The sequence below is a fragment of the Vibrio sp. Vb1980 genome, assembly GCF_033338615.1.
In the GTDB taxonomy this organism is placed as follows: Bacteria; Pseudomonadota; Gammaproteobacteria; order Enterobacterales; family Vibrionaceae; genus Vibrio; species Vibrio alginolyticus.
In genome coordinates this window covers 519,043-576,713 of sequence record NZ_JAWOSZ010000002.1, presented here as the reverse complement: position 1 = coordinate 576,713, position 57,671 = coordinate 519,043, and the positions used below count along the sequence as shown (strand labels likewise).

Annotated in this window: 48 protein-coding genes and 1 pseudogene (2 of these 49 only partly in view); 17 read left to right on the top strand and 32 right to left on the bottom strand. The window is 43.6% G+C overall.

All coding sequences use genetic code 11. The annotated features are described in order from the left end of the window. Positions 1 to 932: the 5' portion of a MipA/OmpV family protein gene (locus R7F64_RS05745; protein ID WP_318071524.1), read on the bottom strand. 373 nt of this gene lie to the left of the window's left edge; only the first 932 of its 1,305 coding nucleotides appear in the window; its start codon is at positions 930 to 932; its stop codon lies off the left edge, out of view. A gap of 235 nt (positions 933 to 1,167) precedes the next feature. Between R7F64_RS05745 and R7F64_RS05740 the strand changes: the two genes are divergently transcribed. The 3 genes from R7F64_RS05740 (at position 1,168) to R7F64_RS05730 (ending at position 4,098) form a co-directional block, all read left to right on the top strand. Continuing rightward, complete coding sequence (locus tag R7F64_RS05740) at positions 1,168 to 1,518, top strand: hypothetical protein (RefSeq protein ID WP_005377676.1); 351 nt, start codon at positions 1,168 to 1,170, stop codon at positions 1,516 to 1,518. Positions 1,519 to 1,527: 9 nt separating this feature from the next. Further along, complete coding sequence (locus R7F64_RS05735; protein ID WP_318071523.1) at positions 1,528 to 3,468, top strand: alkaline phosphatase D family protein; 1,941 nt, start codon at positions 1,528 to 1,530, stop codon at positions 3,466 to 3,468. A gap of 189 nt (positions 3,469 to 3,657) precedes the next feature. Continuing rightward, positions 3,658 to 4,098, top strand: coding sequence for a TerB family tellurite resistance protein (locus R7F64_RS05730; protein WP_017820644.1), 441 nt, complete (start codon positions 3,658 to 3,660; stop codon positions 4,096 to 4,098). Between the two features lie 241 nt (positions 4,099 to 4,339). Here R7F64_RS05730 and R7F64_RS05725 read toward each other — a convergent pair whose 3' ends face one another. After that, positions 4,340 to 4,870 carry a 3'-5' exonuclease gene (locus tag R7F64_RS05725; RefSeq protein WP_033905248.1) on the bottom strand — a complete coding sequence of 177 codons (531 nt, stop codon included), beginning with the start codon at positions 4,868 to 4,870 and terminating at the stop codon, positions 4,340 to 4,342. Between the two features lie 83 nt (positions 4,871 to 4,953). Beyond that, positions 4,954 to 6,495, bottom strand: coding sequence for a sensor domain-containing diguanylate cyclase (locus R7F64_RS05720; protein WP_158156356.1), 1,542 nt, complete (start codon positions 6,493 to 6,495; stop codon positions 4,954 to 4,956). Positions 6,496 to 6,786: 291 nt separating this feature from the next. Here R7F64_RS05720 and R7F64_RS05715 point away from each other — a divergent pair, with 291 nt between their 5' ends. Genes R7F64_RS05715 through R7F64_RS05705 form a run of 3 tightly spaced genes read left to right on the top strand, consistent with a single transcriptional unit; the run spans position 6,787 to position 12,264 of the window. Next, positions 6,787 to 7,419, top strand: a complete 633-nt coding sequence (locus R7F64_RS05715; protein ID WP_318071522.1) for a DUF2760 domain-containing protein — start codon at positions 6,787 to 6,789, stop codon at positions 7,417 to 7,419. Further along, positions 7,419 to 9,383, top strand: a complete 1,965-nt coding sequence (locus R7F64_RS05710) for an Hsp70 family protein (protein ID WP_199267695.1) — start codon at positions 7,419 to 7,421, stop codon at positions 9,381 to 9,383. Before R7F64_RS05715 ends, R7F64_RS05710 begins: the two co-directional genes overlap by 1 nt. A gap of 55 nt (positions 9,384 to 9,438) precedes the next feature. After that, positions 9,439 to 12,264 (top strand): Hsp70 family protein, encoded by a 2,826-nt coding sequence (locus tag R7F64_RS05705; RefSeq protein WP_318071521.1) that lies wholly within the window; start codon positions 9,439 to 9,441, stop codon positions 12,262 to 12,264. Positions 12,265 to 12,349: 85 nt separating this feature from the next. Here R7F64_RS05705 and R7F64_RS05700 read toward each other — a convergent pair whose 3' ends face one another. After that, positions 12,350 to 12,544: a hypothetical protein gene (locus R7F64_RS05700; protein ID WP_005377692.1), complete on the bottom strand. Its 195-nt coding sequence runs from the start codon at positions 12,542 to 12,544 to the stop codon at positions 12,350 to 12,352. An 86-nt stretch (positions 12,545 to 12,630) separates the two neighbouring features. Between R7F64_RS05700 and R7F64_RS05695 the strand changes: the two genes are divergently transcribed. Beyond that, positions 12,631 to 13,317: a DNA-3-methyladenine glycosylase I gene (locus R7F64_RS05695; protein WP_005377694.1), complete on the top strand. Its 687-nt coding sequence runs from the start codon at positions 12,631 to 12,633 to the stop codon at positions 13,315 to 13,317. A gap of 84 nt (positions 13,318 to 13,401) precedes the next feature. Here R7F64_RS05695 and R7F64_RS05690 read toward each other — a convergent pair whose 3' ends face one another. Both R7F64_RS05690 and R7F64_RS05685 read right to left on the bottom strand, forming a co-directional pair. Then, a complete protein-coding gene (locus R7F64_RS05690; RefSeq protein ID WP_318071520.1) occupies positions 13,402 to 14,379 on the bottom strand; it encodes a Gfo/Idh/MocA family oxidoreductase in 978 nt (325 codons plus the stop codon). 11 nt (positions 14,380 to 14,390) lie between these two features. Then, positions 14,391 to 14,678, bottom strand: a complete 288-nt coding sequence (locus R7F64_RS05685; RefSeq protein ID WP_318071519.1) for a putative quinol monooxygenase — start codon at positions 14,676 to 14,678, stop codon at positions 14,391 to 14,393. Between the two features lie 103 nt (positions 14,679 to 14,781). Here R7F64_RS05685 and R7F64_RS05680 point away from each other — a divergent pair, with 103 nt between their 5' ends. The 6 genes from R7F64_RS05680 to R7F64_RS05655 all read left to right on the top strand — a co-directional run bounded on the left by R7F64_RS05680 (position 14,782) and on the right by R7F64_RS05655 (position 22,716). Then, positions 14,782 to 15,660: a LysR family transcriptional regulator gene (locus R7F64_RS05680; protein ID WP_318071518.1), complete on the top strand. Its 879-nt coding sequence runs from the start codon at positions 14,782 to 14,784 to the stop codon at positions 15,658 to 15,660. A 427-nt stretch (positions 15,661 to 16,087) separates the two neighbouring features. Then, positions 16,088 to 17,431 (top strand): sodium/glutamate symporter, encoded by a 1,344-nt coding sequence (locus R7F64_RS05675; protein WP_318071517.1) that lies wholly within the window; start codon positions 16,088 to 16,090, stop codon positions 17,429 to 17,431. A 204-nt stretch (positions 17,432 to 17,635) separates the two neighbouring features. Next, a complete protein-coding gene (locus tag R7F64_RS05670; protein ID WP_005377704.1) occupies positions 17,636 to 18,127 on the top strand; it encodes a type II secretion system protein in 492 nt (163 codons plus the stop codon). 271 nt (positions 18,128 to 18,398) lie between these two features. Further along, positions 18,399 to 20,138 (top strand): ABC transporter transmembrane domain-containing protein, encoded by a 1,740-nt coding sequence (locus R7F64_RS05665; RefSeq protein ID WP_318071516.1) that lies wholly within the window; start codon positions 18,399 to 18,401, stop codon positions 20,136 to 20,138. Between the two features lie 3 nt (positions 20,139 to 20,141). Beyond that, a complete protein-coding gene (locus R7F64_RS05660) occupies positions 20,142 to 21,917 on the top strand; it encodes an ABC transporter transmembrane domain-containing protein (RefSeq protein ID WP_213866545.1) in 1,776 nt (591 codons plus the stop codon). 250 nt (positions 21,918 to 22,167) lie between these two features. Next, positions 22,168 to 22,716: a hypothetical protein gene (locus R7F64_RS05655; protein WP_017820633.1), complete on the top strand. Its 549-nt coding sequence runs from the start codon at positions 22,168 to 22,170 to the stop codon at positions 22,714 to 22,716. 42 nt (positions 22,717 to 22,758) lie between these two features. Here the strand turns inward: R7F64_RS05655 and R7F64_RS05650 are convergent, their stop codons facing one another. The 8 genes from R7F64_RS05650 to R7F64_RS05615 all read right to left on the bottom strand — a co-directional run bounded on the left by R7F64_RS05650 (position 22,759) and on the right by R7F64_RS05615 (position 33,404). Further along, on the bottom strand, positions 22,759 to 24,981 hold the full coding sequence (locus R7F64_RS05650; protein WP_213893824.1) for a TonB-dependent siderophore receptor: 2,223 nt from the start codon (positions 24,979 to 24,981) through the stop codon (positions 22,759 to 22,761). Positions 24,982 to 25,180: 199 nt separating this feature from the next. After that, a complete protein-coding gene (fhuB, locus tag R7F64_RS05645) occupies positions 25,181 to 27,157 on the bottom strand; it encodes a Fe(3+)-hydroxamate ABC transporter permease FhuB (protein WP_225472889.1) in 1,977 nt (658 codons plus the stop codon). Further along, positions 27,154 to 28,038 (bottom strand): iron-siderophore ABC transporter substrate-binding protein, encoded by an 885-nt coding sequence (locus R7F64_RS05640; protein ID WP_054574124.1) that lies wholly within the window; start codon positions 28,036 to 28,038, stop codon positions 27,154 to 27,156. Before R7F64_RS05640 ends, fhuB begins: the two co-directional genes overlap by 4 nt. Positions 28,039 to 28,049: 11 nt before the next feature. Then, the gene (locus R7F64_RS05635) at positions 28,050 to 28,814 is read right to left on the bottom strand and encodes an ABC transporter ATP-binding protein (RefSeq protein WP_005377721.1); all 765 of its coding nucleotides are present in this window, start codon (positions 28,812 to 28,814) and stop codon (positions 28,050 to 28,052) included. Positions 28,815 to 29,138: 324 nt separating this feature from the next. Beyond that, positions 29,139 to 29,357: a hypothetical protein gene (locus tag R7F64_RS05630; protein ID WP_005377723.1), complete on the bottom strand. Its 219-nt coding sequence runs from the start codon at positions 29,355 to 29,357 to the stop codon at positions 29,139 to 29,141. 87 nt (positions 29,358 to 29,444) lie between these two features. After that, positions 29,445 to 30,569, bottom strand: a complete 1,125-nt coding sequence (locus tag R7F64_RS05625) for an HD-GYP domain-containing protein (RefSeq protein ID WP_054701448.1) — start codon at positions 30,567 to 30,569, stop codon at positions 29,445 to 29,447. Positions 30,570 to 30,843: 274 nt separating this feature from the next. After that, positions 30,844 to 32,049 (bottom strand): aromatic amino acid transport family protein, encoded by a 1,206-nt coding sequence (locus tag R7F64_RS05620; RefSeq protein ID WP_033905238.1) that lies wholly within the window; start codon positions 32,047 to 32,049, stop codon positions 30,844 to 30,846. Between the two features lie 161 nt (positions 32,050 to 32,210). Next, on the bottom strand, positions 32,211 to 33,404 hold the full coding sequence (locus R7F64_RS05615) for an iron-containing alcohol dehydrogenase (RefSeq protein WP_054579464.1): 1,194 nt from the start codon (positions 33,402 to 33,404) through the stop codon (positions 32,211 to 32,213). Positions 33,405 to 34,033: 629 nt separating this feature from the next. On the opposite strand from R7F64_RS05615, the gene R7F64_RS05610 reads away from it, so the two are divergent. After that, positions 34,034 to 35,299: an HD domain-containing phosphohydrolase gene (locus R7F64_RS05610; protein WP_154204618.1), complete on the top strand. Its 1,266-nt coding sequence runs from the start codon at positions 34,034 to 34,036 to the stop codon at positions 35,297 to 35,299. A gap of 54 nt (positions 35,300 to 35,353) precedes the next feature. Here the strand turns inward: R7F64_RS05610 and R7F64_RS05605 are convergent, their stop codons facing one another. Together R7F64_RS05605 and R7F64_RS05600 are read right to left on the bottom strand one after the other, a co-directional pair. Continuing rightward, entirely contained in the window at positions 35,354 to 35,956 is a 603-nt protein-coding gene (locus R7F64_RS05605; RefSeq protein ID WP_005377733.1) for a 2OG-Fe(II) oxygenase, read from the bottom strand. Positions 35,957 to 36,116: 160 nt separating this feature from the next. Next, positions 36,117 to 36,887 (bottom strand): TerC family protein, encoded by a 771-nt coding sequence (locus tag R7F64_RS05600; protein WP_005377734.1) that lies wholly within the window; start codon positions 36,885 to 36,887, stop codon positions 36,117 to 36,119. Between the two features lie 411 nt (positions 36,888 to 37,298). On the opposite strand from R7F64_RS05600, the gene R7F64_RS05595 reads away from it, so the two are divergent. Next, complete coding sequence (locus R7F64_RS05595; RefSeq protein ID WP_318071515.1) at positions 37,299 to 38,237, top strand: LysR family transcriptional regulator; 939 nt, start codon at positions 37,299 to 37,301, stop codon at positions 38,235 to 38,237. A 19-nt stretch (positions 38,238 to 38,256) separates the two neighbouring features. On the opposite strand, the gene R7F64_RS05590 is transcribed toward R7F64_RS05595, so the two are convergent. The 4 genes and pseudogenes from R7F64_RS05590 to R7F64_RS05575 form a co-directional block, all read right to left on the bottom strand. Next, the gene (locus R7F64_RS05590) at positions 38,257 to 39,138 is read right to left on the bottom strand and encodes a YjjW family glycine radical enzyme activase (RefSeq protein ID WP_021033867.1); all 882 of its coding nucleotides are present in this window, start codon (positions 39,136 to 39,138) and stop codon (positions 38,257 to 38,259) included. 22 nt (positions 39,139 to 39,160) lie between these two features. Beyond that, complete coding sequence (locus tag R7F64_RS05585) at positions 39,161 to 40,705, bottom strand: YjjI family glycine radical enzyme (protein ID WP_318071514.1); 1,545 nt, start codon at positions 40,703 to 40,705, stop codon at positions 39,161 to 39,163. Positions 40,706 to 40,917: 212 nt separating this feature from the next. Continuing rightward, positions 40,918 to 41,541 carry a LysE family translocator gene (locus tag R7F64_RS05580; protein WP_025766704.1) on the bottom strand — a complete coding sequence of 208 codons (624 nt, stop codon included), beginning with the start codon at positions 41,539 to 41,541 and terminating at the stop codon, positions 40,918 to 40,920. 200 nt (positions 41,542 to 41,741) lie between these two features. Continuing rightward, positions 41,742 to 42,961 (bottom strand): annotated as a pseudogene (locus tag R7F64_RS05575) (HD-GYP domain-containing protein). A gap of 487 nt (positions 42,962 to 43,448) precedes the next feature. Between R7F64_RS05575 and R7F64_RS05570 the strand changes: the two are divergent. Beyond that, positions 43,449 to 45,152, top strand: coding sequence for a putative bifunctional diguanylate cyclase/phosphodiesterase (locus R7F64_RS05570; RefSeq protein WP_258470154.1), 1,704 nt, complete (start codon positions 43,449 to 43,451; stop codon positions 45,150 to 45,152). Between the two features lie 107 nt (positions 45,153 to 45,259). On the opposite strand, the gene R7F64_RS05565 is transcribed toward R7F64_RS05570, so the two are convergent. The 5 genes from R7F64_RS05565 to R7F64_RS05545 form a co-directional block, all read right to left on the bottom strand. Continuing rightward, a complete protein-coding gene (locus R7F64_RS05565) occupies positions 45,260 to 45,733 on the bottom strand; it encodes a response regulator (RefSeq protein WP_318071513.1) in 474 nt (157 codons plus the stop codon). Beyond that, on the bottom strand, positions 45,720 to 47,057 hold the full coding sequence (locus R7F64_RS05560; protein ID WP_318071512.1) for a sensor histidine kinase: 1,338 nt from the start codon (positions 47,055 to 47,057) through the stop codon (positions 45,720 to 45,722). The genes R7F64_RS05565 and R7F64_RS05560 overlap by 14 nt, the downstream gene beginning before the upstream one ends. Positions 47,058 to 47,060: 3 nt before the next feature. Beyond that, a complete protein-coding gene (locus R7F64_RS05555; protein WP_017634015.1) occupies positions 47,061 to 48,479 on the bottom strand; it encodes an SLC13 family permease in 1,419 nt (472 codons plus the stop codon). Positions 48,480 to 48,728: 249 nt separating this feature from the next. Beyond that, positions 48,729 to 49,193, bottom strand: a complete 465-nt coding sequence (locus R7F64_RS05550; protein WP_017820619.1) for a GNAT family N-acetyltransferase — start codon at positions 49,191 to 49,193, stop codon at positions 48,729 to 48,731. Between the two features lie 35 nt (positions 49,194 to 49,228). Further along, positions 49,229 to 49,591, bottom strand: a complete 363-nt coding sequence (locus R7F64_RS05545; protein ID WP_050550049.1) for a hypothetical protein — start codon at positions 49,589 to 49,591, stop codon at positions 49,229 to 49,231. A gap of 469 nt (positions 49,592 to 50,060) precedes the next feature. Here R7F64_RS05545 and R7F64_RS05540 point away from each other — a divergent pair, with 469 nt between their 5' ends. Beyond that, entirely contained in the window at positions 50,061 to 50,618 is a 558-nt protein-coding gene (locus tag R7F64_RS05540; RefSeq protein ID WP_033905229.1) for a DUF3750 domain-containing protein, read from the top strand. 51 nt (positions 50,619 to 50,669) lie between these two features. On the opposite strand, the gene R7F64_RS05535 is transcribed toward R7F64_RS05540, so the two are convergent. The 7 genes from R7F64_RS05535 to R7F64_RS05505 form a co-directional block, all read right to left on the bottom strand. Beyond that, a complete protein-coding gene (locus R7F64_RS05535; protein WP_005389121.1) occupies positions 50,670 to 52,247 on the bottom strand; it encodes a sensor domain-containing diguanylate cyclase in 1,578 nt (525 codons plus the stop codon). Between the two features lie 184 nt (positions 52,248 to 52,431). After that, on the bottom strand, positions 52,432 to 52,902 hold the full coding sequence (locus R7F64_RS05530; protein WP_033905228.1) for a heme-degrading domain-containing protein: 471 nt from the start codon (positions 52,900 to 52,902) through the stop codon (positions 52,432 to 52,434). Next, on the bottom strand, positions 52,899 to 53,939 hold the full coding sequence (locus R7F64_RS05525; RefSeq protein WP_042522861.1) for an oxidoreductase: 1,041 nt from the start codon (positions 53,937 to 53,939) through the stop codon (positions 52,899 to 52,901). Before R7F64_RS05525 ends, R7F64_RS05530 begins: the two co-directional genes overlap by 4 nt. Positions 53,940 to 53,950: 11 nt before the next feature. Beyond that, entirely contained in the window at positions 53,951 to 54,724 is a 774-nt protein-coding gene (locus R7F64_RS05520) for a DeoR/GlpR family DNA-binding transcription regulator (RefSeq protein ID WP_033905226.1), read from the bottom strand. A gap of 237 nt (positions 54,725 to 54,961) precedes the next feature. Next, positions 54,962 to 55,804, bottom strand: a complete 843-nt coding sequence (locus R7F64_RS05515; protein ID WP_318071511.1) for a phosphate ABC transporter substrate-binding protein — start codon at positions 55,802 to 55,804, stop codon at positions 54,962 to 54,964. Continuing rightward, positions 55,794 to 56,414, bottom strand: coding sequence for an OmpA family protein (locus R7F64_RS05510; protein WP_318071510.1), 621 nt, complete (start codon positions 56,412 to 56,414; stop codon positions 55,794 to 55,796). Before R7F64_RS05510 ends, R7F64_RS05515 begins: the two co-directional genes overlap by 11 nt. After that, positions 56,407 to 57,671 carry the 3' portion of a TolC family outer membrane protein gene (locus tag R7F64_RS05505; protein WP_318071509.1) on the bottom strand. 49 nt of this gene lie beyond the right edge of the window, so only the last 1,265 of its 1,314 coding nucleotides appear in the window; its start codon lies off the right edge, out of view; it ends in the stop codon at positions 56,407 to 56,409. Before R7F64_RS05505 ends, R7F64_RS05510 begins: the two co-directional genes overlap by 8 nt.

Genomic DNA, 57,671 nt, shown 5'->3' with positions numbered 1-57,671 from the left:
ACCAACCCTGGCGTTAAATAAATATCAAGAGGAAAACCAAACAGCTCGTCCGTTAATGGATGCCCATAAAACAATGAAGTAAGTTGATTGTCGTATGGGTCTTTTTCTCTCTCAAAGCTAAATATTTCACCGATGTTCGAAGGCGTCGCCCAACCATGCGCAATACGTAGATATGCTTTATTGCTCAGTGTTGGTTTCGGAGCTTTGCTTTTATCGTTGAAAAAGCCAAAACCAACAAACACTTCTCCCTGATACCGATCTTCTACAAGCTGACTGTTGTAGGCGTTATCATCTAAGCGAGTAACACTCGTCTCACCCAATAAATACAAATTTGAAGTTACATGGTAACGCGCTTTAATACCAAGATTGGTGTCAAGTCCAGATCCAATTCTCTCGCCAGTAATATCCTTAAAGGAATAATATTCACTGTTGAAATCAGCGTCTTTGTATCGAATCGTAATCGATGGCTCTAATTCCCAATCCCCAAATACATAATTGGCAGCAAGGCGGTAATTAGAGTGAAACTGGAGTTCGTCGTCCGTCATCAACTCTACTTCTGCGCGCCAAGTGTCGTTAATGCTATAACGCACTTGCCCACCGAAATCGACTCTGTCCCCTTCATTAGCATTTTGTAGCGACATGGGAATATCGACAAATCTCAATCGCATGAGTGCGCTCGCGCGCCAGTCGGAATCACTCTCGTTATACAAAAAAGCGCCACCTTCAATGCCATTGATATACACATGTTCGTTTTCAAAGAACATCATTGGTACAAATGTACTCACCGTAGAGTCATTATCGGCGGTGTAAAACGGAATCGATGCTGTGCGATACATCGCAGCAATCCCCCACGTTTGTTCGTCTGCACCATGCGCAGAAGAAACTGCCGCAGCTAAAGGTAAAGCGAGTGTTGTTAGAATTAATCTCTTCATGAGTTCGAAAAATGTTGGTTGAGAAGCAGGCAAACATCAATGATTTGCCATTAAAAGCTTATGTTCTGCTGATGATAGCCGTTACAATGGCAAATGTTGTCATCCTCGTGACAGTTTGAGTCCCATGATCATATTAATATTGCATGACTAGGTGAGCTTGTTTGCGAATATTTTACCATTACAACAAGCGCTTAAACTCTAGCTTAGTTCTAAATCAAACATAATGAAGTAAAAAGTGAAAGCATCAGAACTCATCTCTACCTTGAATCATTTACCCGCAGACACAGACCCAGACATTGTGATGGGAGAAGCATGGCTGCCAGAGAGGTTGATAGGGACTCAACTCGATGGTGACATGTTGTTTTTGCACTTTGATAATGCACCAGAAGATGGTCAAGGTGACGAAGAAGGGCGTGGCTTCGTCGAACACGAAATCGACTTAATTAGAACTCGGCTTCAGCAAATTTTGGATGAAGACAGTGATAACGCGTCAAAAGCCGATGCGATGCTTGGTTTGTTCCTTATGGGACATGAACTTAGTAGCTCGCAAGTTATCGAAATATTAGAAGAAGAAGCTGACACATAAGGAGCCGTTTTGCCAGCATTGATGAACACGACTGAAATTTCTTCACTTCCTCTTGTCGTTGCAGGTCCGATCCTACGTAAAGTGACCGCAACTGAAATCAATATTTGGCTAGTCACCACCCAACGCTTGGAGGGTATGGTGCAAATTACGGATGAAAATGCCTCCATCCTTTATCAAGCCCCTTTAAGTGAACAAAAAGAACAGCTTCAAATCGGCCTCAATGCGTGGTGTTGCTTACTTAAATTAGAAGGCGAGTTTCCAACCCATCAAGCGTTACGCTATCAAATAAAAACGCAATATGGATTAGTGACGGAACTGCTCCCTCACCTGACTTATGAGCAAGATAATACGCCAAACTTGGGTATTGAGTTCCTCGTTAGTGAAAAAGCGGATTATCTCCTACATGGCTCTTGCCGTAATCCCCATCACTTCAGTGATGATACATTGGTCGCTGCGGATCATAAAATCGAGTCTCAATCCATTGAAGAAAGACCGGATATGCTCATCATGAGTGGTGATCAAATCTATGCAGACCATGTTGCAGGCCCCACTCTCGATGCCATTGAGCAAGTCATAGCTTTATTGGGTTTGCCAGGCGAAGAATTCGATCAAGCTCCGATAAAAAATACCAATGAGCTCTACCAACACCCTGCTTGCTATTATGGTCGAGATAAATTGTTGCCTCATTATGTGAGTGATGACAGTTTACTAAGTAAGTTTTTTCCACACCGAGGGACACCAATATTCAGCGCCAAAGAGTGTGAGAATCACCTAATAAGCTTTGCTGAGTGCTTTGCAATGTACTTATTGGTTTGGTCTCCGACCTTGTGGAAGCTTGTTCGAACGGATCGTTTATTAGAAAACGAATTTACTGTCGGCGGAGAAGTTCTTGAACCCAAATGGCAGCAGCAATGGCGCGAAGAAAAAAAACAAATTGATAAATTCGTCGCAGGTCTGGAAAAGGTTCAACGCTTACTCGCTCACATTCCAACCTATATGATTTTTGATGATCACGATGTCACCGACGATTGGAATCTCACCATAGGCTGGGAACAAGCCGCATACAGCAACACGTTTGCAAAACGCATTATCGGTAATAGCTTGATAGCTTACTGGCTTTGCCAAGGTTGGGGAAATGCGCCAGAAAAATTCAATGATGAATTTATGAGCCTCGCTCAACGCTTTATCGATGAGCGAACCTCGCAAACCCAAGATGCATTTATTCAATATTTGTATCGCTTTGAGAATTGGCACTACACCATTCCTACGACACCAAAAGTTGTCGTGCTAGATACACGAACCAGACGCTGGCGTTCTGAGTCTAAAATGAACAAACCTTCTGGCTTAATGGACTGGGAAGCGATGATTGAGTTCCACCAAGAACTCGTGCACCAAGAAAAAGTTGTTATTGTTTCTGCCGCGCCAATGTTTGGTGTGAAATTTATCGAAGCACTACAACGTGTGGTGACCATGCTTGGTAAACCATTGATGGTTGATGCTGAAAACTGGATGGCTCACCCCGGAAGTGCGAATACTCTTATTAGTATTTTCACACACACAAAGACACCAACTAACTTTGTTATTCTCTCTGGCGACGTACACTACTCTTTTGCATACGATATTAAGCTCCGCTATCGAAAAAACAGTCCGAATATCTATCAAATCACCTGTAGTGGAATTAAAAATCAGTTCCCTACACAACTGCTCAATATTTGTGATGGCCTAGATAGACTGCTATACAGCCCTCGCTCACCTTTAAACTGGTTCACAAAACGTAAACGACTCAAGATTTACAAACGCGCACCAAGTACGCACAACTTTTATCGCTTGGTTAACCATAGTGCCATTGGTGAGCTACGTCTTGATGATGAAGGCAAACCAAGTCAAATTAGTATTCTGACGAGTGATGGTGACGAAGTTCATTTTCCACCGACACGTGCTGAAAGCTGAGTATCAATCCCAAAATGACTTGCCCTTTGTAAGAGGCAAGTCACCTTGAACTAACTCAGGAGTTTAGTTTTTTTGGGGAGAAAGTGGCCGTTCTTAAATGTCAACGGCGTGCTAAATTTGGTATCGCACCTTGAGATCTTCCGTATTTATTACCATGTTAACCAAATAAACAATAGCTCGGTGTTCATTATGTTTAATTCTCTCACATCATTATTTAAACAACTCATTGATGGCTCTGATTTAAGCCAAACCAACACACTTTCCCCTAACATGGCTATCGCGTGTTTGCTTTGTGAAGTTTCTGGCGCAGACCATAGTGTCGATGATAGAGAACAAGAAACAAAGCGCTCTTTATTGATGAAACTGCTTTCGTTAAATGAAGAAGAATCAAATACTTTGTTAGAGCAAGCGCAACAGAAAATAAAAGATTCCGCTTCGCTGTACGACTTTACCTCTCAACTAAGAGAACTGACTCAAGAAACTCGTTACAACTTAATCAAAAGCATGTGGGAAGTCGCTTACGCAGACGGCGAAATTGACCCGCTAGAAGACGCGGTGATCCGTAAAACAGCAGAGCTACTCTATGTTGATCACAGCGAGTTCATTCGAGCGAAGTTACAGTCTCAGTAAAGTGACGAGATGAGTATATAAGTCGCTGGCTAACTCTAAGCTACCCCTAGAATGACAACAGATATCGCTTCTGTAGCCATAAAAAAACGCGCACTCTGCGCGTTTTTCAATAAGCCAACGACATTGTTATTAAAATACTGGTCAAGGTATGTGTTTAGCTCTTTCCACACTAAACAGACTGCATGACAAAACAACAATGGTTGGATGATTATTTAATTACAAGCTAGCTAGGTTCGAATAACTAAAACATGGTCAAAGCAAGCTTAGCTAAGTTGTATGCATCTACATAGCCAGAGTGTTGACGCCCTTCCCAGTCTATTCCTTTTGCTTCTTGAGCGGCTCGATGGCCTATACGTCTATCTTTAAGACGATTTTGAATACGGTAGAGTGTCGCTAAGTTGATGAACTCTGTGAACGGTGCTTCAATACCTTTTTGCTTACACTCTTCTAGAAGAATGAGGTCATCTCGCCCCCAAGATGCAAAGATTTTGTTGCGACCACCGAAGTTCTTAACCATGGATTTAAGCACTTCTTCTAGTGGGCGTCCTTGTTTTTCAATCTTACGTGGTGTGATGCCCGTTAACTCAGCGCAAAACAGAGACACTTCATCGTGTTCTGGTTTCACGTAGTATTGAGCACGCTTGACTATCTCACCTTTAGACAAATCTATTTCAGCTAACCCCACTTCGATAATTTCACCCGTGCTGCCGACGCCATTTTCGTTCCAGCAACACATTTCTAAATCGAAGCATACAATACGGTTATGGTTCATAGTTTGCCTTGGTTCCTAACATAAAAATTTAAAGCGTGCGATTCTATCGTAACACGGCGTAAAACTCGAATTTGTGCGCCCATTTAATCGCCGATCGACACATTATTACGGCCGTTTTTTTTACTCAAATAGAGTTGACTGTCCATTTTGTGATACAAGCTCTCAGGATCTTCTTCTTTATGGATAACCGCACCGATACTCAACGTACAGATGATTGATGCATCACCATAATCAAAAGCCGTACTTGCCACAACACTCCGTAACTTTTCTAGGTAAGCTTCTAGCACCGCTCTATCAATGACTTTAGAAATAATACAAAACTCGTCACCACCAGCGCGGTAAAACTTATCTCCCGGTTTTAAATTAGCACTGACCAGCTTAGTGACATGTTGCAACGCTTCATCTCCACCTAAATGGCCGTGTTTGTCATTAATCACTTTGAAGTGGTCGATATCAAAACCAACCAAGGCGAAGTTAACACCTTTGTTTATCTGATTAAGCAAGTGATCGTTGAATGCTCGGCGATTCAGTAGTTGAGTTAGAGGGTCTCGCTCTGCCATTCTTTTTAATTCAACGATTTTGAGCTCCAACATGACCGCTAAGCGCTCTTTTTCTCGAGACTGTAAATTCACAATCCAACTGATCAAAAAGGCGATTACCAATCCGGCTAGCGTCGTGCCCGCTAAAATAGAACGCTCCCAAGCTGAGACTGCGTCAGAAAGTTTAAAGTCAATACGCCATTCACGGTTAGGCAGTTGAATGGTTCGGCTTATAACGGTTCCTCGAATGTTATCCCAGCTAGCACTTTGAAAGAGAACAGGGTCATCTGCTGCGTCGAATCCCAAATCTTCTACGCGCACCGACATATCGAGCTCCGTCGCGGTTTTCGTAATCAAATCCTCAAAGTAAACCGTACTTCGGATAACACCGGTCACTACTCCTAATAAATATTTGTTCTCGAAGTCGAACACTGGATGGAACACCAGCAACCCAGTCTTAGGTATGGACTTGTCATAACCATCTTGCAGTAAGCGAACTTTATCCGAGACATTCGCTCGCCCATTTTCGGAAATATCATCCAAGATTAAATCGAAGCGTTTGCGCGAAAAATAGAAACCCAATAGAGAAAGGTTTTCCGGAGTTCTTGGGTAGATATCCGACGCGATAAAAATTGGCTCATTGTGTTCAAAAATGTACCCGTAGGTTTTGGGACCATCTTTAGGAACGGTAAACGGTTGGAAGTTTGGAAATTTTTGACGGGTCTTTAAAATATGTTCATCAAGATCTTCGAATTCAACCTTTTGCATCCATTGAAGTCCAATGAGACTTCGCGAGCTGTTAATCACTTGTTCCGCATACATCGGAAACGATGGCCAATAGCTTCGCTCAATCGAATGGAAAAAGTTTGCGCCCGCACCAATGAACTTTAGATCATTCTCGACGTTTGCTTTAAGTGATTCTGCTTGTCGGTCGGCTAAAGTATCAAACGTAGTCTGTGTATACCGTTGCTGCATTGTATAAGCAGCACCAACTACACCAGCAGTGACACATAAAGTCGCCAAAAAAGCTAAAATAGAGTCTGAATGTCGTTTTATAAAGCTCTTATGAGCGGTGCTTTGTGTCATATCGTAATTTTTGATACTTCCGTAAGTTAAACTTCGGGATCTATTGAAATACTGCGTTAGCAATGCACAAACATCAAGCAACAACCTATATTGGGGAGTCTGATCGTCGATTTTTCACGCTGTTCGTACGGTATAGTCACGAATTGTTACAGCCTTAAGCCTTGAATATGCTACCATCCGTCATCATTTTAATGTCTAAACTTGGTGCAAGATCGCAAAGACGATCGTTTTAGTGAACAAATATGAGCCAATACTGAGCACCAATAAATCAATAGAAAGAGAAAAAACGTCATGAACATTGATTTGAACCTAATTCCTCAAACGTTCGATATGCTTCACGCTGGCCTAACCGCATCGAGCGTTTTGCTTCTTCTAGTTGCAGTGTCGCGCAAATCAAAAGTGGTCGAGAAAGAGGTAGAAAAACCAGTCGAGAAAATCGTCGAGGTTGAGAAACCAGTTGAGAAGATCGTTGAAGTAGAAAAAGTAGTAGAAGTAGAGAAAGTCGTAGAGCGTGTTGTAGAAGTTGAATCAAAACTTGCAACCGCATCAACGGACTCTGCAATGCAGCTGCTTTCTATCATGCAACAAGAAGCTCGTCTGATTGACTTCCTAAAAGAAGACCTAACGTCATTCTCTGATGAAGAAGTAGGCGCAGCTGCTCGCGTAATCCACACTGGCGGTCAGAAAGTACTGAACGACTACGTGACGCTAGCGCACGTTCGTAACGAAGACGAAGAAACTCGCATTACGGTTGAAGAAGGCTTCAACCCACAAGAAATCCGCCTAACTGGCAACGTAACAGGCAGCGCGCCATTTAACGGCACGCTAGTTCACAAAGGTTGGAAGGTAACATCAATGACGTTGCCTAAACTGGCTGAGAACTACGACGCATCTGTGATCGCTCCAGCTGAGGTTGAGCTGTAATGGAACACATGAACCAAGAAAACCATTCTCAAGAAGCGTCTGTTGAAACTCAACAGACGCCTAAATTCAGTGTTGGTATCGACTTAGGTACAACACACTGTGTGATGTCTTTTGTTGATACTCACGACGAAGACGCTCGCGTTGAAGTGATGCCTATCCCGCAGTTGACTGCGCCGGGTACGGTAGAGACTCGCAGCCAATTAGGCTCTTTCCTTTACCAGCCGCACGAACACGAAATGAACCCGCAATCACGCGTTCTTCCGTGGTCGAGCGAGCCAAAAGCTCTAGTTGGTGCAATTGCACGTAACCTAGGTTCAAAAACACCAATTCGTCTTGTTGCAAGTGCGAAATCTTGGCTTTGCCACGCAGGTGTGAACCGTCGTGATGCTTTCCTGCCAGCAGGTAGCCCAGAAGAAGTGGAAAAAGTATCCCCTCTTCGTGCGACAGAGCTTTACCTAGAGCACCTAAAAGACGCTTGGAATCACGCGAACCCAAATCACAACCTTGCCGATCAAGACGTAACCATTACGGTTCCTGCTTCTTTTGATCCTGCTGCTCGCGATCTAACTGCAGAAGCAGCACGCAACGTTGGTTTTGTGCACCTAACACTTCTAGAAGAGCCACAAGCTGCACTTTACAACTGGATCGATAACAGCAACGACAAATGGCGCGACGAAGTTGAAGTTGGCGACATCGTGCTTGTGGTCGATATCGGTGGTGGTACAACCGACCTTTCTTTGGTTGAAGTAACTGAAGACGACGGCAACCTAACTCTGAACCGTATCGCGGTAGGCGAACACATCCTACTTGGCGGTGACAACATGGATCTTGCACTTGCGTACCGCTTGAAGATGAAGCTAGCGCAAGAAGGCAAAGAGCTACAGCCATGGCAAGTTCAGGCAATGACACACGCATGTCGTGACGCGAAAGAAGCGTTATTGAACGACAGCGAACTTCAGTCAGTGCCAATCGTAGTACCAAGCCGTGGTTCTAAACTGCTTGGCGCAACGCTGAAAACAGAACTGACTCAAGAAGAAGTACAACAAACACTGGTTGATGGCTTCTTCCCTCAAGTTGCAATTACTGACCACCCTGTTCAACGTAACCGTGGAGCACTAACGCAAATGGGTCTGCCTTACGCACAAGATGCAGGCATTACTCGTCACATTGCAGCGTTCTTGTCTAAGCAAGCCAATGCTCTTTCTACTTCAGGAAATGGCGCAGAAGCAGCAGCTCAAGATTTCAACCCATTCGCTAACATGCCTGGTATGCCAGGTTCGGATGCAGCGCAGTCAGCTGACTTCATCAAGCCAACCGCAATCCTATTCAACGGTGGTGTTCTGAAATCGAAACTTCTAGCAACTCGTCTAGAAGACACGATCAACGAATGGCTAATTGAAGCAGATGCAGAAATGGCAAAACGCCTAACAGGTGTAGATCTAGACCTTGCAGTTGCTAGCGGTGCGGCTTACTACGGCTCTGTGCGTCGTGGTCAGGGCGTTCGTATCCGTGGTGGTATTGCTTCGGCGTACTACGTGGGTATCGAAAGTGCGATGCCAGCTATTCCGGGCATGGCGCCGCCAATGGAAGCACTTTGTGTTGCACCATTTGGTATGGAAGAAGGCTCAAGCGTTGACGTACCAAGCCAAGAGTTTGGTTTAATCATCGGCCAGCCAGTTAACTTCCAATTCTTCGGCTCAACGGTTCGTCGTGATGACCTAGCAGGTACTCACCTAGACTACTGGGCACCAGAAGAGCTTGAAGAGCTTCCAGAAATCCAAGTAACGCTGCCTGTATCTGAAGGTCGTCGTGAAGGTGAAGTGGTTCCTGTAACCCTAGCCTCTCGCGTCACAGAGCTTGGTACGCTTTACTTAGAAGCCATTGCCGCTGATAACGGTCAAAAATGGCATGTTGAGTTCGATGTGCGCGAAGACGCGAAAAGCAACTCAGACGAAGAAGAATAAATAGAAATCAAACGGCATCCAATCGGGTGCCGTTTTTAAATACACGAAGGTTTGTATGGCATCTCCTCGTTTTCTTGTTGGTATTGACCTTGGCACCACAAACACTGTTGTGGCGTACTGTGAAATCACCGACAACCTTGAACAATCCGAAGTATCCCTATTCGACATCGACCAATTGATTGGCCCGGGTGAAGTGGTTCGTAAGCCATTGCTGCCCTCTTTCCGCTATCACCCTGCGGTTGGTCAAATCTCCCCTTCTGACCTAACACTCCCTTGGGAAAACGAGCCTGTCTCTGGCGACATTAGTAATGTGATCGTGGGTGAATGGGCTCGTGAATTAGGCGCGAAGGTGGAAGGACGTCAGGTATCCAGTGCTAAAAGCTGGCTATCGCACCAAGCAGTGGATCGTAGTTCAGACATTCTTCCTTGGGCGGGCGCGCAAGACGTAGATAAAGTCTCACCCGTTATTGCCAGCGCAAGCTACCTCAACCACATTCGTCAAGCATGGAACTACCGTCACCCTAGCAATAAGCTAGAAGACCAAGATGTGGTTGTGACCGTTCCAGCTTCGTTCGATGAAACCGCTCGTAAACTCACGCTTGAAGCTGCACAGCTGGCTGGTTTAAAGAAAATCGTCCTGCTCGAAGAACCACAAGCCGTATGTTACGACTGGTACGCACGCCACCAGCAAACCGCAGCTGATGAACTCAAAGAGTTACCGCTGATTCTGGTGTGTGATGTGGGCGGTGGTACTACCGACTTGAGCTTGATTGAAGCCAGTTTCTCTTCTCAAGATGAACTAGCCCTTGATCGTATTGGTGTTGGCGAACACTTAATGCTGGGCGGTGACAACCTCGACTTAGCATTAGCGCACCTTGCGGAGAGCCGCCTTTCTCAAAATAAAGGGGAACAAAGTAAGAAGCTCACTGCTGCAAGCCTGACTAAGCTGATTCAGCAAACTCGCAAAGCGAAAGAAAACTTGCTTTCAGCGAGTGCACCTGAAGAAGTGAAGATCACCATGCTGGGCAGCGGCTCGAAACTTCTTGGCGGAACAAAGAGTATTGGGCTGAGCAAACAAGAAGTGCATCAAATCGCTTTGGATGGCTTCTTCCCGCTTTCTGATTTCAGTGAAGTACCAGACAAGCGCCGCAGCGCCGTTGTCGAGTTTGGTCTTCCATACGTTGCTGACCCAGCAGTGAGCAAACACGTTGCCGAGTTCTTAACTCAGCATCAGCAAGTTGCTCGCGCCGCTCTCGGCATTGAAGACGACAAACAAAATGCAATTCCGGTAGGCTTGCTACTTAACGGTGGTGTGTTCAACAGTGAGCTTGTGACTGAGCGCGTCACTACCCTACTTTCCGATTGGCGCGGCGCACCAGTTACGGTATTAGATAACCCTCATCCAGATTGGTCTGTTGCGCTGGGTGCCGTTGCCTTTGGTAAAGCACGTCGTGGTGCACAGCTTAAAATTGGTGGTGGTGCAGCGCGTTCTTACTTCTTGCATCTTCAAGAAAAGAACAAGATGGGCAAAGCGCTCTGTTTGCTTGCAAAAGGTACAGAAGAAGGTCATGAGATCCGCTTAAGTGGTCGTCGTTTCTCGCTTACCCTAGGTGAACCCGTTCGCTTTAACCTGCTGACGTCTACCCACGACACCTTAACCAATAACACCGCTATTCAAAACGGTGTGATGGTGGACGTTGATCCTGACTTATTTGCCCCTCTTCCGCCTTATATCACCACCCTTGAAGGTGAAGGCGCTGAACTGCAAGCCAACCAGAAAGAGCGTGTAGAAGTACAACTGGCGTGTCAGTTGACCGAAGTCGGCACACTTAAGATGGAATGTGTCAGCGCAGAAGATGACAGCAAACGTTGGGAGCTTGAGTTCGAAGTTCGTAACAAGCAAACCGACGACAGCGAGCAAGTTAAGCTTCACCCTAAACTGAACGAATGTAAGGAGCTGATCGCTCGTCTTTACAGCGGCAACAAGAAAAGCGCAGAAAGCAAAGAGATCAAAACCTTAGCCAAAGATCTTGAGAAGAAACTTGGCAAACGTGACGAGTGGGATTTCACGACCCTACGTCAACTGTTCGATACCTTTGCACAAGGTCGTAAGCGTCGTCGCCGTTCTGAACAACACGAGAAAAACTGGCTTCGTTTGGCAGGCTTTGCATTGCGTCCGGGCTTTGGCGATCCAACCGACTCATGGCGTATTGAGCAAGTTTGGGGTCTCTACCAACAAAACATTCAGTTTAAGAACCATCAAGGTTGGACCGACTGGTGGGTGTTCTGGCGTCGTATCGCAGGTGGCTTGAGCCAAGAGCAACAAGAGACCATCTTGGCGGACATCGCGAAATACCTACATCCTGGTGCGATGAAAAACCCACAATCCGCCAAAGCGGCACAAGATATGGGTTACGAGTCGATGGTACGTTTGTCAGCCTCTCTGGAGCATCTAGAAGTCGAAGACAAAGTTCTATTGGCAACGTGGTTCTTGAGCAAAGCCATCAACCATAACCAGTTTGAACAAGCACACTGGTGGGCAATGGGGCGCTTGGCATCACGTACGCCTTTGTATGGCAGTCAGCATAACGTCGTTCCTCGTGAACAAGCGGAACAGTGGCTGCCTAAGCTGTTAGAGCAGAACTGGCAGAAAGAGCCAATGATCGCGTTTGCAGCTGTAATGATTTGTCGTAAGACGGGTGACCGCCTATTCGATATCTCAGACGACTACCGTGAACAGGTACTAGCTAAGTTGCAGCAAAGCAAGGTACCTGAATCTTGGGTATCATTGGTTGAAGAAGTCAAAGAGCTATCTGAGAGCGAATCGAAGCGTATCTTCGGTGATGCACTCCCAAGCGGTCTGACGCTGGTAAACAACTAAGCTCCCATGCTTATAAACGCAACAAAGCCCTTCTCGTGAAGGGCTTTGTTTTATCTGATTCGACTTGCTGACCAAAGACAACTCGTTAGTTCATTTCCGTATTGATCACCACATCACGCGTTTCATTATCCATATCACTGATGCCGACAACTGAGATTTCACGGTCAGATAAATTCTCAATCATGCTGTCTTCCAACCCACCGTCCGTCATCCACGCATAGAATTTTTCCGCAATACGATCCGAACCTTCCCCGACAAACGTTAATGTGACCTTCTTCATTTGTGACACTCCATCAATTTACGATTCAGCCACTTAAGCGTAGTATGTTTCGCAAATATCGACATAAACTAGGACTAACTTCTTTTATGAGTATCGAAAAATTTGACGCGATTTATCAGCGCGCTGCTGAGCGTAAAGGTGGTGAAGATCAACTTGAAGCACTTTTGTCTCATCCACTAAGCAAAGAAGAATTGGCAGCGATTCCCGACGACCGTTGGCTGGCCGCTTTTTCGATGAAAGTATTCCAAAGTGGGATTTCGTGGAGCGTGGTTCGCAACAAGTGGCCGAACTTCGAAGAAGTGTTCTTCGGATTTAAGATTGAGCCGCTGTTGATGCTGTCAGATGAGCAATGGGAAACCAAAGCAACCGACAAACGCATCATTCGCCACCTCACTAAAGTCATGTCGATTCCTGCCAACGCTCGTATGATCCACGAAGCAAAAATCGAATACGGTTCGTTTGGCAAAATGGTTGCCGATTGGCCGCAAGAGAAAATCACCGACCTATGGGCGTATTTGAAGAAACGTGGTAATCGCCTAGGCGGAAATACAGGCCCTTACACACTGCGTCAAATGGGCGTTGATACCTTCATCTTGTCTAGCGACGTTGAAGCTTACCTGCGTAATTGCAAGATCATTGAAGGTGGCAAAGATACGAAGAAATCGCTCGATGCCACCAACAAAGCGTTTGTTCAATGGCAGCAAGAAAGTGGCAGAAGCCTGTCTGAGATCAGCCAAATTATTGCGTTCAGCACCGGCGATAACCGTATTTAATCCAGACTGCACACAAAACAATAACGGCGCACTAATCATTATATTTAGTGTGCCGTTTTAATGTTCATTGGTTCAAGTACAAACTTACTTTGAAGCCAGTGATTCCCACTCCGTCAGTAGCTGCATAATACGGTGAGAGTCTTCCCACGTTGCACAAGGGTTCTCTAACGATGTACGCCCTGCTTCAACCGCCTGGCGAATATTGCGCACTTGATAGAAGAAAGCGTCTCCAGCTGCCGATACAGACACTTCACGCTTCGACGTCTCGTAAATTTCCACACTAAACTGGTTTTCTTGCGTTGGTAGCCATGGATTTGAATCTAACGTAATACAGCCTTTGCTACCCAGAATGGTGAATTGGTGTTTCAATCCATGATCTTCGGCAGTGTGTACGCTCGCCGTTTGTTGCTCACCAAATTGCATCATCAAACTCGATTCACAGATATTCCCATCGTTACCTTGTCGACCAATCGCTGTCATTGAACGGTTCTCAAAGGTTTGTTCACCCAACATGGTTTTCACCACCAAATGCACCAATGACATTGGGTAACAACCTAAATTATACAAAGCACCTTTACTGTCTGGATTAACAAACTGCGTAATCGATGCAATATAAGACGTATGGATGGAGCGAAGTTCACCAACCTCTCCCGATTTAAGCACCGAAACAAACTCGCTGATCAACGGGTGATGTAAATACATTAAGCCTTCAGCAAAGAATACCTTGTGCGTTTCGACTGCTTTTAGTGCCAACTCGGTTTTTTCCATATCTACCGAGAGTGACTTTTCACACAGGATCGCTTTCCCCTGCTCTGCCGCTTTGACGATAAAGTCATGATGAAGATGATTTGGCAGTGCGATGTAAATAATGTCGACTTGCTCATCGGCAATCAACGCATCGTAATCGGTGAACGTATTCTCGATGCCATATTGCTCAGCGAATGTCTTTAAGTTCTGCTCCGAACGCCCAGCAACCGCGTACAGTTCACTCTTGTCATCGCCTTGGATTGCCTCAGCCATGACACCTGAGATAAAGCTTGTGCCTAAAATGCCCCATTTCATGTTCACGTCTCCTATTTAGCTTGGGTTTCGAATGCTTGAACTAACTTCGCCATTTCAGCCGCAATAAACGCTTGTGTATGCGGCATAGCAAAATGCGCTTCAATCGCGGCGCTGTTTTCATATCGCTCCCAAAGAATCACACGTTGTGGATCGTTAGAATCGTAGGTCGCATTCGCTTGCAAGCACCCCGCTTCACTTTGCATATCAAGGCAAAATTGTTCAATGGCTTCAACCACTTGTTGTCTTGGCTTATCGGCATTCATTTTCAGTTCGGCGGTAACAAAAATCGTCTCGCTCATGATGGATCTCTTTCTCCATTCTTAATCATACGCCCACTGTAATTAACCTCATTTGATTGATAAACTTTGCTTTAGTTATTTCTTTATCAACTCTGGGTGTGCAATGGATAAATTAACAAGCATGAAAGTTTTCGCTTACGTGGTCGAACACGGCAGCTTTCGTAATGCAGCACACCACTTTGATATTTCACCGACCATGGTTGGCAAGCACGTGAGCTTTCTTGAGCAAAGCTTAGGTACACAGCTGATTCATCGCACCACGCGCAAACAGTCCCTGACCGAAGCCGGTAGACTCTACTACCAAGAGTGCCACCGCATTATTGAAGACATCACCAACGCAGAGAACCTGATCCAGACGCTGATCAACCGTCCAACCGGAACAGTAAAAGTTAACTGCCCTGTCACGTATGGCAAAAAGGTCATTGCTCCTATCGTGGCTGCCTTCTTAGCTGAATTTCCCGATTTGAACGTTGAGCTGATGTTGGACAACAATTTGATTGACCCATATCGAAGCGAAGCTGACGTGATTATTCGAATCGGTGAATTGGTCGATTCGTCGTTAGTCGCGAGAAAATTGGGTGAATACCACATGACTTACTGCGCCTCACCCTCTTACCTTGAGCAACATGCCCCTATCCAATCGCTTGATGACCTTGAACATCATCATTGTTTGGGGTTTCAGTATCACCAAGGAGAAAGCCAACAAGTGGTGAACATGCCATCTAATACCTTTGGAAACAGCAACACCCGATTAACGTCTAATAATGGCGATGTACTTAAGTTTGCCGCGTTAAAAGGCTCTGGTCTTCTTCTGCAACCAAAGATCTTAGTTGAACAGGAAATCCAATCTGGTGCCTTGGTAGAAATTCTCCAGCAACATGCCCCCAAGCCAAAACCGATACATCTGCTTTACCGTTCAAAACAGCTTTCCCTTAAAAACCGCACCTTGGTTGATTTTGTTCTTTCGCATGTGAATCCGTAACGCCACCTCATAAAGCGGCGACAATTTAGCCATTCAATCAACTTTTATTGTCGATATGATAAATATTATTTCTCGTTAATTGTCTTTATTTTTCATGCCGTTAGTAAAGATCGCTCATTTAGCGAACACCATTTGTTGATTCCCATCAATTGCATTGCTCTGACAAAGTGACTAGGATTGCCGCCTTTCCTGAGTGAACTATCAAAATAACATCGAGAAATTTAATCTAATTTCTCTTCAAGTTCGTGCGCAATCACGACATTTGCACTCATTTCAAACTGCATAAGCATATTCCCTTGCTTATGAAAACGACATTGATTTCTCAACACTTTTGGTCACGTATGTGACTTTTTTCGTTGGGAGCGATTTTTCAATCAAGGTTGGTCACAAGGACGCTACCCCTTGACTGCATTTACTGGAGGATAAAATGCCTAAAGGTCTAATGCTGACTGACTTAGCCATTGCTGGCTTACTATTGATTTTGGCAAAAGTCATTCGCGTTCACACGCCACTACTACAACGTATGTACATTCCATCGGCGGTTCTCGCGGGATTATTCGGTCTGATTTTTGGACCAGCCCTGCTAAACGTACTGCCTTGGACCGACACCTTTACCGCTAACGCAAGCCTGTTAACTGCTGCACTTTTTTCTGCGTTAGGTCTGGCAACGGATGTTCCATCACCTAAAACCGTCGCACAGCGTGCTGGCTCATTGTGGGCGTTTAACCAAATCGCTTCTGTTTCTCAGTGGTTGTTTGCGGCAATGTTTGGTCTAGTTCTCACAACCTTCTTCTGGCCAGAGATTAATCCCGGCTTTGGTGTGACAATGTCTGCGGGCTTTATGGGTGGTCACGGGTCTGCCTCTGTTGTTGGTGAAATCTTCACGGGGCTTGGCTGGGAAGATGGCTTCACACTTGGCTTAACGTTCGCAACCGTGGGTATTTTCATTTCAATTTCTGTCGGCATGCTCATGCTGCAATTCGCATTGAAGATGGGTTGGATTCGTAGCTTTACGACATTCGATAGCATGGATGAACACGAACGCAAGGGGCTCGTTAAGCCTGATGATCAAGAGCTGGTAATGAAAGACACCATGTCTTCCCTGTCGGTTGATTCTTTTGCGATTCACGCGGCGTTGGTTGTAGTGGTAACAGCTTTCTCGTATGTAGCGGCTAACTACTTATCTTCTTTCCACGATAAGGTACAAATCCCTACGTTCGTAACTGGCTTCCTTGGCGGCATGCTCGTGCGAATCGTCGCGAAACAAACGAAAGCTTCACGCTATCTTTGTGACGGTGCATTCAAACACGCTGCGGGCATCAGTACCGATTATTTGATTATCTTTGGTATCTCAGCCATCAAGATTACCGTCCTAGCCCAGTATTTAATGCCGATGTTAGTGCTTGCAATCGGCGGTATCGCCTTCACACTATGGCTAATCTTCTGGGTTGCCCCACGTATCATGGGAGAAGATTGGTTCGAGAAAGGCATTTTCTCTTGGGGTTGGTTAACCGGTACGGTTGCCATGGGTATTGCGTTGCTTCGTATTGTTGATCCAAAAATGCGTAGCAAGGTGCTTGATGATTACGCCATCGCTTATGTCCCTGGCTCAATCACTGACATCTTCATCATCTCTTTGATGCCAATCGCGATGTATAACGGCATGCACTGGCAAGCGCTTGGTGTAGGATTAGGTTACATCGCAATTGTCTTATTTATTTGGCGATTCATTTTTAAACGTAACCGCAGTGCTCTGACACACGAATCTTAGTCGCTTTACTCGGGAGGATTTTATCCTCTCGAGTTCATTCCTTGGTTTTTATCAAAATCACTCCTCATCTCGAAGATAAGCAACTTGTTTTATATTTGAGATTTGCCATCCCGATCTCTTACTATCATTCTTTTTTAATACTTGACCTGAAAGTTTCTATATCAGAATAGCCGCCTATTCGTTTCTAAAACATGGAGAAAGGCTGTGCGTCGCTCTCAAGGATTTACTCTTATTGAACTCATTGTGTGCATCATCATTCTTGGTATTGTAAGCGTCGTTGCATTTCCTAAATTTCTTGGCTTACAAAAAGATGCCAGAGTGGCGGTTCTATATGGAGCCAGAGAAGCACTCATGACCGCCAACAACTTTGTCTACACCAAAGCAGTGATTCAATCTCAAGAGACAGTAGATGGCGGCATACAATATAACATTGATCTAGATAATGACGGCCATAACGACCTAATTGGTTACTTTGGATTTATCAAAAATGTTATTCCAGCAAAAGAGCTAGCAGGCTTTGATCCGCAACTCACTATCAACACTTGGTATGGGGTAGATAGCCCAGACGAGCCCTACTTCCTTATTGGTTTTGCAAACAAGCCTGTTGGTCCAGAACATATGTGTTATGTCGAAGTTTACTACCCAGAAACTCCTGGTGGCCAAGTGAAATACAAAATACAAACTGACGATTGCTAATTCCCATAGAGAGTGGCAGTAACACTTTTACTTTTGGTGTCTTCATCGTTATTGCAAGGTCATGGCTCCAAAACCACCATTAACAACTATTTCACATAATGTCGTCGCACAGTTAGCTCATAGAGATAAAACCAGTAATTTGCGCCGACACATGGTTATAATTGAAACAATCTATCGTTTTTAAACCCGCCTATAACTTGTGCTTGTAAACTCATCATTTCGCTCAATAATAGTTCTATAACAAATTCAATAATTTAAAGCGGGAGGCGTAATGAGAATATTCTGGCAGCTACGTTGGTATTTCCAACAAAAGTGGAGGCACTATGTCGGATCCATTCTGCTTTTCGCTGTGATATCAGCACTACAGCTTGTTCCGCCCAAAGCAGTTGGCATCATAGTTGATGGCGTCGTAGACAACACTTTAGATACAAATACGCTGATTCTATGGCTCTCAGGGTTAACTGTACTGATCTTTACTATTTATGGGTGTCGCATCTTATGGCGAATTTGGCTTTTCGGCGCAAGCTGGGAGCTCGGGACCATTCTACGTAACCGTCTATATAGGCATTTATCGACACAGCCACCTCGTTTTTTTGAACGTTACAAGACGGGGGATCTGATGGCTCGTGGCACTAATGATGTGCGTAATATCGTTATGACAGCCGGCGAAGGGGTTTTAACCGCCGCAGACTCTTTGATCACTGGTATTGCGGTTTTAATCATTATGGTAACGCAAGTAAGCTGGAAGCTCACCGTAATGGCGCTTCTTCCAATGCCATTTCTTGCCATCATCATCTTCTTTATTGTGCGTATCCTACATCAACGCTTTCGTGTCGCTCAGGAAGCCTTTTCTACCATGTCAGACATGACACAAGAGTCACTTAATGGCGTGCGAATGCTGCGTGCTTTCGGATTAGAAAACCAAGAGCAGCAACGTTTTGAAGAGGTTGTGGATGATACTGGCGAAAAGAACATCGCTGTCGCAAGAGTCGATGCTAGATTTGACCCGGCAATTCAGTTAACCATCGGTCTTTCTTTCCTTCTTAGTGTCGCTGCTGGTGCTTACCTTGTTGATAAAGGTGAGATCACGCTTGGTGATCTGACCGCATTTACGATGTATTTAGGGTTGATGATATGGCCGATGCTGGCATTCGCATTCCTATTTAACATTTTAGAAAGAGGCTCTGCTGCATGGAACCGATTACAAGAGATCTTTGATGAAAAGCCAGAAATTATCAGTGGCAATAAACCAATAGAAAATAAACCACTTCCGTTAAAAATTGATATCGACGATTTCCATTGGTCTAGTGATTTACCGCCCGCTTTGACGGAAGTATACATCGAACTGGAACCCGGAAAAATGTTGGGAGTTGCAGGGCCGGTAGGAAGCGGAAAATCGACCCTGTTAACACTACTTTTGCGTCAACATGATTTAGAAAACGGCTCAATTAAATTCGGGGATGTCGAGATCAAGGATGCCCTACTACCGCAGTGGCGCAACCGTTTTGCTGTCGTTAACCAAAGTCCGTTTCTATTCTCCAAATCTATCTTCGAAAATATTGCCTTAGGCAACCCTAATGCAGAGAAAGAAGAAGTCTATAGAGCAGCAAAGTTAGCCTGTATACATGACGATATTGAAAAGTTTCCTGAAGGCTACCAAACAGAAGTTGGTGAAAAAGGCATTACACTCTCCGGCGGGCAAAAACAACGTATTGCGATAGCACGCGCTATGCTGCTGAATGCCCAAGTGTTGGTTTTGGACGATGCACTTTCCGCTGTTGATGGACGGACCGAACATCAAATCCTTAAGAATTTGGAAACACACTACCGTGATCAAGCCCTAATCGTTATTGCGCACCGCCTCACCGCTTTGGAAGCAGCAGACGAGATCATTGTATTGAATCACGGACACATTACTGAACGTGGGCAACATAGCGCTTTATTAGCGCATCAAGGCTGGTACGCCGAGATGTTCGAGTATCAGAAACTAGAGCAGGCGATGGAGGAATAATGAATGAACCAGACCAGCACGTTTAAACGGTTAATGTCTTACCCATTATCTCAACCAAAGCCAATGATTAAAGGACTCGCCTTGCTGTTTATTGCTGCGTTAGCCAGCGCCGGCGGCCCTTGGTTGATTCAATATTTCATTGATGAGCACATCGCTAAAGGTGACTATTCACAAAATGTTCTGATTTCGCTAGCAGTAGGTTATATCGCTCTTCAGATCGTATCGGCAACATTCCAGTATTTTCAGTCATTGCAATTTAGCATTGTCGCGGCTAACACGATCAAAGCGATTCGTAAGCAAGTATTTTCTGGCGTGATTAAGCAGCCGTTATCTGCGTTTGATTACACTCCTGCTGGAAAATTGGTGTCGCGAATCACCAACGATACGGAATCTTTACAGCAATTTTATGAGCTTTTGATCGCGACCGTGGTGAAAAACGTGGTCATGATTGTCGTAATGCTTGGCGTTATGTTTTTCATGAGCTGGAAGCTCACACTCGTTGTGCTTGTATTGCTGCCGATCGTCATCGGCTTTATGTACTTGTTTAAGCAGCTAAGTACAGAAAGCTACCGAAAGATGCGTGACCTATTGACCGATATAAATGCGAATCTGAGTGAATCCATTCAAGGGATGAGTGTCATTCAATTAATGCAACAAGAAGAGCGTTTTAATAAACAGTTCAACGAGCTAACCGCAGAGCATCTGGTGGCATCTAAACGAGTGATTCGGCTAAACGGCTATCTGCTAAGACCATTAATGGACTTACTCGCTGGTCTTGCGTTGCTTTGCTTGGTTGCGATCTTTGGTTTTAATGGTATTGAGTTGATTGGTGTGGGGGTACTGTATGCATTTATCAGTTATCTTGCGCGAGTTACTGAACCACTAATTGAGATGACTCAGCAACTTGCTCTACTTCAGCAGGCGTTAGTATCAAGCGAACGTGTTTTTGAATTGATTGATGCGAAAGAACAAACTTACGGGGGCGATCATCAACCATTAAGGTCAGGTGCTATCGAACTTAAAGACCTCACATTTAGCTACGATGGTAAACAGGACGTCCTAAAAGACATTTCGTTGAAGGCCACCCACCAAGACTTTATCGCGCTTGTCGGGCATACAGGAAGCGGTAAAAGCACCTTAGCGTCACTGTTAATGGGCTTTTATCCAACTCAATGTGGTGAACTGCTCATAGATGGTCGTCCACTTAAAACATTAGGGAAAGACGTACTTCGCAAAGATGTGGCAATGGTTCAACAAGATCCACATATTCTCCCTGCTTCAGTCAGAGAAAACATCTCTCTCAGTCGGGCGGTTGATGACAATCAAATATGGGATGCGTTAGACAAGGTAGGTTTGGCAGAACAAATTCATCGTTACCCTAACGGGCTAGACACGCAGTTAGGTCAAGGCGAAACTAATTTATCTGCAGGTCAGAAACAGCTTTTGGCGTTAGCACGTGTGCTTGTGGTAAAACCTAAGATATTGATATTAGATGAAGCAACCGCAAATATTGACTCAGGAACAGAGGCTTTAATCCAAAAGAGCTTGGCGGTCCTCAGACAAGACATGACGCTCGTTGTTATTGCTCATCGGCTTTCAACTATCTTAGATGCAGACCAAATCATTGTTCTTCATCATGGGGAGTTAGTCGAGAAAGGCACACACAAAGCACTCTTAACGCAAAATGGTCGTTATGCTCAAATGTATCAGTTACAGCAAGCAAACCGACACCTACAACAGATTGAAGAAGACACCAAGCAACTCGAAGAAGCGGTGTGATTTTATGCCCGTGCCTTCTTTTATTTAGTCGGCATGGGCATAATTGGTGTAACTTCAAAATTTAGCCTTGTAAGCTTCCAATTTCTTCATAATGTGAACTAATTTTCTATTTCTTACCTATTATTGACATAACCCCTCGCTATATCACGCAAGGTCGTTGTAAAATCGTACGGTACTTAAGTCTACTGCCTGTGGCATTGGGCTGAATTCCGCTTTCTAATTATGCACATTAATCTCATGACACAAGTCCATGGACAAAGATAAGTTTACTAACATCTATCGCTTGCCTGGTTCGATTCAAATTCGTATCGGTAAATGGCAAAAGACGTTCCGCGGCACCTCTGATTTAGTTTTACATCAGGCGCTAATGGAGCGTAATAAGCAATTTAAGAAGCCAGACTTTTTACCTAAAGGCTGGTGTGTCACTCCTGTTGATGAAAACGACATTACCATTACGCATCACGGTAAATATATCCAAACCGTTATGCGCACAATGCTGGACAGAAAGGTCTCATACAAGCGACTGTTCCTATCTCGAATGAGTCTCGAAGATGGTGAAAAAGTGCTCCACAATTACAAGCTGGAGTGGGTAAGAAAACATAACCAGATCGCCAAAAAGTACAATCAAATTAAAAAGAAACAATATATGAACTTTGCAAGAGAAGAAGAGGAAACCCTCTACCCTTCGATTCCAAAGGGTGAGTTTGACAAAACATTATGGAACAAACTTGTCGTATCATCGTTTGGCCCGCAGAAAAAGTACAAAAACCCGCACTTTGTCCGTAAAGCCGATTTCTAAATAAACACCCCTAAAGTGAGGGGTGTTTATTTATACGTTAACTCACCAGTCGTAAGTTAAACTTGCAATAACATTTTGTCGGTCGCCATACCAACAAAAGCCATCACATGTCGCTATGTACTTTTTATCCGCGATGTTTTTAGCTGCGACTTGTAGCTTGTAATCGCCGATTCGATAACTGACCGTCGCATCCATTAAGAAATAACTTGGTACTTTTAGTCTCTCTTCATTGTCTCCGTATGACTCACCTGTATAGCGCGCGCCTAAGCCAACAGCAAAGCCATCAAGAGGTCCATCAAAGAAACGATAATGTGCCCAAGCTGATGATACGGTATTCGCCACTTGGGAAGGTGTTTTGCCAACCCATGCCTTATTGATGTCTTCTTTTATCTCTGCATCAACGTACGCAATGTTCCCGATCAATGTTAAGGATGGTGTCACATTAGCTACAGCTTCAAACTCAACGCCGTTATTTTCTATTTTTCCTATTTGCGTTAATTCACTCAAGTAGATACGAGCCAAGTTTTCTTTTGTTGCCCGATACGTTGCAATATTGAAATAACCATCAAATGAATCCGGTTGGTATTTCATACCGATTTCAAATTGATCACCGCTTTCAGGCTTCGCTGGCTTACCATTGCTGTCTTCTTGAATAATTGGATCAAAGTACTGAGAGTAACTAAAGTATGGCGTGAAGCCAGAATCAGAAATATAAGCCGTTCCCACGCTAAACGTCCACTCTCCATTATCGACTTTCGTGCGAGCACCCGTGGTAACATTATGTACTTCATTACTTGTATCGTCGTAACGTGCGCCCAATAACATCGCCCATTTATCGTTGATCAGCATATGATCTTGAAAGTAGACGCCGAGCTGCTGATTATCGATTTTCGTTCTTTGCTTATCGGTTTCGCTCAATGGTTGTAGCGTATTCGGATCGAGTAACATTATGTTATCCGAATAAGTAGGATTAAATACATTAAACCTAGGGTCAGGCAAAGCTCCCATTGGTGTGTTTAAGAGCGCATTACCATCAGCAACGATAGGATCATTCGCAAAATCTTTACCATCGATACTGATCATTTGAAAATCTATGCCCAACATCAAGTTATGCTCAACACTTCCCCAATTTACTTGGTGCATCAAACGATTATCGATATTAAAAGCATCAGATGACCCATCTTCTGTTGAAGCACCCCGAAGTATGGTTTTGCGTTCATTTGATGGGTCCAAAGCCGGCCCCAACGCAGGCACGTCAGCCGAGTAAACGTACGAATACATTTGTCTTAGCTTAACATCCATTTCGCTGTAACGAGCTGCTTGAACAAATGAAGTGGTATCATTAAATGCATGAGAAAACTCATAGCCTAAAGACATCTGCTCACGCTCAAACGTCTCCCAGTTAGGATTGCCTATCGCTAAACTATCACTGATCTTTCCATTTTTGTTTGGCGTTAACGTTCCTTCAACTGGCAAAAATTGCAGATAAGGATCTGAGTCGTCTTTTTGATAGCTCGTTAGAAAGGTAATTTCAGACGTCTCATTAAATTTGTACGTCATCGATGGAGAGAGAAGAATGCGCTCTGCTTCTACCCTACTAATTCTCGTCCCATTTTTTCTCGCTAACCCTTGAAAGCGGAAAGCTAGCTGCTCACTCACCTCAGAGTTTACGTCAAGAGAAAGTTGTTTACGGTCTTCAGAACCGTACTCCAAAGATACAAGTCCTGACCCCCCATCAAATTGAGGTCGCTTACTGACAACATTGATAACCCCACCTGGAGGGTTTTGCCCATAAAGAACAGACGCTGCACCACGTAAAACTTCAACCCTCTCTAACGCAAACGGATCTATTTGCCAACTATAGAAGCCAGAAGAATATAAACGGGTACCATCTTGATACAACCCACTGTTCGCCTGTTTAAAACCACGAATAATAAACCAATCTTGCTTGTTATCTTCGCCGAAATAATTAGTTTGAATGCTTGGTGTGTACTGTAGTGCGTCAGAAATGCTAATAGAGGCACGATCATCCATTTGCTCTCGCGTAACAACAGACACCGCTCTTGGAGTCTCATTGATAGCAATATCAGTTTTCGTCGCTGCCCGACTCTTCGCTCCGAGATAACTAAAGTCTGGACCAACTGCACTGTCTTGCTGCTGTCCAATCACAACTATATTTTCATCTTCCTGAGCCAAGACATTTGGCGTTGATACAGCTAATACAACCGCCATCGACGTTGGTGTCAGCATAAACTGCCGAGTCATATTCTCTCCTTTTTGTCGGCAGCCAAACCAACCCTTCATGACTTCAGCGACCGCTGAAAGAAAAGCGAGTTACGGCATCGCCAGTTGTTTCCGTAAAAGACAAACCAGAGGTTTTGCATAAAGCACTCGCATAGGTTACGAATGCCACTACGAGTGCTTATTTGTATAAGTACTTTCTTGGTTGAGGCTTAGCTCATTTCTATAAGCGGCGTAAACCCCACATTAAATACAAACCGCCAATGAGAGACGCCATAAGCCCTGTTGGTATTTCTTGCGGGTAAAGGACCTGTCGTCCCAACCAATCAGCCAACAACATCACCCCTGCCCCCAATATCGCGGCGCATAACATGTGTTGTGACGCTTTGTTAAAACCAAATAAGCGAGCTAAATGCGGAGCCAACAACCCAACAAAGCTAATCGGACCAACAACCAATGTCGCACTGACCGTGAGACAAGCAACTAAAAGAAGCAGTGTTGCGCGTGAACGATCAACTCGAATTCCAAGCGCTTTAGAGGAAGCGGCACCGACAGGAAGAATATCTAGCCATCTTACGCAGAGAAAACTCAACCCTATAAAGACAAGCGCAGATAAAGACAACGGGAGTAACGTTTCAACCGAGACATAGTAGGTAGACCCTGACAACCAAGCCAATGCTTGATAACTTCTTGGGTCACCAGTGGCTAGAATAAAGCTCTGTATTGCATTCATCAGTGCGGTTATCGCAATACCAGTCAACAAAATACGCTCCGGCTGAAAGCCTGATTTACGGTTTAGCAGCACAATGACTAATACCGTCGCTAATGCACCTACGAGCCCGCCTAGAGAAAGAGTGAAAATTGACGAACCAAACCCAGTAAACATCGCGATGATCAATCCCATCGCTGTCCCTGAACTGATACCGATCACTTCAGGACTTGCCATTGGGTTTCCACTTAGGCGTTGAATCATGGTTCCAGCAATCGCTAACATTGCCCCCGCAATTGCTGCTGCAAATAATCTAGGTGCGCGCCACTCCAAAAAAATCCAATTTTGGCTAGAAAATAAGTTTGCCCACCCTTCATTTTGCACAGCAACCGTGGCAAAAAGAACAACAGAAATTAACGTGCCGATCAACGCCAATGAGATCGCTTTAGGGTTTAGCTTGTAAACATGTTCACGATGTCGAGTTAACACTGTTTGAGTATGGCCCTGCGTCTTTTGTGATAAGCGAGGTAACAGCCATAACAGTAGCGGAGCGCCCAGTGCAGCGGTTGCTGCTCCCGTTGGTATAAAACTCGCCATTAGCCCTGGCAGTTGCTGAATAACCAAATCGGTTAAAGTCAATAACATGGCACCAATCAGCATTGATACCCAAAGCTTATGCTGGATTTTATTGATACCTATCAATCGAGTAATCGCTGGCGCCGCTAACCCGATGAAACCGATGATTCCTACGACAGAAACCACCCAAGAAGTGATTAACACCGCAAGCCCAAGACAGACAAAACGCAACTTAGCTAGCGAGACACCTAAACTCTTGGCACCTTGCTCGGAGAGTTCCAACAGACTTAACGGCTTTGCAATCACAAATGCAACGACCGTAGCAAGTGCGATTCGAGGGGCAAGATACGAGAAATCTCCCCATCCACTCTGAACAAGCGAACCGGCTCCCCATATCATTAACCCATTCAGCTTTTCGGTATTCATCATCAGAATAACCGTACTTAATGATGCAAAGTACAGGTTTATCACTAACCCAGAAACGACGACAACCGTTGGAGATAACGCTCGTCGCCATGACAACAGCATCACCAACCCCATCGATATCACACCGCCGATGAGAGCAACCAAATTAGGCGCGATATCCAACATCCAAGGTGCGAATAGCGTAGCTAACATCAAAGCAAAACTTGAACCGCTCGCCACACCAAGTGTCGTGGGTGAAGCGAGAGGGTTACGCAGCACTTGCTGCATCAATACCCCAGCAACCGCTAATCCAGCACCAGATATAATCGTGGTGAAGACTCGAGGCCACCAGCTAAAGTGAAGTAAAACAGAATCGATAGATTGAAAGTTAGGCTCCCATAAACTGCTTAGAGCCAACGAAAATGAGCTTACTTGGTACAATTGGAAAGCACCAATAGAAAAGGTAAATGCCGAAAGTAACACCACAAAGCTTAAAGGCATCGTTTTCATTGTGTTAACTCCTCGACCTTACTCGCCGTAACTAACTCTGCGAAACGGAGAGCTGAAGGCATAGAACCAAAACTCCAAACGGGTGCGACTTGCATGACCTTTTCACCAGATTGTTGAACAACATATTGCCAAAATGGGTCTTGAGAGAGCTGCTCCGCTCCACCGTAAGGTAATGGCTCTACGATAACAATTTGAGCTTTTATGCCAGCTAACTTGTCGATGCCAACTAGGCTAAAGCCCCAGCTATTCGTCTTTTCATTCCATGCATTACTCAGCCCAATCTTTTCGATAGCCTGAGAGTAAAGACTATTTTGACCAAAAACACGAACGTGCTTCGTATCCATAAACTGAATCATTAAAAGCGGCGGCTGGTCTTTGTTTATGCGCTGTTTTAATAAAGAGAAACGTTTTTCATATTGTTGGATAAGCGCCTCTGCTTCCGCTTCTCTTCCCAGCTCTTCACCAAACCTCCGAGTGAAACGAGTAAGTACCGACCAATCTGTGATCCCGCTTTCATATAAGTCAATCGTGGTAACGGGGGCAATATCGACTAAACGATGCTTCATTGAGGAGAAGTACGGGGCAATAAAAATACGGTCAGGTCTGAGCTCGTAAATACGCTCTATATTGGGTTGAGTTCTTAACCCTACATCCTTAGTTTGAGGTGGTAACGGTGGCGATTTTACCCAAGCATCGTAATCTTGCCCTTGAGCGACGCCTACGGGCACAACCCCTAACGCCAACATCGTTTCAGTTTGTGTCCAATCAACCGACATCACCCGAGGTGATGCGTCAGCTAGTGCTTGAAAAGAACTGACCAAAAGCGCACTAAGTGAGAGAGCGAAAGAGAAATGTTTAAGTCGAGTGTTTGTACTGCTCATTATTCCAACCTTTAGCTTGGCATCGCCACCGGGTAACCCGCAGGGTGGTCAGAGATCATCATCTCTATCCCATATATGTCCCTCAACTTAGGTTCAGTAAACACCTGTTCAACATTGCCTTGTGCAATCAAATCACCTTGATGTAATGCAACGATGTAGTCGCAAAATCGTGCAGCCAAGTTGATGTCGTGTAATACGATAATAACGCCCAAGCCCAGTTCTTGACTGAGTTTAGAGATAAGCTTCAACATATCGACTTGATGGCTGATATCTAGCGCAGACAAAGGCTCATCAAGAAGCAAATACTCGGTTTTTTGGGCTAACAGCATAGCTAGCCACACACGTTGACGCTCTCCTCCAGATAACGTGTCCACTAAGCGATCTGCGTATTTTAGTGTGCCTGTCATCGCCATTGCTTCTTCAACAATGTCGTGATCTTTCTTACTCAAACGTCCAAGTAAACCATGCCATGGATAACGACCAAAACCGACTAAATCTCGACCTAAAATACTGTCGGTCACTGGAAGATGCTGAGGCAAGTAGGCAATGTGTTGGGCGAATTTTTTCGCTGAGAGATCGTTAATGCTCGTTCCATGCAGAACCACGTCACCAGCGGTGTATGGCTGTTGCTGTGCCAGCAACTTTAACAATGTGGATTTTCCTGAACCATTGTGTCCAACAAGAGCGTATGTTTTTCCGGGTTCAAATGTCACATCAAACGCTTTTAGCAATGACTTGCCTTCAATCTCAAACTGGAGTGCTTTAGCTTCCAACATCCCTACTTCACCTAATAGCCATTTACGAATAACAGTTATTCAGAGCTCTCATTCGTTGATCACGTTTGCCGTTCTTATTCAACAGAACGATTAATAAGGGAGGTTTTATATAACAACAAAGATACAAATGCAAACCGTTGTCATTATCATTACATCAACAAGATCATTGAGAGAATTGCTAAGTGTTAGTGATAATTTGCTCGGCTGAACTTCATTAGTAAATTATAGGCAGGTCAACGAGAGTAGCGGTCTCCCACTGCTCTCGCATAAATTTGAACGAATACTGCAGCGTATGAAGAAATGAAAAATGCCGCAGTGAATACATTAATGACGAGCGTCAGCGCCAAACTCTACTTCTTTATAGATATCGGCCAGCGACTTTTTACCTTGTTTGTCTTTGGCTGAACGCTTTTTCTTAGTTTGATAATGGTATTCTTGCTCCTGAAGTGCTTGTTCGTGCTCTTTTGCTGACTCAACAAACTCAGGATTTGCAAGTGCTTGTTGGCGTAAGCGGTTTACTCTTTCAAGGGTTTCCCACAACATACTTCACCTCCAAACTTGTTACTGTATATAAAAACAGTATTATTTAAATATTCCTCCTCGTCAACATTTCAACTTTGTTACTGCTCTTCACATTAACCCCAAGCCTGTATAGTGCTCAGGATATTTGTGGATGATTTGCTTTATATAACCTTGATGCTCTCGCAGAGCATTAACACATTCTCGAGATAACCATCCCTGATATACCCATTTTTCAAGCTCTAACAATGCGTATGGGATGGACCACGCTTGTCTATACGGATGGTGCGTTGTCATAAAATCAAAGGCATTTGCAGCAGCCGTAATTTGCGCGGCTATTGGTATATCGTCACTGGTTAAACCATACGGATAACCAGTGCCATTTAAGTTTTCGTACTGATAAGTAACCATCTGCAAAAACAAAGTCACACTCGGGTGAACCGGATTTCCGATACGGGCAACTATGTCATCCGCTGAATCGATACAACGCTCAATATGTTGAATCAATATCGCCTCTTGTTCTTGAGAGTAATTTGTTCGGCGGCTAGCAATTTCAACTGGCAGCTGACTATCACCGAGCGCATGGAACTGAGCAAAAATACCAATATCTTCGACCATTTCGTCATTCAGGTGATAACGATCCGCTAACTGCGTTGCGATAATTTGACTGTAGTACTTCATGCGTTTGGTATGCGCGTAATACTCAGGTGAATAGCCTGGCATCATACATTGCATTCGGTTCGCTAGCGTTTCTATCGCATTGACTACTTGAGTCTCTGATTCAACCGCAAATCGAATCATTTCGAAATAAGGTTTAAGACCATTCAGCGCTTCTAAACTAAACGCATCACGTTGAGTGGAGTTCAAAAATACAAAACCAGTAAAAGCTTTATTGTCATAACAAGGAATAGCAGCCGACGACTGATATCCGTGTTTGAGTAAAATTTGAACCCGAGGACAGTGATTAATATCATGAAGGTCTTCGACGATACGAGGAACCGCGTTTTTAGAGGCAATATTGAGGTGGTGGAGTTTACGGAATGCTGATTCGTGATGGGCTAAACACCAAGTGTCGAACTCACTTTCTGCAAATGATTTGAGCACATCTTGGTCTGGGTGATATTTTGCAAATGACACCCTATCAATACATGGCAAGTGCGCCTGCATCCTGCCTTTTAGCGTTTGCAGTTGCTCGTTAAGCGGTTTTGCAAACGGGTAAAAACTCCGGTGCGCCATGCTTCACCTCCACACCAAAGCAGAGAAACAAGAAAAGCTCATTGTGTTGCAAATTCAATGGTATTTTGAGCGGTTTTCTCCACTTAAATTATCGATATACCACAACTTAAGTGTACGAAATAAAAGCACATTTCTACCAATTTTTTCACCGGATATCTTACGGTAATTTGATCCAGATTAAAAAAGCCAACGAGCGAAACTCGTTGGCCTAACAATACTGATTGATTACGATGGATTCAGTAACTAGAGGTTATTCAAAGAACGTTCTGAACAACTAGCCTAGAGCAGGAAGCACACCCAGCGTAATTAACACCTGAGCGAATACGATGCCAGTGCCAGCGATGCCCGTTATCACTAGTGCACCTTGACCACCTGCGACGCGGTACTCCCCAGTAAAATCATCCGATTTACGAACCTTGATCACCATAACCAAAGGCAAAAAGATGGCTAAAATCGCTAAGGCAATCGCTGCATAGCCCAAAGCCATAATAAAGCCTTGAGGATAGAAAAGTGCGAAGCCTAGCGGTGGAGTAAACGTCACTAGTGCCGCAATCAAACGATTAGGCTTATCGTTACTTCCTTTGATGGTATCACCCAAAAATTCGAATAGACCCAAACTCACGCCAAGGAACGATGTCAACAATGCCAAGTCAGCAAACACACCAACAATGCTACCCAAATTTGATTGGTGTACTGTCTGAGATAGTTGACCAATCAGTGCGCTCAACCCTCCGTTCTCAACAAGCGTACTTTGGCTAACCACACCCAACGTCACGATTTGCCAAAAGATATAAATAACGAGTGGAATCGTCGAACCAATAATAACGGCTTTGCGTAAAGAAGAAGTGTCACCGTCTAAGTAATTCACAATTGCAGGTATACTTCCGTGGAAACCAAACGAAGTAAAGATCACCGGAATCGCCGCTACAACAAGGCCTTGTTCGATTGGCATACTTAACAAGTAAGATTCCGTAACGTTTGGAGCAAGAAAAGAAAGCACCGCAACCATCGCAATGAGCTTCATCGCGAACAGTACTCGGTTTACTTTATCGACCGTACCGGTACCCACCGTCACAACTAAAGTCACAATTAAGGTAAAGATTATCGTTGATGTAGGCCCTGAAATATCGAGGTCAAACCATTGTGCAAGGCGGTCTCCGAACTGAGCACCACCGCCAGCGATATACGCTGCACACAACGAGTAGAAAAGGAACAACATCGCAAAACTTGCCACCCACTTGCCTTTTTGACCTAGGATCTGTTTCGCCAAAGTATGAAGTGTAGCACTACTCTCCGCATGTTGATGAAGCTCAAGCATAAGTAAGGCAGTGAAAGCCATCAGAGCCCATAAACCTAGCATGATGATAATTGAAGTTGAAAAACCAATGCCGGCAGAGGCAAGTGGAAGCGCTAGCATACCAGCGCCTATTGTAGTGCCCGCAATAATTAGCGTACTACCGAATACTTTAGAACGACTCATTGTATATTAATCTTTACACTTTATTAGAAATTATCAGTATTAGATCGGGCAACGGCGGACCGAAACCAACACCATATTTGTATTGCCGTCGATATTGTAGGATCTTTAGCAGAAGATCAAGCAAAGTGTAAGGATAAAAAACCACACATGTAAACTATAATTTACACCTTGCTGATATTTAACAATAACTGTGTGCATTCTTCCCTGTTCATGAACTTGGGAACAGGGTAATTCCAGTGCGCCTCTTTCAGAATTAAATCAACAAGCGCATCAGCATCTTCACGTTGAATGAGCGCACTGGTTTGCTCAATATCAATAGTTGAAAACAAGGACTCCAGATTCGCCAAAAAATGCTGAGCACTTGCATTACCTAACTGCCCCTCGGCCGTCAACTCATCGAGCTTTCTTAGTTGAGGCTCAATCTCTGATAATGAAAAGCGCAGCACAGGCAACAAGGCTAATCCGTTTGCCATACCATGAGGTATTCCATATCTCGCACCGAATGTGTGAGCAAAGGCATGAACATAACCCAAACTCGCTTTGGTAAATGCTAAACCCGCGTAATAGGATGCCATAGCCATTTTATGACGAGCTTCGACATCATCCCCTTGCATCACAGCCCTAGGAAGATATTTAAAAATGAGTTTAATAGCGGCAACCGAATAAGCCATCGTTTCTTGAGTAGCGTTTTTCGATACATAGGCCTCAATAGCGTGGGTTAATGCATCAACGCCAGTATCAGCCGTGATCTTAGGAGGTAAACCAATCATTAAATTCGCATCTAAAGCTGCCATTAGTGGCACCAACTTTGGATCCATTAAAGGGGTTTTAATGTGTGAGGAGGGATCTGACACGACCGCAGCGATAGTAACTTCACTTCCGGTTCCAGCCGTTGTTGGAATAGCAAAAAGCGGCGCTGGCATTCGCCATACCTTCAATAGTCCAGCTAATTTTTTTATTGGCCGTTTATTGGTAACTTTCGCAGCGATAACTTTTGCACAATCCATTGCAGAGCCGCCACCCAAAGCTAATATGCCCTCACAATGAAAACGATGATAAGCCTCTAGACCGCTCTCTACCTGATCATAGGTAGGATCGGGCTTAACTTGCGAGAAAACATCTAACTGTAAATCGAGTTGTGCTGCTGCCTCAAGCACCTTATCTACAATACCGACTTGGACTAACCCTTCGTCGGTAACTAACAAAACGCGTTTAAATCCCAGCTCGGTCATCGATTCTAATAGCTCATTCATCGAACCAGGGCCGGAAAACAAGGTTGGTCTCGGCATAGGAAGGATATGGGCTGCCATTTTTAACCCTGCGGTGTAAGTCCGATATAAACGATGCTTCAACATACGAAATCCTTTTCATTTAGAGCTATCATTCTAGCTACTTTTACTACCTATGCTTACTTTGCAATCACACATTTTCAATAAACTTATCTCACTAAAAGGGCTAGCATCGCTGGGAAACCGTACCATTTTATTATCTTTCCTCAACGACATGAGCTACAGAGAAAATGTTTTCAACGACGCTCTATTGTCATGTAGTTAGCAAGCTGCTTTCCCTATTACTCTGTTAGTTACAGAGCAAGCCTCGAAGAAGTCTTCTTATTTTTTGCCTTCAAAAGCAACAATATGAATTCTGTTAATCAGACATCAATACCGTGTGTCTCTGGTTGAGCCCGAACACGATCTACAAAAATAAAAATAAGAATGCGTTACATCATGATTTATTGTCGTTTTCAAATAAGTCAACAAGAGCAACAATAATCTTTCAAAACTTATACTTAGTTCAAATATCTGACTCTTAACCATGAGCTTCAGGTGATATTATTATGCAACTAGGATTATTATCCCGCCCATAATCAAAACTATGTCTAAACGCCCACCTTTTTGGGGTCTATTCGCTGTCGTACCCAATTTTTCCTATCACCTTCTGATTTGGGTTTAGCGTGGGCTAATTAGCAATGTCGGTATAAACCATGAATCATTCTTGCCATTCCCATACGGACATGGGCTTTGAAGTCGATCTGAAACAAGCACTTATCTGGGTTGCTCGAGCACTCGACTATGTCGGTGTTGATGATACGCACCATAGCCATCGTGTCGCTTACATAGCTTACCAATGTGCTCGGGTCATGAACTGGGAACCAGAAAAAGCGGAGTTTTGCTACTTCGCAGGGATGATCCACGATTGTGGGGTCTCCGAAACACAAGAACATAAAATGTTACTTGAGGAGTTGGTGCCACAAGATGTAAAAACACATTGCTTAAGAGGATACCGAAGCCTCAAGCAGTGTCGTTTGTTACGTCAGTTTGCTACACCTGTTCTTTACCACCATACACATTGGAGTGAACTAAAATATCTTGATTTACCGCCTTTTGAAAAAGAGGTCGCTGCCCTACTCTATTTAGCCGATCGTCTCGATTTTATGCGTTCCAAATACGTCATGAACTGCCACTGTGACATTGTCACACTTCATGAAGAACTAATTGCAGAATGCATCATGGCAAACGCTGGAACTTTGTTTAATCCAGACATGGCTAAGGCAATGGTTAAGCTCGTTATGACCGACGCATTTTGGTTCGCGATGGAGTCTGAAAATATAGAAACCATCGGATTAAACTTTAAAAGCATTGATTGGCTTCAAAAACAGCTCACCATCCAAGATATGAATAGTTTGGGAATGTTTATCGCTCGAATTGTTGACGCAAAAAGCCCATTTACTTATCAACATTCGCAAAAAGTGGCGGAGTTATCTCGGTATCTAGCCATCAAGCTTGGGTTCTGTGAGCACGACCAAGAGATGTTATTTATTGCTGGGTTGGTGCATGATATCGGAAAGTTAAAAACACCAGATGAGATTCTTCATAAAGAAGGCTCTCTTAATAAACAAGAGTATACGCGTATTAAACGCCATACAATTGATACTCAGCTCGCATTACACAAAGTGTTTCCCAACGCTAAAATAGCGGAGTGGGCCTCTAATCATCACGAGCGTTTGGACGGTTCAGGCTATCCTTATCATAAAACAGGAGACGAACTCGATGTACCATCGCGTATTGTCGCGGTTGCCGATGTTTTTCAAGCTCTGTCTCAGGACCGTCCCTACCGCGGACGAATGGCTCAAGCACAAATCGCCGCGATTATGGGTGCGCAAGTCGCTAAACAAGAACTTTGTCCTGACGTCTATGCAGTACTAGAGCGAAACATGACCGAGTGTTACGAGCTATCAACTAATGTTTAATCGATAAAGGGCGTATCTACGCCCTTTGCTGATTTTATGCTGGTTGCAAACCAATCATTTTGCAATATCAAGTACATTGTCTCGCACACCATTGATTCTGAACCAACCTGCAATGCTGAACCGCTCTGCGTTGGTCGGTAAAACCTCATGCGGGAATTGCTCGGATAAGAATAAAAGTAAGCGTCCTGATTGAGGAGGGATGGTTGCTATCTTATTATCATTTAGATCGTAAACCACCAATTCACCTGCATCCTTTTCCGTCCAAGATTCGTTCATGTAAAAAACGGTTGTCAATCGACGGTTTTCATTGCCCTTAAAACAATCTAGATGCTTTTGGTAGAAATCCCCTTCCTCGTACTTGGCAAAGTGAGCTTCATACTCAAAAAGTCCTAGAAACAAGTGACGGTTCACTTCTTGGCGTATTTCTTCCATCTTATCTAAGTAAGAAGTAACCGCGTGCCCCATATTGGGCGATAACCATTGAATTTTGTCACTTCGAATTGACTCAATACGAGTCACATCGTCATTACGACCAATACGCGCTTTTTTCCAGTTACTTGGAATGCAGTCTCGTAATTGAGCCACTTCTTGTTCAGAAAGAAAATCATCCCAGATGTAGTAGCCATGGGTTGCTAACGCATCGATCATTTTATCCATTATTGTCGTTCACTCATATTAGTTGGGCGGTCTATATAAAAAATCTTCAACCCCACAACAAATGCGATTTTTTGTCGAAACGACAACAAAATAAAAAGAGAGTAAAAATAGGTGATGACGAATATAAAAATGCCGCTCATATGAGCGGCAATATCTTTTATTATTGACGAGCTTCTAATCTGGTTGGATGAACTCGCAACGGACTAAGACGTTTAATAGTCGGGCGTTGTTTGTTTTTTAACTGGATATGGCAAAGTTCCAGAATTAAGCCGAATGCCATCGCAAAGTACACATAACCTTTGTTGATATGAATTTCGAAGCCTTCTGCCATCAATAAACCACCTAACAAAACGAGGAATAACAAAGCAAGTGTCTTAAAACCAGGGTAACACGACACCAGGTTATTGATTTTTTCTGCTGTCATGACCATCACGATAGCAGAAGAAACAATCGCTGCGACCATAAGTGGGACATCACTTGTTAAACCAACGGCGGTTATCACCGAGTCCATCGAGAATACAGCATCCACGGCAACAATCTGCAACAGAACTACCGCTAAACCAGTACGGGCGTGAGTTGAGTGAGCAGACTCGTTGTGATTTAACCAACTCCACAACTCTTTCAGGCTTTTAGCCAAGAGGAATGCACCACCCGCAATCATGATGACGTCTCTTCCGGTAAACGCTTGGTTCGCCAAAGAAAATAGCGGTTGAGTCAATTGCATGATCCAAGAGATTGAAAACACTAAACCAATACGAGCAATAACAGCAAGACCAATACCAAGGTTTCTTGCCAGCTTACGTTGGTGCAGCGGCAGTCTTTCACATAAGACAGAGATAAAAACGACGTTATCAACGCCTAAGACAACTTCAAGCGCAAACAAAGTGGCGAAAATAGCCCAAGCTTCTGGTTGCATAAAAAGTTCTAGCATGAGCATGTCTCCAATAATAAGAAGACATATGGTGAAGGGTTTTGTCGACTAAAGGGGTCGTCCATTAATTATTTATACCTTTGTTACTGAGGGATCATGAGTAAATCACCAAACAATCAACAAAACAATATCTATTTTAATTAACAAGGAACAAGTTTAATTCGTGTACAAATCAATCAACTCCTCCAAATTGATTAAAATTACATAGAAGCTTTAGAATTGAATAAATGAAAGCATTAAAGTCCAACAAAACTAAGATAAATTTCTAGACTTATAAGCACCATTAATCCTTATGCAACCCATTAAATGCATTGAGTTCAAAGAGAAACAGGCGTGTTTCCGAGATAAACAATAGTAAAAATTTGTTTCATGCTGATATACTGCCAAAAATCATAAGAAACCATGCTATTTATGGACTACATTGCTCTTTCGCGTATAAGCCTTAAACATCTAACTGTTTTACATATGTTGTTAACCACTCACAGCGTCACACTTGCGGCAGAACGCTTGTGTGTAACACCATCGAGCGTCAGTAAAACGCTCGGACAGTTGCGCGAAACGCTAAAGGATGACCTTTTTTACCGTGATGGCACTCGCTTAGTGCCGACAGCATTTGCGCTGCATATAGGCCCATCAATCCATGGCATACTCTCCAGTATGAATGGGTTATTACATCAAGGCTCTTTTAATCCGGCTTACTATCAAGGTAGTTTTTCATTAGCAATGCGTGAAAGTTCATTTGAGCTCTTTGCGCCAGTTCTACAGCACTTGTCCCAACAACTGAGCAATCACGCGCACTTGAATGTCCATGCGAAAGAGGAAAGGAGCTTCGATGCATTAGCAAGAGGTCAAGTGGATTTTTTGTTGCTTCCTCACGATCTCAGCCAACCACCCACACAAAATAAAGACTTGGTATGGAAAACCATTTTGAAAGACGAAATGGTTTGCTTAATGAGAGCATCGAACCCACTCGCTGAGCAACCCTTATCTGTTGAAAGTTACCTTTGTGCAAGACACATCGGTATTCATGATAAAGATCTGTCACAACCTTATTTTGAGCAAAATCTCACCCAAAGGCATTCAAAACGAAACTTGGCCATGCGTGTAGCCGACTTTGGTTCAGCTGCGGTGATGTGTCAGCACTCGGATTACTTGTTCACATGCTCCAAGCTTTGGGCAAGAGCGGCAATGCAAGCAAAAGGTTTGGTTGAACAAGCTCTTCCATTCGATTACGGACAGGTTGCCTACAGCCTCGTTTGGAACAAAGCGAGCTTAAACGATCCCGCTTTAAAATGGTTACAGCAACAATTACTCGACGCCTGCGCCATGTTAGATGCCTGTGATGCGTAAGCATAGATAAACAACGGTACTACGTAAGTACTGTCGGCACTGTGATAGGGTTACTCACGTAGCATCGAAGCTCTGATTTTAAGCGTTCGATATCATGATGAGAGCACATATCCCAAGTTAACGCCTCCCCCACTACTCCGTGATGCTGAAAGGCATTTAAACGGATAAGCACCGATTCAGGAAGAGTACTCAAGTAACGTCCAATTGCTACGATTTCTATATCTAAATCACTTTTTTGGGGAATATGCAGTAAGCGGACCTCGTACAATTTTTCGTGCTCAACAAGGTACTGAAGGGTTTTAAATACACGATGATTATCACGCCCAGTTAGCCACTGATGCGTCTCCGTCTGCCACGCTTTCAAATCGATCATTGCGCCATCCAGAAAAGGTAGAATACGCTGCCAACCAGCAACCGCTAAAGAACCGTTACTGTCGATGAAACAAGAGAGGTGCCGTAATTCAGGATCTTGTTTTATCCCTTTAAACAGCTCAATAATGAAAGGAAGTTGTAAGGTAGATTCCCCACCGGATACTGTAACACCACTGATGAAAAAGCGATGCTTGCGTATCAAATCGAGCATTGTTACTACAGAGTAGTCAGTAATTTTTGGATTAGATTGGTTCTGACATATCTCTATACAATGATCGCAGTGGGTGCACTCCTCTTTAAGCCAAACAACGTTGTTGTTTTCGTCGAACTTCAATGCGCCTGCTGAACATTCACTCACACACTCACCACAATGATTACAATGGTTTATCGTGTGAGGATTGTGGCAGTTCAAACACTGATAGTTACAACCCTGTAGAAAGATGACTAGACGATTTCCTGGCCCATCAACACAAGAGAAAGGAAGGATACGAGTGACTTTTGCCAAAAGGCTTCCACTTCGTCTAGACATCTTGTTCTTTCCTAAACCGAACTTATGCCTGCGTGTAAGTCGGTGTTACTTCATGACTCACCACACGTGGCGAGCGTTCTAAAATTTTGGTATTTTTTGCTGCTTCTGCACCTAGACACGTCGTGTTGGTTCTCGAACCTTCTTTATCATATTTCGCGACATCTGAAAGTTTGATCATGTAGCCTGTCACGCGAATTAAGTCATTTGAAGTGACATTCGCGGTAAACTCACGATAACCAGCATTTAGTGCCCCTTTACATAAATTGAACATCGCTTCTGGGTTAGATTTCACCGTTTCATCAATCGTCAAAATATCGCTGATACCCGCACGATAATACTGATGATGCTTCGCCGTTGCTTGTACATAAGTGACAGGGTCTGGCTCTGCACCATAAGGCAGACGTACACCTGGCGTAACATCATGATCTAAGCTAATGCCGCCTTGTGCATGTAAGAGCGCTTTGCCATCTAAACCATATTTCACCGGGGTTGAGTCCACCAGTTTAGCCAGTGTTGCTGAAACATCATGAGCAAAAGTATTTGCTCGATCATTTTTTCCGTATCGCCCTATTTGCCCTTCTTTTTCAAATAGAAGGTTTACCGCTTCGGCCATGCCGTAAACGCCATACATTGGCGCGAAATAGGACTCTTTTATCAACCCTTCTTGCGTCAAAAAGCCTTGAAAGAAGTTCGATTTTTCATGCAAGTGCGTGCTTCTTGCGTTTATGAGCTCGACCATTAATCGATGGTAAGAAGGCAACGCACTGTTTAAGAAGTCGTTACAGTCTGATGCTCGTTTTGCAACTTCTTTTAAATTCATTCGCACCAATGTGTTCGAGCCACCTGCTAATGGAAGCGAGTTGTAGCAACTTACAACACCAAAGCGTGAGCCGTTGTAGGCTTTCGCGTGCATTGGGTAATTGGCGATATGCGGTTTACTGCATTCACAAATGTTCTGTGTCGCTTGACGAAGTAAATCATCAGGTGTAACTGTCTCGTCGTACATAAAGGTGAGATTCGGTGCGATCTGCTTGAGCTCCGCATCTACTTTTAAAACAGTGCGACAAATAATGTTGTCTGTCGGTCCGACATTCACATGCATAAACGCATCTGGCAATGTGCGATCCAGCATGATCCAAAAATGTTTTAACTTTTTGTAAATCTGGCTCTCTGTTAGGTCGCCTATGTAAGGCAACAAGACATCATCTAACTGGCCTAAGTAAACCGGAATGTTCGTTACCGAAGGAACATGATGGTAAATGATGGTCAGCATGTTCAACGCATCATCGAAATCATCAGCCGGAGACAACTCTAAATAGTCTGAGCCTTGCGATAGAAATTTAGCGTAATCAGGCAACACATAGCGAGGTTTAAACGGTGCATGACCTTCAAACATATCGCAGATGATGCCTTCATCCATTGCTTGTCTCAGTGATGAGGATACGGTCATGTAAGGAATGCACGCTTCAGCCTCTAAAGCTAAAAAACTCGACTTCTGTTTTGGAGAAAGACGGACGTCGGTCGCGATATCTAGAAAACGTTGTTGTAGTTTAGAAAGGCTTGTCATCTAAGATATTCCTACAAAGTAACCACAAGCCCACAAGACAAAATACGAGCTCTACCCCTAAAGAGTAACGTGATTTTACTCCTGCTTGGCTGTTGCCACTAATGAAAATAAACAAAACGTCTATTTCCATTCTGGAAATAAGACAAAGCTAAATTAGCGCATTCCAACTTACTATATGGGAAAACCTAACTGCGTACCGAAGTCTGTCTTATTTATCGGTTTGCCGTCGACAACATCACGCCTGCACCAATAAATACTCCACCAGTCAAACGATTGAACAACTTCGCTCTTCCAGCGACAAACAACCAATCGGAGGCTTTTACCCCTAACAATGCATAAAATGTTAGCCAGCTAAGCTCAAAAACCACAAATGTAGACGCGAAAATCGCGTATTGAGACAGTAGCGGTGCGGAAGGTTCTATGAATTGAGGAAACAAAGCGGTGAAAAAGACTATCGCTTTGGGATTACTAGCGCCAACAATGAAACCACTAGTGAACGCGCTAAACGCTGTCGCGGAACTTTGAGTCGTTGCCGTTTTATTAAAATCTGTCTGAGATGAGCGCAACGCTTGAATACCTAACCAGATTAAATAAGCGGCGCCACACCATTTGATAATATTAAAAACTAACTCAGATGAAGCAATGACAACTCCCAGCCCGGTAAATGAGAGCGTAAGGATGATCGTAATCGCAGACAAACTGCCAAGCGCAGTCATGAAAGCAATACGAAACCCACTACTCACTCCTTTACTCAAACACAACAGTGAGCTTGGTCCTGGTGAAGCTGTGAGCACGAGAATGGCAAGAGTGTAAAAAATCCATGTATCTATTTGCATTGGCATCCCTTCCAGCAAAATGAGGTTTATAGCCCATTGTGTAGAACTATTTTATCGCCCGGTTTCTATCCATGAAGCCGAGGTCTTAATAACCATCTTGCATCTAAATAACTTAGAAAAAATTAATAGATAGTTATGCAAATAAAATACGATCTACATGCAAGGATGTAAAGCCTGTTGTATAAGCTTATCTATTTCTCTTAATCATAAAAAGGCTTAGGATCGATCTCTAACGATGAAGGCGCGATCGCTCTTTCAATTTTGTACGCACTCGTTTTTAAATCCACCATCGTGACATCAATGTATCGTTTATACTTGCGGGAGTAGAAACATTTCACTTCTGGCTTTAATGCTTGAGATTCATTTGAAGACCAAACAATACCAACACGCCCATCGTTCAACTCGACAATAGAGCCTACGGGGTACATCCCAATGCAATTAATGAATTTGTAAACTAAGTCTGCGTCTAAATGAAATGGCGTTAGACTCAACAAGATTTTAAACGCTTCGGCAGAACTCATGCCTTTTTTGTAACAGCGATCAGCCGTTAGCGCATCGTAGATATCTACAATACAGCTCATACGGCCGTGAATTGGAATCTCCTCCCCCTTCAAGCCTCTAGGATAACCATTGCCATCTAACTTCTCGTGGTGCATCAAACAAACATCACGGCTTACGTCACTAAGTCCTTTTACGTGAAGGATTATCTCACCTGCGAACACTTGATGTAGCTTCATATGTTCAAATTCTTCAGGCGTTAGCTTCGCTGGCTTGTGCAAGATCTTATCATCGACTTTAATTTTACCTACATCATGAATAATGCCACCTACAGCAAGCTGTTTTAGCGTTGGCTTATCCAAGCCCAAGTACTTACCGAATGACACTAAAAGACAAGCGACATTGACGGAGTGTTCCAATAAGTAAGAGTCTTTTTTTCGGAGTGCAGAGACACACTGCAACGCATCTGAGTCAATCAAAACACTTTCAATGACATCGTCAGCCCAAGCTTCTACTTCATCAACTTCAATGATTTTTCCTTCAAAAGTTTGATTCAATAGTTTCTGCGCCAAATCTTTTGCTTCGGCGATCAGCTTTTTGGCTCGCTTGTGTTGGATGTCTCTCGAACGATAAGTTCGTTGACCCCTCTTAAAATCTGAGTGTTTCTGCTCTCTCGTCTCTTTAGTGGCATCAGTTGATTCATCTACAGGCTTGAAGACACACTGCTGCGAAGATAATGTTTGATCTACCCAAACATACTTTACGCCACTTGTAGAGCAAGCTTCTTAATGCCTTCAGGGCTAGATATCCGCCCTGCATTGGCTAAATTGACGCGCTTGTTGTGCTCTATCGCGGTAACAAACATACCAACGCCGATATCAGCGAGCGCAATTTTGATTGAATTTTTCGGATCGTACTGCATATAAAGAAGGCTTACTCGATATTAACGTCCGCATTATAAGAGATTTGATTACTTGGCGTGATAATAAATTTGAATTGATTACAATTAATGAGCATCCTGTCAATTAATAATCGGTCGCGCTCATTAAGTCCTTTTTGTTATTATGGTTTTATCCAAGATAACATATATACAAATGACGTTAGAAAACAGCACATTGATACCGACACAACTGAAAATAACTTTAGGATAATTATTCATAAATATTTATAGATTGCGGACGGCATCAATAACTGTATTTTATAAATGATTTTTACTGTTGACTATTTTTTATAAATGTCGATGATTAGCCGCCTAATCTTAGTATGTTATTAACCTAGTAGCGCATAAAATGATAGCCAAACAATTTGAACTGACACTTTTGTGATTGTAATGTACGCCAGCAGATCAACTCTATGTTATCAACCCCAACACTCATCTCTGATGCTAAAAGGCTCGAGGAGGAAATATCTTGACCACCATATTTGACCAACAAGTCTCAGATAGTGACCGAGAGTTCCTAAAAATCGTCGAAGAACGATTCATTCATATCTTCGATGTATTTAACGAAGGCCTCTTTTACATGGATGAGTTTGGCACCATGGTATTTTATAACAAGGGCTTTTATGAGCAGCTTGGTATCAACGCTGGTCGAATCAGCTTAGAGCAATGGTTAGACCTTGTTCACCCTCTCGATCGAGAAAGACTCTCCACTCGGGTCGATGCTCACATCATTACCAACAACACGAGGGTCACAACGACCTACCGCGTGCGTAAACCGAATGGACAGTACGTCTGGATTGAAGGCGTAGCCATGACCAAAGAAACAGAACATGGTCATTATATGGTTGGTAGCCACCGTGATATTTCTGAACGCAAGCTGATGGAAAGCTACATTCATCAAGTCGCATTTCATGACAATGCGTCAGGTATGGCTAATCGCGCCCATCTCTTGCTGGATATTGAAGATAGTGTGCGAGCTACCGATTCTTGTGCATCTATCTGTTACATTCAGATAGAAGAGATTAAATCTTACTTAAATCAATATGGCAGCGAGTTGGTCGATGGGTTAGTGGAAAAATTGCTACAAACTCTCAGTCACCTACCTTCTCCAAATAGTTCTGTATATCGCGTACATGATGATGACTTTGCGATTTTGATTCACGATGAATGCTCGGTAGAAACGCTGCAAAGTTATGCCGAAAGTTTAAAGGAAACCTACCACGAGGCAGTGATTGAAGAGGGCCAATACTTAGGAAGTAACATTAGTATTGGTTTGTATCCTTGCATAGATCCAAGTCACTCAGCAGAGGAAATATTACGTAAAGCAGCACGAACTTGTCAGTACGCAAGCGAGCAGAATAAAGACCGTGTTGCGGTTTACAGTGAGAAAACTCAGCATGCCGTAGACCGTTATTTCTTTATTGAACAAGGTCTAAAAAGTGCACTAGAAAAACAGACATTAAGCGTTAAGTTTCAGCCAATTATTGACGCCAAAAGCTCAAAAGTGGTGAGCTTCGAATCTCTGGTTCGCTGGCGTAGCAAAGAGTTTGGCGAAATTTACCCAGACGAATTCATCCCCGTCGCAGAGAACAAAGGTTTGATTGTCGAGCTCGGATATCAAGTCTTTGCCAAAGCGTGTGAATTTATCAAAAACTACCGTGATCGTTACCAAAACCAAGTTCGCGTCAACGTGAATGTTTCTGTACTTCAGTTAATGAACAGTGAATTCCCTGCGCGAATTAAAGCCATGGCGGATGAGGTTGGTGTCGATCCTGAGTCTATTGTGTTGGAACTAACAGAAACGTTTATTTTGGATAATAATCAGACAGCCATTGCCCCTCTGAATACCCTCAGGGAACTAGGATTTGCACTCTCTCTGGATGACTTTGGATCTGGTTACAGTTCATTAAATAGCTTCTTCGACCTCCCGATGACACAAATCAAAATTGATAGGTCGATGGCGTGGAAAACACTAACCAACCGCTCTTCACAAGAATATCTGAAGTTTCTTATCACTATGTGCCAGGAAAATAATATTGAAGTAGTGATTGAGGGAATTGAAGACGCCAAAATGTGTGAATTTTTTACCGAAATGGGCGTCGATTATCTGCAAGGTTATTGGTTCTCTAAGCCACTTTCTGTTGCCAGTGCAAGCCGCTATTCGTTGAGTTAAGCATACTAGAGCAATATTCCGCACGGCCACGTTAAACATGCTGAACTATTCACTATAGATTTCAGACACTAACTGGCCGTGACGAAAACAAGCTTAATGTCCCCCGATTAACGTAGACGTTCAAACACCACACTCTGATCTAAATGTTCGTGATACTGAGTGTAATCTAAGCCCACATCAAAGATATATTGGGTCACCAGGTTTCTAACGCACTCTATTAATTGGCTTGCTTGCCATGGTTTTTCAAAGTAGCGGTCAATGCCTGCGGAGTTGATCGCATTAATCGTATCGGTGTGCGTCGCTTGCCCGGTAAGAAGCACTTTCCTCGTAAAGCCAAAACGACCGTCCTTTAATACATCGGTCAGCAGCTCTACTCCCGTTTTACCTGGCATCACATGATCGGAAATAATCAATGCGATCATCTCGCCTTCTGCATCAAATTCATCCATCAGTTCTAGAGCCTCACCTGCTGATTCGCAGTCTTCGACATTCAACCACTGATTTAACGGCTCTAAATCTTGTAGAACCGCGCTTAGTACCTCTCGTTGGTCATCAACGCAAATTACATTAAGCTTCTCCATGTTCACCCTCTACTGGTAACTTGATTCTAAAAATCGTTTTTTCACTGTCGCTCTTTACTACAATAGAACCGTTATATCCGGCGATAATGCGCTTCACAATCGACAGACCTAACCCTAAACCAAACGACAATCCCCCCTTTTTAGTGGTGAAGTTTGGCCGGAAAATTTTTCTACGTGTCGCTTCATCAATTTCTGGTCCGTTGTTAGCAATCGTGACCAAAATTTTACCCTTACTCTCCCGAGTATGTATTTCGATACCGGGTTTCTCCGTTTCACCAAGTGCATCGCACGCATTCTTTAATATATTTACCCAAACTTGGACGAGTTCGGTTTGAGAACCAATAAAAGCAGGTAAATCCGCAGGGCTAAAACGAACACTCACTCGTCTTAAGTCACTTTGCAATAGAGCCAAGGCGCGATTGATTGAATCATTGATGTTAATCGCTTCATCCAAGTCGATATCCGTGCGCCCCAATTGTTTTACGGATCGTACAATGCCAACGGTATGTTTAGAGGCAATGCGTAAGTCATGGAGATCTCGTCCCATTTGCCAGAAACGTATCGCTTCTTCTGGTCTTTTTAGCCAATGTTCCGAAAGGAAATTATTTGGAACGGCACGTGCAAGATCACGAGCAACCTCCTTGGTTAAACCGTAGTATTTTTCGAAGTGGCGCCCCCGCTTTCTCGCTTCGCTAGAAGAGACTTTCTGCCCTTGCATTAAACCAAAATCAAAAAATTGACTCGCTTCCGGATGAACTTCTTCAAGCAGTTCCATGATAACTGTCTCTAGCCGTTCTGATTTACTGCTTACAACGCCTATCGCATTGTTCAACTCATGAGCAATACCCGCTGCAAGCTGCCCCAACGTTGTCATTTGCTCTGCGGTATGAAGCTTTTGTAGTGCTTTTTCTTTAGCCAATGCCTCTTGCATTGCGCGCCGTTGACGACGAGATAATTCGTTAACCATCACAGGCATAAATTGTGTCGTCAATGGTCCGTATGTCGCCTCTTCCACGGCGGGCGTATCGCGCTGTATCCAAGCCAATTCAACATCGGTTTGAGCAATCACTGTCGAAGAGGCAGTCCACGTACCAGAAAAGAAACTGTGTACGCCAATAAACGCACCTTGAGACGCAGAAAATACCTGGATCGGTTTCTTGTCATCTTCCGCGTAATAGCCCGCCAGCTCTCCCGAAAGCACATAGTACAAGCGATCGTTGTAGCCTGCTTGCTCAATAAGCACCGACCCGAATAAAACCGTTAATCGGCGTTCAAGGTGATTAAAGTAGCGTTGTACTAACGCGTCTAACTTCGTTTCGTACATGGGTTATCCAATATGCCCAACAGTATGTAAAATCCACACCATCACAAAACTGAGTAATACGCCAATCACGCCTAGCACGGCACCGATACGAGCCATTTGGCCGCTCTCGACATGCCCTGTTGCATGAGCTAACGCGTTTGGTGGCGTACTGATTGGTAACGACATACCGAGTGAAGCGGCAAATGTCACGACCAAGATTAGAGTAACTTCACCGCCGAGAGGCGTTAGCGAAGCCATAGAAGTACCCAGCGCAGCCATAATCGGCATCAGCAAGTTTGCGGTGGCTGTATGCGACATAAAGTTTGCCATTAACAAGCACAAGAAAGCCGCACCAAACAAGACAACATATGGCGAGAACTGATCAAACGGTATGCTGTGTACCACCAGCTTCGCAAGCCCGGTTTTATCTAGAGCAAGGCCCAGAGCAATACCGCCTGACACCAACCAAAGCACATCCCAAGAGATTTTCTTCAAGTCTTCTTTGTTGATGATGCCCGTCAATGAGAACACTGCGACCGGAATTAATGCTACTGTGTAAGAATTCATTCCATGTGCAGAACCCATCAACCAAAGAATAATCGTGCCGGCAAAGGTGACGTAAACCATTATTGCTTTGGGTGTTTTCAAAAACTTGCTTTTAATGTTCAGATCGATGGTGGTTTGTTCGGCTTTATACAAAAAGCCAATCAGAAACCAGGCTAACGCCATCATCACAATAACGAATGGCACACCAAATACCATCCATTCACCAAACGTAATTAAGTTGTCACCAACCAAATATTTTAGGGCGATGGCATTCGGTGGCGTGCCGATTGGAGTACCAATGCCACCAATGTTGGCCGCAACAGGAATACACAAAGCGAATGCAATTCGACCTGGGTCTTTAGGCCCGAAAACTGCTATCACAGGGGTTAAAATGGACAACATCATCGCTGTTGTTGCGGTGTTTGACATAAACATGGAAAAAACAGCTGTGATCAGCATCAACCCCAGCATAACGAACTTTGGTTTTTGTCCAAATGGTTTGAGTAACACTCGGGCTAAGTTGACATCTAACCTGTACTTTGTCGCCGCCATAGCCAAAAAGAAACCGCCGAGGAAGAGCATAATAATCGGACTAGCGAAGGTCGCCATTATCTCGTTGTATTGTAATAGTTCACCAAAATGTGGCTGCCCCTCTTGCAAACGAAAGAGCACAATACCTTTATTTGATACAAGCAATAGCTCTAGGACAATGATCACAACCGAAGTGGCGTAGATTGGAATTGGCTCGAATACCCAGCAAAGTGCGGCAAGCAAGAAGATTGCAATCACTCTTTGCTGGACGATAGTAATGCCATCAAATGGGAACGCAGAGAGAGGCATTAACCAAACAAGCAATGGTATCAATGTTGGAACAACGTATTTGAGATAAGGGCGCATAGTACTACTTCTCTTCCTGAGATGGTTAGCCAGACACATTTGGCGTTTGGAACGCTATTACCCGCCGCAAAACCAAAACTTTCAGACTGTTTTTTAAGCCTTCAGAGACGAAATGCGGTAATGGCGTTCCAGAGAAGATTATGTACACTGTTTTCAAACAAAACGTTGGTGCGAGATCAATGAACTCGCTTTCACATTGGAAAACATTTTATATCTGTGTTCAAGCTCACTAAATGCTCACTATTTAAGTTAAATATACTTTTCCATCATAAAGTTAGTTAAGGTTTCTCCCCTAACCTCAACACGTTGTCGAGACTTAACTGTGAAACCCATTTTCTCGTAAAAAGGTCGGGCGGTAATACTCACTTCAGAATACAGTCGTTTTATCCCCTGTACTTTCGCCTGTGAAAAAAGAAAAGACATCAAATCACGACCAACACCTTGTCCTTGGTATTCATGATGGCAAAAGAAATGATCAATCAAGCCGTCACCTTGCAAATCACAATAGCCAACGACCTGCCCTTCTATCTCCGCGACGTAGGGTTGAATATCGTCCATTTTGCGTTGCCACACATCGAGGTCAAAATCTGATGGTGCCCAAGCGGAAACTTGTGATTCCGTATAATCACGACGATTAATGATTCGCACAGTATGGTAAAAGAGTGCCCACAGTGTTGGGGCATCCTCGGTGCGATAGCAGCGTATTGAGAGCATCAATTTCCTCATTCTTATTCAATAAATACTAAGCATTAACGCAAAGTGATACTAGTGAACTCATCATTTTCAATGCCAATCACTAAAGGCTTCCCAATCTGATCACTGTTCATCAGTACGGTTGTATTCAACTCTCGGCTTGATCTGCGTATTTTGCTTTTTCTTATGATATGAACATTCACAATATAATCGGAATACTCCTTTATGATTCCGCCAGAAAATTCTACGTGCTCACTTTCATTGTCTCGGACAACATGAAATTTTCGATTGGCTTGAATATCAGTACTGATGGAGGAGTCACCATAGTTCAGCACAACGGACGTTGGTTCGCTATCTTGATGGGCAAAACAGCCAAATGCGAACATGCTTAATGCGAGTATACTTTTTGATTTAAACATTAATTATTCTATTTCTAGTTATTTTTCTGCTATTTGCATGACCAAACAGCACTTGTTCTGTGAGCGCCTATTGTGCCATAGCTGAACGCTGACTCTAAACGCGCAAAAAGATGAGCGATGAAAATTCCGTCCAAAACAAGCAAATGTGAGGGTCACAAACTCACTCAATCAGTCAAAATCCACTGTAAACCTATGTTTTTTAATGCTTTTAATTAATGTGCCCGTGTAAGGAATACATACAACCTCTTACTTTTTCATACGCAACTAGACGAATGAATCGAGAAATACGGCATCGTCTATGCCACATGTTACAAATCGGCTTACCTTATTATTACGTATGAACTGGAATTATGGCACTAACTTCCCTCTCTCTTTTAATAAGGAGAGGATTTCAACAATCAGACTTGCCACGTTTTTATAGCTAAAATCAATAGAGCGTTACCAGCATCGGTTGGTCTAGGAGCAATAAATGAAAGACCCTCTCAACTTTACTCACCATGTAAAAATTTGGCTCATGTCAATCGCGGTTATGCTGGGTGGATGCACTCAAGGAGATTGGCGTACCGCTAGCAGAGAACCTGCGGGTATCGCACCCGATCCTTCCAATGTTAAGCATGCTGTGATTGAGTTTTACGCCGCAGACGCGTTTGGTTGGCGAGGCTGGTTTGCCGTTCATACATGGTTTGCAATAAAGCCTGAAAATGCGAACGAATATACAGTGTATGAAGTAGTCGGCTGGAGAGTGAATCGCGGACAACCCGCTCTATATCAGTACCAAACTGGGACGCCAGATCGATATTGGTATGGTGCAAAACCAGAAAAGATCCTCTCCATACAAGGTGAAAAGGCCCGCCAGCTTATCCCTAAAATACAAAGTGTTATTAACCAATACCCTTGGGCTGAAGAATATACGCTGTTTCCAGGGCCAAATAGCAATACATTTCCGGCTTGGGTGGGTAAACAAATTCCAGAATTAGAGCTGAACTTGCCGTTTCGCGCAATTGGTAGCGGTTACGCCAGCGATTAACAGCAAAGATTAGTCACTGGCTCGTTTTATGTTCAGCATAAAGCGCAATATCTATTGTGCGTCGTCACCCAACTCCGTTCTATTTCTTCCATTATGTTTCGCTTTATACAGTGCATTATCGGCGTCTTTCATTACCGCTTCAATTGGTGTGTCATTGCCTTTCCAGTGAGAAACGCCCAACGAAACCGTGACCTTACCAACCACCTGAAAGTCATGTTGTTCCACGTTGTGTCTAATACGCTCTGCAACATCCATAGCGTGGTTTACGTCTGTTTTTTCCAAAAACATCATAAACTCTTCACCGCCAGAACGACACAGGTGATCATTAGAGCGAGCTTGGTCTTTCATTAACTGCGCAAACTCTCTAAGTAAGTTGTCACCCACGTCATGGCCATAGTTATCGTTTACGCTCTTAAAGTGGTCAATATCTAGCGCCAAAACAGAGAACGCGGTATTTTCCTGCTTAAACAAACCAAGAACTTTATCTAATCCACGTCGATTCAATAATCCAGTCATCGAATCTGTTAATGTATCCAGTTGCAGCTTATCAATGGTTTTTGACACGATACCAAATGCTTTAAGAAAACTAAGCTTCAAATGTGAGACCTCAAAATACCAAGACTTAACCAGTTTGAGATCATCGATAGATGATGAATGTTCTTCGACACCTCGCACAGCACCCGCTAACTGCCAAAGTGGTCTAGAAATAAGAAGGGACAAGAACCAAATTAGCAACAAAGTTAATAAACCAATTGGAATCGACTTAAGGAAAACATTCCACATCTGTTCATCTAGCACAGATAACGTCATCGATTTCGGGCGCTGAGCAACAATTCCCCATCCTGATGACTTTACTGGCGCATAACCAGCAAGCATTTCGACGCCGCGAGAGTTAACAATTTCTTTGTTGCCGCTCTGCCCCATCGTCACCGCTTTGATTGCTTCATTATCGTCGATTACTTCACCAACCCTCGATTGATCTGGGTGATAAATCAGAGTGTTACTCTCATCGACAACGTAAAGGAAAGAACCATCTTTGTATGCGTGCTGGCTGAGTAACTCTGCGAGAATATTTTCTTTTTCTAGATAAATAGTGCCGCCGATATAACCTAAATATTCATTAGATTGAGAAAATATAGGGTATGAGATGGTTAACAAGTAATTTCCAGCGGGCGATATAAATGGTTCTGTAACAACTGGTGCTTGAGCGTTTAAAGATTGGCGTTTTCTTTCACCCACTAACCTTACACCTTTCACCTGAAGTGTTTCAGGTGATACGGAAATAATAACCCCTTTTGCATTAACGACAACCACAGAGTTAAATGATTTGGTTTGCGTTCTTAATCTCTCAGCCTCTTTATCAAGAAGCTGAGCGTCATGCATCTTGTCTTTTAGCACGTTCGCACTGTATTTTAGCTGCGACATTGAGCTTTCTATGAAAGAGTCTGTCATTTCAGACATTTTTTGGGCGTAAACACGGTTTGATTCTAACGTGTTATTGATGATGAGATCCCTTTGAACACGATAAATCGAGTAGAATGCGTTGATCAAAGTGACAAGCACACTGAACACACATAGGGTGACAATAAGATTTCTAAGATTGAGTTTTTCTTTTCTTCTAAAAGACATTGCCAATGGCCAACTTTGAAGGCTTTCTATATGAATGAGCGTATAGGTTATATGAAATTGATTTGATTTTCAGGTAGTAAGTTGGGATCAATGTTAATATTTGCTCACATTAAAGAACACTTTATGAGCTAAAAAGAGAATTCAGTAGCACGATAAAGAACCGTGCTACTTTCATATTTGGCGTTTAAGAGGGTTTTGTCTCTGTCATCGTTTTTAATATATCCACAACTAGCTGATGATCATCTAACTGCGGTAAACCCGATACCGTCACAACCCCAACCAAACCAGACCCAGAAAGCCGAATTGGGAACGCGCCACCATGAGCACAGTACTCACGAGCATCGAGATGAGGCTGATTTTCGAAATCACGTTGCTTTTGCTTGTTGTACAGAGAAAGATAGTAAGAGCTGTGGCCATACCTTAATACTGAGTTTCGCTTCCTACGGACCCAATCTAAATGATCAGCGCAGGTTCCTGCCATCGCGTATTGAAATAGCGTTTGTCCAAAGCCGTAAACCTCAATAGCAACAGCCGCGCCGCGAGCTTCAGCCTCTTCTTTTAGAGCGAGGCCGATAGACCACGCAATATGGTGATTAAATTCCGCCAACTGAAGTTCATGCTCTTGCAGGGCCACGAGTTCAAGCGTCAAACTCATGGTTTCACCTGAATCGTTTTACCCGTTTTACTGCTTTCCAATGCCATCTCAATCAGAGCGATATTCTGTACTGCTTGAGCGGCAGGAACCGGGTTATCAGTGCCCAAACGAATGGCGTCTGCCACACCAACAAAGTAAGCTTGGTACTCGCCTCTCTCCGTTTTGATAGTTTGCGCACCGTCTTCGTCGTAACGGACGCCGTATAACACCTCATCTTCTTCCGACCAAGCATCGTTTTCCGGCAAACGGCCTTCTTTTAAGTAGCCCTCTTGAGGATCTAATCCGAACTTTTCATATTTAGCTTCCGTACCCAATACTTTGTAGCGGAGATTCGGCTCTGGGCTATACAAGTTTGAATGCAAGTGCACAATATGCTCAGGGTAATGAAGTATCAAGTTGTAATAATCAATCGTCGTCGCGCCCGGACGCATCATTCGACATTGTGCGTCTATCGCATCTGGCAAGCCAAACAACACCAATGCTTGATCGAGAAGATGAGGAGCAAGGTCGAATAGAATACCACCGCCATCTTGAGCCTGCTCTCGCCATCGTTGACGAACTTCAGGGCGGTAACGGTCAAAGTGTGACTCAAACAGCTTTATATCACCTAACTTACCTTGTTCGATAAGAGATTTAACCGTGAGAAAATCTCCATCCCAACGTCTATTGTGAAAAACGCTCAGCACTAGACCTTTCTCTTCCGCCAAGGCGATAAGTTCATTACCGTCTTCTATACGAGTAACAAACGGTTTCTCGACGATGACGTGTTTCCCATTGTTCAACGCACGCTTTGCAAGTTCGTAATGTACGTCATTTGGCGCAGTAATGATTACGAGCTCTGCATCACTATCATCGAGTAAAGTATTCGCATCAGAAAACCACTTAGCATCTGGCCAATCATTTTGAACCGCCTCCTGTTGACGCGAGCTTATCGCGCTCAGCGTTAAATTTGGTAGCGCTTTAATGAAGGGTAAATGAAACGTTTTTGCTGAATATCCGTAACCAATCACAGCGGTTTTTACGGGATCGTAAGCCATTCTAAGATTCCTTATTTCGGTGACACAACAATACATTCAATATCATTATGATCGAGGAGTTGTTGAAAATCTGATTGAGGAGGATGATCGGTAATAATGATGTCGATCTTTGACAAATCACATACGTGGTGGAAATTGTCGCTACCAATTTTTCGGGATTCACAAACGACGATGACCTGCTGAGCTTGAGCAATCATCGCTTGTTTCATTGTTGCTTCTAACAAACTATTTGTTGTCAGCCCCCGGGATGACAATGCACACACGCCAATGAACGCTTTGTTCACGTGATAATGCTGCATTTGCTGCTCTGCTTGCGCCCCTAAAACTGCTCTGGCATAAGGGTCAAAGTGTCCGCCTAAGAAATAAACGTCCATTGTGTCGTTTGTCTCAGCAGCGGTCAGCACATCAATGCTGTTAGTAACGACGTTGAGCTTGTTTTCTCCACAATGTGCTTTTCCTGCATAGAGTGGGAGCAGAGATAAAATGGTGCTGGTATCAATAACAAGATGGTCGCGCTCATCCAACAACGCTGCGGCAGCTTGAGCCAGTCGATGTTTAACGTCACTCACGGGTCGACTCGCGTATGCCTCGGTATGGGAAGAGATCGGCGCAAGCATGACACCACCTCGTATTCTTTGTAACCCAGGTTGCTGACTCAACTTAACTAAGTCTCGGCGAGCTGAATCTCGCGAGATACCAAAGTACTCACAAACTTCAGACAACGTTACTTTGTTTTGCTGCTCCAGCTTCGCTCTGAGTGCTACGAGTCTTTCTTCTTGTGTCATAACTTAAATTCACTTAAGTGATTTTAAGTGATTTTAAGTGATTTTAAGTGATTTTAAGTGATTTTAAGTGATTTTAAGTGATTTTAAGTGATTTTGCCACAATAATAGAAAAATTACCAACAAAACCACTTACAACCAACTCAATTGACCAAAGGTTAACCAAAGATAAATGAGCAGCAAGGCAAAACTTCCTAGGACGGTACGTTCACTCAGCCCACATAGTTAGGCGTATGAAGTTTATTTATACCCGTTTAAAACAACTGGCTCATCTAGCCCTAACTTCACTCTATTTCTTTTAATAAGCGCTTTTGGTAGTGGAATAAACCCAGCATTTCGTACCTGTTGTGTATTGTGGTCGGTTGTAAGGAGTTCAAATAGCTTTGATTTTTTGATCTTCTGATTAGTGTCGAATTGTTTATTTATATAAACGTAATAGACCACGGAAAATGGATAGCGAAGAGAATAGATGCAATCTGTGCTCAAAGAGCATGAGTCATCGTTATGATGAACAGAGAGAGCCTTGTAGCTCGACCACTGTTCTGAGTATTTAAAATCGGAGTATCGCATATAAGCTTTGGCTGAAAAGTCGTCGCTTAAAGCCCGTTTCAATCGGTCTTCATCAAGCATTTGAATCGATGATTGACAACCATTAGAGCTCACATCTGGGTTACTTAAACGCATCTCCCCGAAAGCATACGTATTTGCATCACAGCGTTTCAATTCACTAACGGAAACACTATCTACCGTACTCTTTTGACTATTGATTACGACAATAGCGTTTGCCATTAAAAACAAACGTGTAGGCCTGTGGCCTCTTCCTCGTTGAAATCGGGAGATGTTTTCATCTGACCATATCTTAGATGTGATCGCAATAGAGGCTCCGTCATTTAGCATGTCGTTAAAACCACCAGACTGAGATGCAAGCGCTACATTTACACTTGGCTCATCTATCAATGTTTCTATCGTTTCTAGTATCTCTGGTTCGACAAAAATCGATGTTCGAGCCTCAGAGTCAGCAAATGCCAGCGGTGAAATCAAACATGAAGTTAGAGCAAAGAAAGGCAAGACTTTAATTTTCATAATTCAACTCCAACTTCGAGTTAGGTGTCAACTCGCTGTCCGAACTAAATATAGTCCACGCTTGTTCAGTACTTTCAGCTTTCGTGTTTACAACAGCAATTGTGCGCCTTTCCCGTTTTTTTAGTTGTATCGTCAATGCCGTATTCTGATAAAACTCTTGCTCTTCAATTCGATTATCTTGAATGCCGTTTCTCACTAGCAATTCTCGTATAGCTGCCGTTCTTTTCTTTGCCAACGCTTTGTTGTATTCGAGTGACGCTTCAGGGCTTGTGTCTCCTATCAGTATGACTTGCGCATTTGGGTTACTCTGAAGCAATGCTTTCAACTCGCTTAGCGGCATATCATGAGATGGCGTTACCTGATGCTCATCCATCGCAAAGAAAAAGCTGAGCAGGTGTGTCTGCGAGTCGTTGACCCAATTCGCACAGCCCTCACTGTCAACAACCACACCTTTGGGCGTATCTGCGCAGTTATCTCGTTGGTTTATCACGCCATCACTATCATTGTCTTTAAGGTCGTTGTACTGGTAAGTGGTCAACATCGTATCCGGTGATTCAGCACAGCCTGCTAACATGAAAACTAGAAGACTCGTCACTGCGAATTTATCCATTATTGTTCTCCTTCCAGTTCTCTGGATACTCAACTCGCAACGCATAAGTCAGAATCCCCATCGAGTTGAATAAACGGTAAGTGGCAACCAAATGATCGTACTTTGTTCGGGTGTAGTTCCGTCTCGCAACAAACGTTTCAACTTTGGCATCTAATACATCTAACAAACTACGTCGCCCTACATTGAACTGCTGGATGTACCCTAATTCAGTTACTTTCGCCGCATCAACGTTGACTTTTAAAAACTCCATTTGCTGTTGAAGCAATGTATGTGCGTCCCATGCCAGCCTTACACCTTCATTCGCATCTAGTTCTGCATTTGCTCGAATAGCCCTCGCCTCCTCTACTCGCCAGGCAGATGACTCCATTCGGGAGTCTGTAGAAAAGCCGTTAAAAAGATCGTAGTTGACCGTCAGCATAACCTTTGCATCTTCGTTAATGCCTTCAATATTATCCACGTTGTCTGTTTTGTTGGCTGACAGCTCAAGCTTGAGCTCTGGGTAGTAATCCCCCTTTTCTCTTTTTACTTCATGTCGAGCCGCCTCTAAATCTTTCATCGCTGACTGTATGGATGGGTGCAACCTAACCGCTTGTTTGAGTGCTTCGTCAAGCTTATTCGGAAGCAACTCCTGCGGGTAAACAGGTTCAACTAAGTTTTGCGGCGCTCGACCAACCAAACGTACAAATCTTGTTCTAGCATCGGAAAGATTGTTTTGGGCGGCAATCAATGAGGACTGTGTTGTCGCGACACGCGAAGAAACCTGCGCTAAGTCGGAGTTGCTGGTTAAACCTTTTTCTTTTTTATCTAGAATGAAACGGTAGATCTCTTGGTGTTCATTTAGGTTTCTTTCTGTCAGTTTCATCAACTCTCGGGCATGTAAAACATCCACATACGCTCTGACAGTATCTAATGCAACATTTTCCGCAGATGCCAATAAGTCCAAGCGTTCAGCTTCAGCCTCGTAAGATAGGCGATCAACATCAGCACTTGTTTTAAATCCATCAAATAACAGTTGGGAGATTCTTACGCCCATCTCCGTTCTTTCTAATGTTCTATCTTCACTGTCGATGTAGTTTCCGTTGTTATATCGAGTACCTTCGTACCCTGCTGCTGCATACAAATTAACCTGAGGAAGAAATGAACCATTTATGGCATTTCGGTCTCGTACCATCGACTCATAGCGAGAATAGCGAGCAAGCAAACTGGGGGAGCTATCGAGAGATAACGTAACTGACTCCTCTAAAGTCAAAGCGTTTG

Coding starts and splice junctions, on each gene's coding strand:
- R7F64_RS05665 (WP_318071516.1), top strand. CDS start 18,399: ATGAGAATATTCTGGCAGCTACGTTGGTATTTCCAACAAAAGTGGAGG.
- R7F64_RS05520 (WP_033905226.1), bottom strand. CDS start 54,724: ATGACACAAGAAGAAAGACTCGTAGCACTCAGAGCGAAGCTGGAGCAG.
- R7F64_RS05730 (WP_017820644.1), top strand. CDS start 3,658: ATGTTTAATTCTCTCACATCATTATTTAAACAACTCATTGATGGCTCT.
- R7F64_RS05710 (WP_199267695.1), top strand. CDS start 7,419: ATGGAACACATGAACCAAGAAAACCATTCTCAAGAAGCGTCTGTTGAA.
- R7F64_RS05530 (WP_033905228.1), bottom strand. CDS start 52,902: ATGAGTTTGACGCTTGAACTCGTGGCCCTGCAAGAGCATGAACTTCAG.
- R7F64_RS05565 (WP_318071513.1), bottom strand. CDS start 45,733: ATGGAGAAGCTTAATGTAATTTGCGTTGATGACCAACGAGAGGTACTA.
- R7F64_RS05600 (WP_005377734.1), bottom strand. CDS start 36,887: ATGCTAGAACTTTTTATGCAACCAGAAGCTTGGGCTATTTTCGCCACT.
- R7F64_RS05605 (WP_005377733.1), bottom strand. CDS start 35,956: ATGGATAAAATGATCGATGCGTTAGCAACCCATGGCTACTACATCTGG.
- R7F64_RS05635 (WP_005377721.1), bottom strand. CDS start 28,814: ATGTTGGAAGCTAAAGCACTCCAGTTTGAGATTGAAGGCAAGTCATTG.
- R7F64_RS05650 (WP_213893824.1), bottom strand. CDS start 24,981: ATGACTCGGCAGTTTATGCTGACACCAACGTCGATGGCGGTTGTATTA.
- R7F64_RS05595 (WP_318071515.1), top strand. CDS start 37,299: ATGGACTACATTGCTCTTTCGCGTATAAGCCTTAAACATCTAACTGTT.
- R7F64_RS05700 (WP_005377692.1), bottom strand. CDS start 12,544: ATGAAGAAGGTCACATTAACGTTTGTCGGGGAAGGTTCGGATCGTATT.
- R7F64_RS05510 (WP_318071510.1), bottom strand. CDS start 56,414: ATGGATAAATTCGCAGTGACGAGTCTTCTAGTTTTCATGTTAGCAGGC.
- R7F64_RS05655 (WP_017820633.1), top strand. CDS start 22,168: ATGGACAAAGATAAGTTTACTAACATCTATCGCTTGCCTGGTTCGATT.
- R7F64_RS05685 (WP_318071519.1), bottom strand. CDS start 14,678: ATGAGCGAGACGATTTTTGTTACCGCCGAACTGAAAATGAATGCCGAT.
- R7F64_RS05555 (WP_017634015.1), bottom strand. CDS start 48,479: ATGCGCCCTTATCTCAAATACGTTGTTCCAACATTGATACCATTGCTT.
- R7F64_RS05535 (WP_005389121.1), bottom strand. CDS start 52,247: ATGTCTTTTAGAAGAAAAGAAAAACTCAATCTTAGAAATCTTATTGTC.
- R7F64_RS05560 (WP_318071512.1), bottom strand. CDS start 47,057: ATGTACGAAACGAAGTTAGACGCGTTAGTACAACGCTACTTTAATCAC.
- R7F64_RS05515 (WP_318071511.1), bottom strand. CDS start 55,804: ATGAAAATTAAAGTCTTGCCTTTCTTTGCTCTAACTTCATGTTTGATT.
- R7F64_RS05675 (WP_318071517.1), top strand. CDS start 16,088: ATGCCTAAAGGTCTAATGCTGACTGACTTAGCCATTGCTGGCTTACTA.
- R7F64_RS05525 (WP_042522861.1), bottom strand. CDS start 53,939: ATGGCTTACGATCCCGTAAAAACCGCTGTGATTGGTTACGGATATTCA.
- R7F64_RS05720 (WP_158156356.1), bottom strand. CDS start 6,495: ATGACACAAAGCACCGCTCATAAGAGCTTTATAAAACGACATTCAGAC.
- R7F64_RS05705 (WP_318071521.1), top strand. CDS start 9,439: ATGGCATCTCCTCGTTTTCTTGTTGGTATTGACCTTGGCACCACAAAC.
- R7F64_RS05640 (WP_054574124.1), bottom strand. CDS start 28,038: ATGAGCAGTACAAACACTCGACTTAAACATTTCTCTTTCGCTCTCTCA.
- R7F64_RS05680 (WP_318071518.1), top strand. CDS start 14,782: ATGGATAAATTAACAAGCATGAAAGTTTTCGCTTACGTGGTCGAACAC.
- R7F64_RS05580 (WP_025766704.1), bottom strand. CDS start 41,541: ATGCAAATAGATACATGGATTTTTTACACTCTTGCCATTCTCGTGCTC.
- R7F64_RS05715 (WP_318071522.1), top strand. CDS start 6,787: ATGAACATTGATTTGAACCTAATTCCTCAAACGTTCGATATGCTTCAC.
- R7F64_RS05690 (WP_318071520.1), bottom strand. CDS start 14,379: ATGAAATGGGGCATTTTAGGCACAAGCTTTATCTCAGGTGTCATGGCT.
- R7F64_RS05545 (WP_050550049.1), bottom strand. CDS start 49,591: ATGTTTAAATCAAAAAGTATACTCGCATTAAGCATGTTCGCATTTGGC.
- R7F64_RS05610 (WP_154204618.1), top strand. CDS start 34,034: ATGAATCATTCTTGCCATTCCCATACGGACATGGGCTTTGAAGTCGAT.
- R7F64_RS05620 (WP_033905238.1), bottom strand. CDS start 32,049: ATGAGTCGTTCTAAAGTATTCGGTAGTACGCTAATTATTGCGGGCACT.
- R7F64_RS05550 (WP_017820619.1), bottom strand. CDS start 49,193: ATGCTCTCAATACGCTGCTATCGCACCGAGGATGCCCCAACACTGTGG.
- R7F64_RS05540 (WP_033905229.1), top strand. CDS start 50,061: ATGAAAGACCCTCTCAACTTTACTCACCATGTAAAAATTTGGCTCATG.
- R7F64_RS05660 (WP_213866545.1), top strand. CDS start 20,142: ATGAACCAGACCAGCACGTTTAAACGGTTAATGTCTTACCCATTATCT.
- R7F64_RS05585 (WP_318071514.1), bottom strand. CDS start 40,705: ATGACAAGCCTTTCTAAACTACAACAACGTTTTCTAGATATCGCGACC.
- R7F64_RS05590 (WP_021033867.1), bottom strand. CDS start 39,138: ATGTCTAGACGAAGTGGAAGCCTTTTGGCAAAAGTCACTCGTATCCTT.
- fhuB (WP_225472889.1), bottom strand. CDS start 27,157: ATGAAAACGATGCCTTTAAGCTTTGTGGTGTTACTTTCGGCATTTACC.
- R7F64_RS05725 (WP_033905248.1), bottom strand. CDS start 4,870: ATGAACCATAACCGTATTGTATGCTTCGATTTAGAAATGTGTTGCTGG.
- R7F64_RS05695 (WP_005377694.1), top strand. CDS start 12,631: ATGAGTATCGAAAAATTTGACGCGATTTATCAGCGCGCTGCTGAGCGT.
- R7F64_RS05625 (WP_054701448.1), bottom strand. CDS start 30,569: ATGGCGCACCGGAGTTTTTACCCGTTTGCAAAACCGCTTAACGAGCAA.
- R7F64_RS05615 (WP_054579464.1), bottom strand. CDS start 33,404: ATGTTGAAGCATCGTTTATATCGGACTTACACCGCAGGGTTAAAAATG.
- R7F64_RS05630 (WP_005377723.1), bottom strand. CDS start 29,357: ATGTTGTGGGAAACCCTTGAAAGAGTAAACCGCTTACGCCAACAAGCA.